The sequence below is a fragment of the Vibrio sp. 2132-1 genome (genome assembly GCF_033344315.1).
Genome location: NZ_JAWPON010000009.1, coordinates 1 through 57,671 on the forward strand (window position 1 = coordinate 1; position 57,671 = coordinate 57,671).

The 57,671-nt window shown below is 46.0% G+C and carries 53 protein-coding genes and 1 pseudogene (1 of these 54 running past the window's edge); 17 read left to right on the top strand and 37 right to left on the bottom strand.

Annotation, left to right across the window (positions count from 1 at the left end; translation table 11 throughout):
* The first annotated feature begins 48 nt into the window (after window positions 1-48).
* Genes pdhA through R8N47_RS11545 form a run of 3 tightly spaced genes read left to right on the top strand, consistent with a single transcriptional unit; the run spans window position 49 to window position 3,264 of the window.
* Window positions 49-1,143, top strand: coding sequence for a pyruvate dehydrogenase (acetyl-transferring) E1 component subunit alpha (gene pdhA, locus R8N47_RS11535; protein ID WP_025998586.1), 1,095 nt, complete (start codon window positions 49-51; stop codon window positions 1,141-1,143).
* Window positions 1,136-2,119 carry an alpha-ketoacid dehydrogenase subunit beta gene (locus tag R8N47_RS11540; RefSeq protein ID WP_042521051.1) on the top strand — a complete coding sequence of 328 codons (984 nt, stop codon included), beginning with the start codon at window positions 1,136-1,138 and terminating at the stop codon, window positions 2,117-2,119. Before pdhA ends, R8N47_RS11540 begins: the two co-directional genes overlap by 8 nt.
* Window positions 2,116-3,264 (top strand): dihydrolipoamide acetyltransferase family protein, encoded by a 1,149-nt coding sequence (locus R8N47_RS11545; protein ID WP_005375831.1) that lies wholly within the window; start codon window positions 2,116-2,118, stop codon window positions 3,262-3,264. Before R8N47_RS11540 ends, R8N47_RS11545 begins: the two co-directional genes overlap by 4 nt.
* A 67-nt stretch (window positions 3,265-3,331) precedes the next feature.
* Here R8N47_RS11545 and R8N47_RS11550 read toward each other — a convergent pair whose 3' ends face one another.
* Entirely contained in the window at window positions 3,332-4,297 is a 966-nt protein-coding gene (locus R8N47_RS11550; RefSeq protein WP_064354648.1) for an electron transfer flavoprotein subunit alpha/FixB family protein, read from the bottom strand.
* A gap of 138 nt (window positions 4,298-4,435) precedes the next feature.
* On the opposite strand from R8N47_RS11550, the gene R8N47_RS11555 reads away from it, so the two are divergent.
* Window positions 4,436-6,097, top strand: a complete 1,662-nt coding sequence (locus R8N47_RS11555; protein ID WP_064354647.1) for an electron transfer flavoprotein-ubiquinone oxidoreductase — start codon at window positions 4,436-4,438, stop codon at window positions 6,095-6,097.
* 59 nt (window positions 6,098-6,156) lie between these two features.
* Here the strand turns inward: R8N47_RS11555 and R8N47_RS11560 are convergent, their stop codons facing one another.
* Window positions 6,157-7,041, bottom strand: coding sequence for a LysR family transcriptional regulator (locus R8N47_RS11560; protein WP_064354646.1), 885 nt, complete (start codon window positions 7,039-7,041; stop codon window positions 6,157-6,159).
* A gap of 117 nt (window positions 7,042-7,158) precedes the next feature.
* Between R8N47_RS11560 and R8N47_RS11565 the strand changes: the two genes are divergently transcribed.
* The gene (locus R8N47_RS11565) at window positions 7,159-7,830 is read left to right on the top strand and encodes a type 1 glutamine amidotransferase domain-containing protein (protein ID WP_064354645.1); all 672 of its coding nucleotides are present in this window, start codon (window positions 7,159-7,161) and stop codon (window positions 7,828-7,830) included.
* Between the two features lie 84 nt (window positions 7,831-7,914).
* Here R8N47_RS11565 and R8N47_RS11570 read toward each other — a convergent pair whose 3' ends face one another.
* The gene (locus R8N47_RS11570; RefSeq protein ID WP_064354644.1) at window positions 7,915-8,562 is read right to left on the bottom strand and encodes a glutathione S-transferase family protein; all 648 of its coding nucleotides are present in this window, start codon (window positions 8,560-8,562) and stop codon (window positions 7,915-7,917) included.
* A gap of 118 nt (window positions 8,563-8,680) precedes the next feature.
* On the opposite strand from R8N47_RS11570, the gene R8N47_RS11575 reads away from it, so the two are divergent.
* On the top strand, window positions 8,681-9,511 hold the full coding sequence (locus R8N47_RS11575; protein ID WP_064354643.1) for a LysR family transcriptional regulator: 831 nt from the start codon (window positions 8,681-8,683) through the stop codon (window positions 9,509-9,511).
* Between the two features lie 9 nt (window positions 9,512-9,520).
* Here the strand turns inward: R8N47_RS11575 and R8N47_RS11580 are convergent, their stop codons facing one another.
* The 5 genes from R8N47_RS11580 to artP all read right to left on the bottom strand — a co-directional run bounded on the left by R8N47_RS11580 (window position 9,521) and on the right by artP (window position 13,148).
* Entirely contained in the window at window positions 9,521-10,093 is a 573-nt protein-coding gene (locus R8N47_RS11580; protein ID WP_064354642.1) for a protocatechuate 3,4-dioxygenase, read from the bottom strand.
* A 138-nt stretch (window positions 10,094-10,231) separates the two neighbouring features.
* Window positions 10,232-10,900: an arginine ABC transporter permease ArtM gene (gene artM / locus R8N47_RS11585; protein ID WP_005388569.1), complete on the bottom strand. Its 669-nt coding sequence runs from the start codon at window positions 10,898-10,900 to the stop codon at window positions 10,232-10,234.
* Window positions 10,897-11,586: an arginine ABC transporter permease ArtQ gene (artQ, locus tag R8N47_RS11590; RefSeq protein WP_005388570.1), complete on the bottom strand. Its 690-nt coding sequence runs from the start codon at window positions 11,584-11,586 to the stop codon at window positions 10,897-10,899. Before artQ ends, artM begins: the two co-directional genes overlap by 4 nt.
* Before the next feature lies 1 nt (window position 11,587).
* Window positions 11,588-12,331, bottom strand: coding sequence for an arginine ABC transporter substrate-binding protein (locus R8N47_RS11595; RefSeq protein ID WP_064354641.1), 744 nt, complete (start codon window positions 12,329-12,331; stop codon window positions 11,588-11,590).
* Between the two features lie 88 nt (window positions 12,332-12,419).
* Complete coding sequence (gene artP, locus R8N47_RS11600; RefSeq protein WP_104970792.1) at window positions 12,420-13,148, bottom strand: arginine ABC transporter ATP-binding protein ArtP; 729 nt, start codon at window positions 13,146-13,148, stop codon at window positions 12,420-12,422.
* 425 nt (window positions 13,149-13,573) lie between these two features.
* On the opposite strand from artP, the gene R8N47_RS11605 reads away from it, so the two are divergent.
* Both R8N47_RS11605 and R8N47_RS11610 read left to right on the top strand, forming a co-directional pair.
* On the top strand, window positions 13,574-15,808 hold the full coding sequence (locus R8N47_RS11605; RefSeq protein ID WP_064354640.1) for a hypothetical protein: 2,235 nt from the start codon (window positions 13,574-13,576) through the stop codon (window positions 15,806-15,808).
* Between the two features lie 141 nt (window positions 15,809-15,949).
* Window positions 15,950-16,945, top strand: a complete 996-nt coding sequence (locus R8N47_RS11610; RefSeq protein ID WP_005375798.1) for an ABC transporter substrate-binding protein — start codon at window positions 15,950-15,952, stop codon at window positions 16,943-16,945.
* A gap of 82 nt (window positions 16,946-17,027) precedes the next feature.
* Here R8N47_RS11610 and R8N47_RS11615 read toward each other — a convergent pair whose 3' ends face one another.
* The 7 genes from R8N47_RS11615 to R8N47_RS11645 form a co-directional block, all read right to left on the bottom strand.
* Complete coding sequence (locus tag R8N47_RS11615) at window positions 17,028-17,405, bottom strand: nuclear transport factor 2 family protein (RefSeq protein ID WP_031777276.1); 378 nt, start codon at window positions 17,403-17,405, stop codon at window positions 17,028-17,030.
* 142 nt (window positions 17,406-17,547) lie between these two features.
* Window positions 17,548-18,279 (bottom strand): DUF3726 domain-containing protein, encoded by a 732-nt coding sequence (locus tag R8N47_RS11620; RefSeq protein ID WP_064354639.1) that lies wholly within the window; start codon window positions 18,277-18,279, stop codon window positions 17,548-17,550.
* Window positions 18,276-20,012 carry a hypothetical protein gene (locus R8N47_RS11625; protein ID WP_064354638.1) on the bottom strand — a complete coding sequence of 579 codons (1,737 nt, stop codon included), beginning with the start codon at window positions 20,010-20,012 and terminating at the stop codon, window positions 18,276-18,278. The genes R8N47_RS11620 and R8N47_RS11625 overlap by 4 nt, the downstream gene beginning before the upstream one ends.
* 101 nt (window positions 20,013-20,113) lie before the next feature.
* Window positions 20,114-21,715 (bottom strand): BCCT family transporter, encoded by a 1,602-nt coding sequence (locus tag R8N47_RS11630; protein WP_005388593.1) that lies wholly within the window; start codon window positions 21,713-21,715, stop codon window positions 20,114-20,116.
* Between the two features lie 109 nt (window positions 21,716-21,824).
* A complete protein-coding gene (locus R8N47_RS11635) occupies window positions 21,825-22,814 on the bottom strand; it encodes a membrane dipeptidase (protein ID WP_017634252.1) in 990 nt (329 codons plus the stop codon).
* Window positions 22,815-22,883: 69 nt separating this feature from the next.
* Window positions 22,884-24,344 carry an aldehyde dehydrogenase family protein gene (locus R8N47_RS11640; RefSeq protein ID WP_064354637.1) on the bottom strand — a complete coding sequence of 487 codons (1,461 nt, stop codon included), beginning with the start codon at window positions 24,342-24,344 and terminating at the stop codon, window positions 22,884-22,886.
* A 73-nt stretch (window positions 24,345-24,417) separates the two neighbouring features.
* Window positions 24,418-24,816, bottom strand: a complete 399-nt coding sequence (locus R8N47_RS11645) for a RidA family protein (protein WP_005375789.1) — start codon at window positions 24,814-24,816, stop codon at window positions 24,418-24,420.
* A gap of 155 nt (window positions 24,817-24,971) precedes the next feature.
* Between R8N47_RS11645 and R8N47_RS11650 the strand changes: the two genes are divergently transcribed.
* Complete coding sequence (locus R8N47_RS11650) at window positions 24,972-25,862, top strand: LysR family transcriptional regulator (RefSeq protein WP_042521081.1); 891 nt, start codon at window positions 24,972-24,974, stop codon at window positions 25,860-25,862.
* 80 nt (window positions 25,863-25,942) lie between these two features.
* Here the strand turns inward: R8N47_RS11650 and R8N47_RS11655 are convergent, their stop codons facing one another.
* The 13 genes from R8N47_RS11655 to R8N47_RS11715 all read right to left on the bottom strand — a co-directional run bounded on the left by R8N47_RS11655 (window position 25,943) and on the right by R8N47_RS11715 (window position 40,877).
* On the bottom strand, window positions 25,943-27,049 hold the full coding sequence (locus tag R8N47_RS11655) for an NADH:flavin oxidoreductase (protein ID WP_042521082.1): 1,107 nt from the start codon (window positions 27,047-27,049) through the stop codon (window positions 25,943-25,945).
* A 671-nt stretch (window positions 27,050-27,720) separates the two neighbouring features.
* Window positions 27,721-28,635, bottom strand: a complete 915-nt coding sequence (gene cyoE / locus R8N47_RS11660; RefSeq protein WP_017634257.1) for a heme o synthase — start codon at window positions 28,633-28,635, stop codon at window positions 27,721-27,723.
* Window positions 28,596-28,907, bottom strand: coding sequence for a cytochrome o ubiquinol oxidase subunit IV (gene cyoD / locus R8N47_RS11665; protein WP_017634258.1), 312 nt, complete (start codon window positions 28,905-28,907; stop codon window positions 28,596-28,598). Before cyoD ends, cyoE begins: the two co-directional genes overlap by 40 nt.
* Window positions 28,907-29,509: a cytochrome o ubiquinol oxidase subunit III gene (cyoC, locus tag R8N47_RS11670; protein ID WP_005375782.1), complete on the bottom strand. Its 603-nt coding sequence runs from the start codon at window positions 29,507-29,509 to the stop codon at window positions 28,907-28,909. The genes cyoD and cyoC overlap by 1 nt, the downstream gene beginning before the upstream one ends.
* The gene (gene cyoB / locus R8N47_RS11675; protein ID WP_005375781.1) at window positions 29,499-31,535 is read right to left on the bottom strand and encodes a cytochrome o ubiquinol oxidase subunit I; all 2,037 of its coding nucleotides are present in this window, start codon (window positions 31,533-31,535) and stop codon (window positions 29,499-29,501) included. The genes cyoC and cyoB overlap by 11 nt, the downstream gene beginning before the upstream one ends.
* A 5-nt stretch (window positions 31,536-31,540) precedes the next feature.
* Entirely contained in the window at window positions 31,541-32,422 is an 882-nt protein-coding gene (cyoA, locus tag R8N47_RS11680) for a ubiquinol oxidase subunit II (RefSeq protein ID WP_005388604.1), read from the bottom strand.
* A gap of 794 nt (window positions 32,423-33,216) precedes the next feature.
* Window positions 33,217-33,975: an SDR family oxidoreductase gene (locus R8N47_RS11685; RefSeq protein WP_005375778.1), complete on the bottom strand. Its 759-nt coding sequence runs from the start codon at window positions 33,973-33,975 to the stop codon at window positions 33,217-33,219.
* 110 nt (window positions 33,976-34,085) lie between these two features.
* Window positions 34,086-34,991, bottom strand: a complete 906-nt coding sequence (gene mmsB / locus R8N47_RS11690) for a 3-hydroxyisobutyrate dehydrogenase (RefSeq protein ID WP_318070236.1) — start codon at window positions 34,989-34,991, stop codon at window positions 34,086-34,088.
* 11 nt (window positions 34,992-35,002) lie between these two features.
* A complete protein-coding gene (locus R8N47_RS11695) occupies window positions 35,003-36,142 on the bottom strand; it encodes an enoyl-CoA hydratase/isomerase family protein (protein WP_064354636.1) in 1,140 nt (379 codons plus the stop codon).
* 8 nt (window positions 36,143-36,150) lie between these two features.
* Entirely contained in the window at window positions 36,151-36,936 is a 786-nt protein-coding gene (locus R8N47_RS11700; protein WP_064354635.1) for an enoyl-CoA hydratase, read from the bottom strand.
* A 38-nt stretch (window positions 36,937-36,974) separates the two neighbouring features.
* Window positions 36,975-38,129 (bottom strand): acyl-CoA dehydrogenase family protein, encoded by a 1,155-nt coding sequence (locus R8N47_RS11705; protein ID WP_064354634.1) that lies wholly within the window; start codon window positions 38,127-38,129, stop codon window positions 36,975-36,977.
* A 19-nt stretch (window positions 38,130-38,148) separates the two neighbouring features.
* Window positions 38,149-39,642: a CoA-acylating methylmalonate-semialdehyde dehydrogenase gene (locus R8N47_RS11710; protein WP_064354633.1), complete on the bottom strand. Its 1,494-nt coding sequence runs from the start codon at window positions 39,640-39,642 to the stop codon at window positions 38,149-38,151.
* A gap of 23 nt (window positions 39,643-39,665) precedes the next feature.
* Window positions 39,666-40,877 (bottom strand): acetyl-CoA C-acyltransferase, encoded by a 1,212-nt coding sequence (locus R8N47_RS11715; RefSeq protein WP_017821196.1) that lies wholly within the window; start codon window positions 40,875-40,877, stop codon window positions 39,666-39,668.
* Between the two features lie 275 nt (window positions 40,878-41,152).
* Here R8N47_RS11715 and R8N47_RS11720 point away from each other — a divergent pair, with 275 nt between their 5' ends.
* From R8N47_RS11720 to R8N47_RS11740, 5 genes are all read left to right on the top strand, one after another.
* On the top strand, window positions 41,153-41,527 hold the full coding sequence (locus R8N47_RS11720) for a MerR family transcriptional regulator (protein ID WP_017821195.1): 375 nt from the start codon (window positions 41,153-41,155) through the stop codon (window positions 41,525-41,527).
* A gap of 66 nt (window positions 41,528-41,593) precedes the next feature.
* Entirely contained in the window at window positions 41,594-42,763 is a 1,170-nt protein-coding gene (locus R8N47_RS11725) for an isovaleryl-CoA dehydrogenase (protein WP_064354632.1), read from the top strand.
* A gap of 25 nt (window positions 42,764-42,788) precedes the next feature.
* Window positions 42,789-44,393, top strand: coding sequence for a carboxyl transferase domain-containing protein (locus R8N47_RS11730; protein WP_064354631.1), 1,605 nt, complete (start codon window positions 42,789-42,791; stop codon window positions 44,391-44,393).
* A 29-nt stretch (window positions 44,394-44,422) separates the two neighbouring features.
* The gene (locus tag R8N47_RS11735) at window positions 44,423-45,262 is read left to right on the top strand and encodes an enoyl-CoA hydratase-related protein (protein WP_064354630.1); all 840 of its coding nucleotides are present in this window, start codon (window positions 44,423-44,425) and stop codon (window positions 45,260-45,262) included.
* Window positions 45,262-46,170, top strand: a complete 909-nt coding sequence (locus tag R8N47_RS11740) for a hydroxymethylglutaryl-CoA lyase (RefSeq protein WP_042521094.1) — start codon at window positions 45,262-45,264, stop codon at window positions 46,168-46,170. Before R8N47_RS11735 ends, R8N47_RS11740 begins: the two co-directional genes overlap by 1 nt.
* A gap of 46 nt (window positions 46,171-46,216) precedes the next feature.
* On the opposite strand, the gene R8N47_RS11745 is transcribed toward R8N47_RS11740, so the two are convergent.
* From R8N47_RS11745 to R8N47_RS11755, 4 genes and pseudogenes are all read right to left on the bottom strand, one after another.
* On the bottom strand, window positions 46,217-47,095 hold the full coding sequence (locus R8N47_RS11745) for a DMT family transporter (protein ID WP_017634269.1): 879 nt from the start codon (window positions 47,093-47,095) through the stop codon (window positions 46,217-46,219).
* A gap of 391 nt (window positions 47,096-47,486) precedes the next feature.
* The gene (locus tag R8N47_RS28830) at window positions 47,487-48,023 is read right to left on the bottom strand and encodes a methyl-accepting chemotaxis protein (RefSeq protein WP_372036153.1); all 537 of its coding nucleotides are present in this window, start codon (window positions 48,021-48,023) and stop codon (window positions 47,487-47,489) included.
* Window positions 48,021-48,800 (bottom strand): annotated as a pseudogene (locus R8N47_RS28835) (PAS domain-containing protein); the annotation flags it as partial. The gene R8N47_RS28830 and the pseudogene R8N47_RS28835, both read right to left, overlap by 3 nt.
* A 414-nt stretch (window positions 48,801-49,214) precedes the next feature.
* On the bottom strand, window positions 49,215-49,388 hold the full coding sequence (locus R8N47_RS11755; RefSeq protein ID WP_153294768.1) for a hypothetical protein: 174 nt from the start codon (window positions 49,386-49,388) through the stop codon (window positions 49,215-49,217).
* A 179-nt stretch (window positions 49,389-49,567) separates the two neighbouring features.
* On the opposite strand from R8N47_RS11755, the gene R8N47_RS11760 reads away from it, so the two are divergent.
* Window positions 49,568-50,008, top strand: coding sequence for a phosphate-starvation-inducible PsiE family protein (locus R8N47_RS11760; RefSeq protein WP_005375731.1), 441 nt, complete (start codon window positions 49,568-49,570; stop codon window positions 50,006-50,008).
* Between the two features lie 419 nt (window positions 50,009-50,427).
* Here R8N47_RS11760 and R8N47_RS11765 read toward each other — a convergent pair whose 3' ends face one another.
* The gene (locus R8N47_RS11765; RefSeq protein WP_017635732.1) at window positions 50,428-51,036 is read right to left on the bottom strand and encodes a MarC family protein; all 609 of its coding nucleotides are present in this window, start codon (window positions 51,034-51,036) and stop codon (window positions 50,428-50,430) included.
* Window positions 51,037-51,315: 279 nt separating this feature from the next.
* Window positions 51,316-51,741, bottom strand: a complete 426-nt coding sequence (locus R8N47_RS11770) for a TraR/DksA C4-type zinc finger protein (RefSeq protein ID WP_064354628.1) — start codon at window positions 51,739-51,741, stop codon at window positions 51,316-51,318.
* A gap of 190 nt (window positions 51,742-51,931) precedes the next feature.
* Here R8N47_RS11770 and zigA point away from each other — a divergent pair, with 190 nt between their 5' ends.
* A complete protein-coding gene (gene zigA / locus R8N47_RS11775; RefSeq protein WP_064354627.1) occupies window positions 51,932-53,131 on the top strand; it encodes a zinc metallochaperone GTPase ZigA in 1,200 nt (399 codons plus the stop codon).
* A 147-nt stretch (window positions 53,132-53,278) separates the two neighbouring features.
* Here the strand turns inward: zigA and R8N47_RS11780 are convergent, their stop codons facing one another.
* Together R8N47_RS11780 and R8N47_RS11790 are read right to left on the bottom strand one after the other, a co-directional pair.
* Entirely contained in the window at window positions 53,279-54,493 is a 1,215-nt protein-coding gene (locus R8N47_RS11780) for a CobW family GTP-binding protein (protein ID WP_064354626.1), read from the bottom strand.
* Between the two features lie 523 nt (window positions 54,494-55,016).
* Window positions 55,017-56,276 (bottom strand): peptidoglycan DD-metalloendopeptidase family protein, encoded by a 1,260-nt coding sequence (locus R8N47_RS11790; protein WP_054579012.1) that lies wholly within the window; start codon window positions 56,274-56,276, stop codon window positions 55,017-55,019.
* A gap of 147 nt (window positions 56,277-56,423) precedes the next feature.
* On the opposite strand from R8N47_RS11790, the gene R8N47_RS11795 reads away from it, so the two are divergent.
* Window positions 56,424-57,296, top strand: a complete 873-nt coding sequence (locus tag R8N47_RS11795) for an aspartoacylase (RefSeq protein ID WP_064354625.1) — start codon at window positions 56,424-56,426, stop codon at window positions 57,294-57,296.
* 207 nt (window positions 57,297-57,503) lie between these two features.
* Here the strand turns inward: R8N47_RS11795 and R8N47_RS11800 are convergent, their stop codons facing one another.
* Window positions 57,504-57,671, bottom strand: partial view of a CobW family GTP-binding protein gene (locus R8N47_RS11800; RefSeq protein ID WP_064354624.1) — the end only. It continues 846 nt past the right edge of the window; the window shows 168 of its 1,014 coding nt (coding positions 847-1,014); the start codon falls outside the window, past its right edge; the stop codon is at window positions 57,504-57,506.

Consider the following 57,671-nt stretch of genomic DNA (forward strand, 5'->3'; position numbering starts at 1 on the left):
ATGAACAGCTGCAGTCCAAAAGACCCGCAGCGTCAAAAGGAGCTTGAGATGAACGTTCAGGCATTACCCATGCATCGGTTTATCGACCATCGTGGGGACCTAGTCGGCCAACTACCCAACTGGGCTGACACTGAAACATTGGTCGGGTTTTACCGAGATATGGTATTAACTCGCACTTACGACAACAAAGCAGTTGCCTTGCAACGCACCGGTAAGCTAGGGACCTATCCCTCACACTTAGGCGCGGAAGCCATAGGCATTGCGGTCGGCAGAGCACTTAAAGCCGATGATGTGTTTGTTCCTTACTACCGCGATATGCCTGCGATGTGGTGTCGTGGCATTGGCATGGAAAAGAACCTTCAATACTGGGGTGGCGATGAGCGCGGGAGTGATTTTGCTCCTGAAGGCAGTCCGGTTCCTAGCCGAGACCTTCCCTACTGTGTACCCATAGCGACGCAATGTACGCATGCTGTCGGGGTGGCTTCCGCGCTAAAAATTCAAGGTAACCATGAAGCTGCGCTAGTGATGTGCGGCGATGGTGGTACATCCAAAGGGGACTTTCTTGAGTCAATAAACTGCGCAGGTACTTGGAATATTCCACTTGTTTTCGTCGTAAACAATAACCAGTGGGCAATTTCAGTTCCGCGTAGTCTCCAATGTGCCGCCGATTTCTTATCAGAAAAAGCGCAAGGTGCAGGTATACCGGGTATTACTGTCGATGGTAACGATGTCGTCGCCGTTTATGATGCAACTAAAACCGCCCTTGAGAGAGCAAGAAAAGGGAAAGGCGCAACACTCATCGAAGCGGTGAGTTACCGACTGAGTGACCACACTACGGCCGATGATGCGACTCGTTATCGTAAAGAAGATGATGTTCAAACTGCATGGCAATACGAACCTATCGCACGTCTTAAAACGTACCTCCTTAATCAAGGCGCTTGGAGCGACGAACAAGAACAGCAATGGCTAGATTACTGTAAAGAGCAAGTAGAGTTAGCTGTTGAACGCTATCTGAGCTTACCGCCACAAGCACCAGAAACCGGTTTCGATTATTTGTATGAATCGCTACCTCAAGAGCTTCATGCACAAAGAGATGAACTCATCAACAAGGCAATGAGAATGCAGGGAGGCAGACATGGCTGAGCTAACGTTGGTTGAAGCAGTAAACCTTGCCCTGCACCACGAAATGCAACAAGACCCCAATGTTGTCGTATTAGGTGAAGACGTGGGCGATAATGGTGGTGTATTTCGTGCCACTGTTGGACTCAAGCAAGAGTTTGGTCTTAAACGAGTCATCGATACGCCACTCGCTGAAGCCTTAATCGGCGGGGTTGCGGTCGGTATGGCAACGCAAGGATTACGACCTGTCGCCGAATTTCAGTTTCAAGGTTTCGTTTTTCCTGCGATGGAGCACTTAATGTGCCACGCGGCTCGAATGCGTAACAGAACTCGCGGTCGGCTCACTTGTCCCGCGGTTTTCCGTGCGCCATTTGGCGGCGGTATCCACGCTCCGGAACACCACTCAGAAAGCGTGGAAGCGTTATTTGCTCACACTGCTGGATTTAAAGTGGTGATTCCTTCTTCTCCACAACGCGCATACGGCTTACTTCTCGCTGCAATTAGAAGCAATGATCCCGTCATGTTCTTCGAACCGAAGCGCATATATCGCACCGTTAAATCTGAAGTCGTTGATAACGGCGAAGCACTCCCACTCGACACCTGCTTCACCTTACGCAAGGGGCGAGATATCACGCTCGTTACTTGGGGCGCATGCGTCGTAGAGTCACTTCAGGCCGCGCAAACCTTGTCTAGTCAGGGAATTGAAGTCGAGGTGATTGATTTGGCGAGTATTAAGCCAATTGATACCGCGACGATTTTCAGCTCACTAGAAAAAACTGGACGTTTACTCGTTGTTCATGAAGCGAGTAAAACTTGTGGTGTGGGATCTGAGCTATTAGCTCGAACCGCTGAACACGCCATGTGCTTACTTAAAGCCCCACCTAAACGAGTAACTGGAATGGACACCATTATGCCTTATTACCGTAACGAAGATTATTTCATGGTTCAGAAAGAAGACATTGTGACCGCAGCGCGCGAACTCGTGGAGGATTGGAAATGAAGACGTTTAACTTACCCGATCTCGGCGAAGGCCTCGCTGAATCAGAAATTGTAAAATGGCACGTTAATGTCGGTGACATGGTTAAATTAGATCAAGTGATCTTAACCGTAGAGACAGCAAAAGCGACGGTAGACGTCCCTGCCCCCTATTCGGGCCGTGTGGTCAGCCGTCATGGTGAGGAAGGTGAAATCGTCAATATTGGTGCATTACTGCTAGAGATTGATGAAACAGGTGCCGGGAGAGAAGTAACGGCAGAGAAAAAAGCCACTGCTGACGCCGCAACCGTCGTCGGCAGCGTTTCTCACCAAGCGCATCATGTAAACGTTGATGATTTCTGGATTGGTGGCAACCACAACACGACAGAAAGTAACCTCGTTACCGCCCTGCCTTCGGCTCGCTTGTTGGCACAAAAACTTGGGGTAGATCTTAACCTCGTGTCAGGTAGTGGCCCGAACGGACTTATCGTTGATGCCGATATTTACGACGAAGCCGGAAAACAGCGTCCAGGCACCGAAGTTTTGAAAGGTGCTCGACGTACCATGGTATCGTCTATGACCGAATCGCACGAACATGTTGCTGCCGTAACTATTACGGAAGAAGCGTTGTTGGAAGATTGGCTGCCAAACGAAGATATCAGTATCCGCCTTGTTCAAGCGATTGTTCATGCGTGTCAAGAAGAGCCTGCTTTAAACGCTTGGTTTGATGCCGAAACCATGACACGCTGTGTACACACAACGGTCAATGTAGGAATTGCAGTAGATAGCCGTCATGGATTGTACGTACCAGTCTTGCGCCACGCAGATGAATACGAGCCACAAGATGTTCGTCGTTGGCTCGATCAAACCGTTGAAGGGATCAGAGAGAGAAAAATCGGTCGTGAGCAATTGCAGCACGCGACGATTACGCTTTCCAACTTCGGCGCGATTGCCGGTATTTACGCAACACCTGTCGTCACACCACCACAAGTCGCTATTGTCGGCGCGGGCCGAATACTCGACCGAGTAGTGATAAGAAACGGTCAAGCAATTTCGGTGAAAGCAATGCCGCTATCCGTAACGTTTGATCATCGCGCTTGTACTGGTGGTGAAGCTGCAAGGTTTACGAAAGTACTTGCAGAGCACCTGCAACGTCCGAGCGAAAAGTAACTTATAAAAATCAAATGATAAAGGCTTCCAATTTGGAAGCCTTTTGTTTTAGGGAACAAGACTATATCTACAGCTTCTCTAACAGCTCAGGCATTACCACAAACAAATCGCCGACCAATCCATAATCTGCAATGTCAAAAATAGGCGCATCAGGATCGCTATTAATTGCAACAATCACCTTGGAATCTTTCATTCCCGCCAAATGCTGGATCGCGCCAGAAATTCCGACGGCAATGTATAACTCCGGTGCAACAATTTTGCCGGTTTGCCCGACTTGATGGTCATTAGACACATAGCCCGCATCGACCGCCGCTCGTGACGCCCCTACCGCTCCACCTAGCTTGTCAGCCAATTGTTCTACTAAAACAAACTTCTCTTTACTCCCGAATGCACGACCACCCGACACTACTACTCTAGCCGCTGGCAATTCTGGTCGCTCACTTTCTGGCGTTTGTTGCGAAACAAACTCACTAAGTTTATTGATAATCACCGTGTCGACTTGAGTAAGCTTAGGGACAACTGGCGTGTCAGATAGCTCTGCGGCATCAAAAGCCGTACTTCTTATGGTCATCACTTTATAGGGATCATTCGACGTAACTCTCGCCAATGCATTTCCAGCATAAATTGGACGAATCACCGTATCGATAGACTCGATTGTCATCACGTCAGAAAGTTGACCAACATTAAGCAACGCCGCCACACGAGGCATCACATTCTTACCAAATGTACTGGCAGGAGAAAGAATGTGTGAGTAGTTTTTGGCTACTTGTGAGATCAAAGGTGCGATATTTTCCGCTAATCCATGTTCATATCCCTTCGCATCAACCCAGATAATTTCTGCAACACCCTGAACGCAATTCAACTCATCCAAAACTGATTGGCACTGATAACCAATAAGCAACACAGCAACAGGAAGCGATTTATCATCATCCTTAATCTCAAATGCCGCTTTAATTGCACACAGCGTCCCTACAGCCAACGATTGGTTGTCATGCTCTGCGAGCACAAGTGTTGCTAATGGTCGGTCTTCCATGGTCATGCCTCATATAACACGTCAGATCCATTACTTGAGCTTAGTCCACTTCACGTTAACGTCAACTGAGCTATAATTTTCTGTATAGAAACCAAAAACCTGTCACGCAGATGACGATAATAGAAAGGAAGCATAGAGATGGAACGAGAATGCATGGAGTTTGATGTCGTGATCGTGGGGGCCGGACCTGCAGGCTTAAGCGCCGCTTGTCGGCTAGCTCAACTCAGCCAAGACAGTGAAGGTGACGCACTTTCAATTTGCGTTGTAGAAAAAGGCTCAGAAGTGGGCGCACATATTTTATCTGGCGCTGTTTTTGAAACTAGTGCCTTAGATGAGCTTTTCCCCAATTGGAAAGAAATGGACGCTCCGCTAGCAGCCTCAGTTCAACGAGATAATTTCCTTTATCTTACTACTGAACAAAACCATATTCGAGTTCCTCACATCCTTACACCGCGTCCAATGATAAATGGCGAGAATAATTACGTAATTAGCCTTGCCAACCTTTGCCGTTGGCTCGCTAACCAAGCAGAAAATCTTGGGGTGGAAGTTTTTCCGGGCTTTGCCGCTGCAAGCATCAATTATGATCAGACTGGCGCCGTGACAGGCATTAACACGAGCGATATGGGACTAGATAAGAACGGCCAGGCCAAACCTAACTTTGAACCAGGTATCGAGCTAAGGGCAAAATACACCCTTTTTGCTGAAGGTTGTCGCGGACATCTGGGTAAAGAACTTATTCAAAGGTTCGACCTAGACGCAGGAAAGCAACCACAGCACTACGCGCTTGGCCTAAAAGAGATATGGGAGTTACCCACTGACAGTAAGGATGTATCTGGCAGTGTTATCCACTCCGCTGGCTGGCCCTTGAGTGAAACAAATACCACAGGCGGCGGTTTTCTCTATCACATGGAGAACAACCAAATCGCCGTGGGGCTTATTGTCGACTTGAATTACAGCAATCCTTACTTGAGTCCGTTTGACGAATTTCAACGCTTTAAGCACCATCCGGCTATTGAACCACATTTGAAAGGTGCTCAACGCATCGCTTACGGCGCAAGAGCCATTGCGAAAGGTGGGCTTTCCTCTCTGCCGAGACAACAATTCCCTGGCGGTTTATTGATTGGTTGTGATGCGGGGACTTTGAACGTTGCTAAAATTAAAGGCAGCCACACAGCAATGAAATCCGGAATCATTGCAGCAGAAGCGGTACATACGGCCCGACAAACTGGAGCTTCTGAGCCAGACTACCAGTCGTTGTTTGAATCATCATGGTTGTATGACGAACTCGCTGAAACGCGTAACTTTGGTGCGAACATTCATAAGTTTGGCAGCATACTGGGCGGTGCTCTTTCGACTTTTGAACACAACCTGTGGCAACCACTGGTTAAGAAGCCGTTACCTTGGTCTATCAAGGACTATTCGCACGATCATGAGCAGTTAAAGCCTAAACAAGAGTGCCACCCAATTGCATACCCAAAACCAGATGGTGAAATCAGTTTTGATAAGCCTTCGTCGGTATTTTTGTCGGGAACACAGCACGAAGAGAATCAACCTTGTCACCTGGTTCTGACTTACCCTCACATTCCAATTGATGTGAATTTAGGTATGTATGACGAACCAAGTCAGCGCTATTGCCCCGCTGGGGTTTACGAAGTGGTGGAAGTGAACAATAAGTTGAAGTTTCAGATAAATGCCGCCAACTGTGTGCATTGCAAAACCTGTGACATCAAAGATCCTTCGCAAAACATCACGTGGAAAGCACCAGAAGGTGGCGGCGGACCAAGCTATCAAAACATGTAGATACGTTAGTATGTTGACGATCTAACAAATGGATAAACAAACCGATTGGCAGAGCCTCATTACTCCTGCCAATCGACAAAATGATCAAGCAAGAAGTCGATAGCCAATCGCGCTCGTAGTGGTAGAAAGTGACGATTCTGATAAACAATCCAGCTGCTGTTGCCGCTTCCCCAATACGGCTCTAGCATTGGCACCAAACGACCAGACGAAATAGCATCGTTGAAACTACTCTTCGGTAAGTACGCCACACCTAATCCTTCTGCACAGGCTTGCAAGACCGTTTGTGCGTTATTGCTCTTCCATCTGCCCTGCACTTTTACGCCATCTAAAGGCTTGCCGTCTTTTTCAAACAACCAAACGTCCTTATTGGCAATAATGCAGCTATGACGCTTGAGTTGCTCTGGGTGCGTTGGTAAACCATGTTCATCGAGATAACGCTGACTGGCTGCCGCTGCCATGGGACGATCCACCAGCTTTCTCGCAACCAAGCCTGAATCACTCAACCTGCCGTAACGAATGGCAAAATCGAAACCATCTTCAATAAAGTTGACCATGCTGGTGTTGAAGTTAATTTCAACCGTGAGATTAGGATGTTGCTTGGCAAACGCCATCAAGGCAGGCGCTACATAGTTCTCAGAAAACGCACCAGCGGCGCTCACGCGTAACGTACCACTCAACTGAGTTTGCTGCGTGGTGAGCTGTTCATTGGCTTGCTGAAGCCCAATCACCAATTCTTTACACTGCTGATAATACGCTTGCCCCGCTTCCGTTAGACTCACCATTCTTGTCGAACGGGCTAACAAAGCGACACCTAATCGCTCTTCTAGTCTTGTGACTTGGCGACTGACGTGACTGGTACTGCAACCTAACTGTTTTGCCGCTGCAGAAAACCCTAAGCTCTCAGCAACCGTAACAAACTCATTGATGCCTTCAAAACTGTCCATACTTACCTTTGCTATATAGCAATAATGTTTTGCCAATTAATCGTATTATCACTTATTTGTTTAGCAATTAGTATGAAGGTGTTCAACAAATACACGTAAGCCAAAAAGGAAACCATCATGAAGAAAGTACTCATCATTGTGACGAACCATGCGACCCTTGGTGAAACTGACCAAGCAAACGGAACTTACGCGCCAGAGCTCACTCATGCGCTTAGCGAACTACTAGATGCAGGCTTCGATTACGACATTGCCTCTATCAAAGGCGGGCAAGCACCACTGTACGGAACCGACATCGAAGGCGACGCAGTCAACGAGAAAATCTTAGCGGATGATGATTTCCAGAACCGCATCAACAACACGATTCCAGTGTCACAAATCAACGGTGACAACTATGATGCGATCTTCTATCCGGGTGGTTTTGGTCTTCTTTCAGACCTAGCGAGCAACGAAGATTTTGCCAAGATTTCTGCAAAACACTATGAAAATGGCGGTATTGTTGCAGCAGTTTGTCACGGTCCGGGCGCTCTTCTCCCTATCACGCTTAGCAATGGCGAAAAGCTACTTTCGTCTAAATCAGTAACAGGCTTCACTCGTGAAGAAGAGATCGACTTCGGCACCATCAACGATATCCCATTCCTATTGGAAGAATCTCTTGCACGCAGCGCAGCGCGCTACTCTAAAGTGCAACCATGGCAAGAGTTTGTAATTGTGGATGATCGTGTCATCACAGGTCAAAACCCAACGAGCGCACACGGCGTAGGCAGAGCGATTGTTGAACACCTAGCTTAAACGCGCTGGAAACGACAACCATCCTAGAAGAGGAAAGCGTGCTTTGTCATGCTTTCCCTTGCTACAGGCGATCGCAAGATGCGCTTATACTTCTTCCCCTGCCTCGTCCTCTTCTACGATATCTGTTTCTTGGCTCGCCTCTTCCAGCCATTGCTGTAAAGATTCACTTGCTAGCACCTTCTGTTGGTAGACTTTGGCACCTTCCGATAACTCGATACCATAAGTTTGGAAACGCAATGCCACAGGTGCATACATGGCATCCGCTATCGACCATTCTCCAAATAACCAGCCGTTGGGATACAGCTTGGCTTGTTCTGCCCAAATAGCGTCAATGCGTGCAATATCTTTACGTGCACCTTCAGTTAAATCGACTTTTCTGCGCGCGCGGATATTCATTGGGAGTTCGCTTCTTAAGTTAAAGAAACCCGAGTGCATTTCTGACGCAATGGCGCGTGCTTTAGCTCGTTCTGCGGAGTTGCTTGGCCATGCTTTGCCTTGTAAGTATTGCTCGTTAACGTATTCCAAAATCGCTAATGAATCCCACACGGTTGCGTCACCATCCACCAAGGTAGGTACTTTCGCGGTTGGTGTAATACCTTCCAAGGTCTTATAAAAATCTTCTGTGAATAATTTGAGCTTGGTGACTTCGACATCTAGTTTGAATTGAGAAAAGATCAACCATGCGCGCAGTGACCAGCTTGAGTAGTTTTGATTAGCAATAAACAGTTTCATGACGCCTCCATGCGGTTCGTGTTTTGATTACCCATTCACAATATCTGATTGTATTTAAGGGGACTAACGGATAGTTTTGATGGAACACTTCAACAAAAACGATGGATGAGTTTTAGATATGGATATCGATGCGTTACGCAGCTTTCTGGCTTTTGTAGAAACGGGCAGTTTCACTCGTGCAGCCAAGCAGATTAATCGCACCCAATCAGCGTTCAGTGCACAAATGCGTAAGCTAGAAGACGAACTCAGCGTCAGTTTGTTTGAAAAAGAAGGTCGCAATCTTGTCTTAAGTGAAGCGGGATTAGCACTACGCTCTCACGCAGAGCAATTGGTTAGCTTGCACAATCAAGCACTGAAACAAGTGAAACGTTATGAAAATAAGCGTCCTCTTCGCTTAGGTTGCCCAGAAGATTACAACGACAATATCTTGCCTAAAGTCATCCGCGTATTACAGCAATCTGAGCCCACATGTTCGATTCAGGTCTTTAGTGAGCCGAGCATCACCTTGAGAGAAAAACTTGATGAAGGAAAGCTAGACGCCGCTATTGTGACAAGAGCACCGGACAGTGAGGAAGGTTACTGGCTAGCAAGCGACAAAGGCGTGTGGATTGCTCATCCTGATTTTGACATTGAGAACGCCCAACCTCTCCCTCTCGCCCTATTCCAAACCGACTGTAAATACCATGCGGCAGCAGTAGACGGATTAACCAAACGTGGCACTCCTTATCAACTACTGGCATGTTGCAATACGGCTTCTGCACAACGAGCAATTGTACGTTCATGCATGGCTATCGGTGCGATGGGCAGTATTAGCGTTAGCGAGGATCTTAAGATCTTAGACGATATGCCATCGCTACCTTCCGTGGATATCGTTTTGGTCACGGGCGTCGAGCCTCATCCGATACTGGATAAAGAATGCTTGGCGCAATTGGTTGAGTTAATGGCTTAACCGGATTAGCTAGCCAATCACAAAGTTAAATTGGCCAGTTAATCGCCCGTCGGTTCGTATGGTTTCAAACTGTAGATAATCTCGGGCTTTGCCACCCCACCATTCATCACCAGTATTGCCTTTTAAGTACAACTGAGTGGTCAGAAGCTCTTGGTTATCCCGCCACAACTTAACGTGAATGTGCGGTGGACGAGAGGCATAAGGCACGGGGTACAAAGTCTGGAATAAGTAGCGACCATCCGATTGAGTTTTTACCGCGCCAAAACCTGCAAAGTGCGCATCAAACTTATCGTTATTTGGTTGCTTAGGGTGATCGTAAATCCCCTGCCCATCGCATTGCCAGATTTCTACTTTGATGCCTGAAACTGGGTTTCCCGATGTATCTACTACTCTGCCTTGCAACACGATAGGTTCACCGACCAAGCCTTCTGATTGCAGAATCAAGTTTTGACGAAGAGGAATATCCACTACTGGATAAAATGGCCCTTCTGTTTGTGCTGGCGTCGGCCGCATTGGTGTCGTCGCTTTTAAAGAGGGTGCGAACAACAATGTCCACAGCGCTAAAAAGTGTCTTCTTTCCATGGTGCCACCAATACAATTGCATTGAATTAAGTTTGGTGGAACTTGAGGGATTTGCCATAACGAATATAAAAAATGCCCCTGCAAGAGAGTCATTTGCAAAGGCACTGTGGAACGAGATGATGAGTGTTGATTGAAGGTTTATGCGGCTTCGAACGCCAATGCTTTCTTCTCTACCTGACGGAAAATAAGAGTTAGCACACCATTTACCGTTAAATAAAATGCGCCCGCAATACCAAATACCGTCAACGTATCGTAAGTTTGTGCGTTAATGCGCTGCGCGTAACCCATCAGATCCATGATCGTAATCGTGCTTGCTAGTGACGTGCCTTTGAAGACCAAAATCACTTCGTTCGAGTAAGCAGGAACAGCACGACGAATAGCGTATGGTAGCAGCACTTTTAGCGTTGCGGTTTTGTTCATACCCAGAGCACGACACGCTTGCCATTGACCGGAAGGAATCGCGTTAAACGCTCCTTTGAACAACTGAGTGCTGTATGCAGCGGTATTCAACGCTAGCGCCAACATCGCACAGAACCAAGGTTGGCTTAACCATGTCCAGAATACACTTTCTCTTACTGCGTCAAACTGACCCGGACCGTAGTACACCAAAAAGATCTGTACCAACAAAGGCGTACCAGTGAACAAGGTAATGATGCCACGGCTTACCCAATGCAAACCCGGAGTACGCAGGATCAGAGTTAGCGTCATCATCAGAGCTAAGAGACAGCCCACAACCAAGGAAGCGGCGGTCAGTTGGAGGCTAGTGCCTAAGCCATCCAGCATTTGCCAAACGTGTTGTTCGTTCATGCGGTCGCCTCCTGTCCCATGCTCATACCTTGAATTGAGAATTTCTTATCAATCAGTTTTACGGCACGTTGCGTAATCAAAGTAATGCCTAAGTAAATCGCCGCAGCGGTTGCGTACCATGTAAACGCTTCATGCGTCGCTGCAGATGTTAGCTGCGCTTGCTTCAATAAATCCGTTACGCCAATCAGTGATACAAGCGCGGTATCTTTCAGCAAAACCAGCCATTGGTTAGTTAAACCTGGTAGTGCGTGTCTTACTGCTTGTGGCAAAACAATGCGAACAAAAGCGTGTGCTTGACTGATGCCGAGTGCACTTGCTGCCTCTCTTTGCCCTCTTCCAACGGCTTTCAATGCGCCACGTAGAGTTTGAGAAGCGTAGGAAGCGAAGATCAATGACAACGCCACCACGCCAGACAAGAACGGGCTAACTTCTATAAAGTCGCCGGTGATTAAAAACAGAACCTGCGTCGAACCAAAATAGATGAACAACACGACAAGGATTTCTGGCAAGCCACGTACAATCGTCACAAACGCCGTCATTGGCCATTTAACGAAAACGCGGCGAGACATTTCACCACTGGCGAATACCACTGCCAGAATCAAACCGACTAAGAGGCTTGTGAAGGCTAGCTGGACAGTCATCCAACTAGCTTGAACAAGCGATAAAGAGTAACCCGTTAGTGCCATATTACTTACCGAAGTATTTGTTGTAGATTACGTCGTATTCGCCGTTTGCTTTCACTGTTTTCAGTGCTGTGTTCAGCTTGTTCACTAGCTCGTCGTTACCTTTATTTACTGCGATACCGAAACCGTTACCGAAGTATTTAGGGTTAGTGACGTGCTCGCCCACGTACGCTAGGTTATCTTCTTTCTTGAACCATTCTGCTACGACTGCCGTGTCACCGAATACAGAATCAATACGGCCATTCTTCATATCGATGAATGCGTCTTGGTAGCTTGAGTAAGGAACCGCTGTTACGCCCGGCATTTGCTCAATCAGGTAGCTTTGGTGTGTTGAACCGTTTTGAACACCAACACGCTTACCTTCTAATGCTTTTTGATCAGCCACTTTTTCTTTGATAGAAACAAACGCTGCTGAGTTGTCATAGTATGCATTCGTGAAATTCACTTGCTCCAAACGCGCCTCAGTAATGTCCATTGCAGAGATTGCCGCATCGTAGCGCTTGAATTTTAATGCAGGGATCAGGCTGTCAAAAGATTGGTTGTGGAAGGTGCATTTTGCTTCCATTTCTTTACATAGTGCGTTCGCCAGATCCACATCAAAACCTTGGATTTGGTTGTTTTCATCTATGTATTCGAATGGGGCGTACGTCGCTTCCATCGCAAATTTGATCTCTTCTTGTGCTGCTGCGCTTGCTGCCATAGTTGCAGAAGAAAGGCCGATTAGTGAAGCTAGTAGAATCTTTTTCATTGCAATACTCCGTGTGTACTTAGTGGGCTGACACTCGCAATGACAGCCGAGCTTATCTGTTAAATAGACTGAACTTTAAAAACGTAATTTAGTGATTTAAGTAGTCAGCAAATTGGGCGGTTTGCGGGTTAGAAAACGAATCATTTGTGCCGTGCTCGACGATGTGTCCTTTTTCTAAATACAGTACGTGACTAGCGATTTTCTTAGCAAAATCGACCTCATGCGTTACTACGACTTGGGTGATGCCAGTTTCGCTTAAATCTTTAATAATCTTAACGACTTGGTTAGTAATTTCCGGATCAAGCGCTGCGGTCGGTTCATCAAAAAGCAAGACTTCCGGTTTCATCATCAATGCACGAGCAATCGCCACACGTTGTTGCTGACCACCAGAAAGCTGCATCGGCCATGCATCCGCTTTGTCTGCCAAATGCAGCGTTGCGAGAATTTGCATTGCTTGGTTCTTCGCTTCTTCTTTATCCATGCCAGATACTTTTACCGGAGCCTCAATCAGGTTCTCCATCACTGTCATGTGCGGCCATAAGTTGTACTGCTGGAACACCATGCCTACTTTACGACGAAGTGCTAAACCTTGTTTCTCTTTGATTTCAGTAGAGAAATCAAAAACATCATTTGCGATGTTTAGCTTGCCGTTATCCGCCCCTTCAAGAAGGTTAAGAACACGCAGTAGAGAGCTCTTACCTGCGCCACTTGGACCAAGTAACACCAGTGTTTCCCCGCTTTCACACTTAAAGCTGACATCGTGAAGCACTTGTGTCTCACCGTAGGATTTATTGATTCCGCTTACCTGAATAGTCATGCTGACATACCGCATTAATTGTCACTTGGCATTTATATTACTCAAAAGGATTTTTTATGCAATAAAAATGTATAAAAATTAATTTTGTTAAATTTTTGTATGATAAGCAATCAATACAACAGAGAATATGACTGGTTTAATCAGTTGGTTTTAACTGAAATTGTTGATGAAAATCCAACAATATGATGGCAATCGAAACAAGGTTAAAATTCTGGTTACTTTTGTGCTTGTGTAGACGGAATTTTGAGTCTTTGAACGTACTACACCCGACGCAGACCTTCTCATTTTTGCCGGGCTTCCCCCCTCGATTTCCGGTAAAGCCTTCTATCGGCGGGTTCCTGATTAGGACTTTGTGAATAGACTATAATTTCTCTTTGTATTCTGACCCTTAATTCGAGTCATCTAAGTATGAGTGAGATAACCCCATGTTGAAGTCGCATTGTTTTTCTCTCATTGCACTTGCTTCTCTGAGCTTACTTTCTATACCCAGCGTTTGGAGTAGAACAGCAATCGTGTTACCTGGATTGCATGAACAGGGTATTGATCTTCAAGATAAGCCTATCTCTGCTGCGGCTACACGTGAATGGGAACTGGATTATGCTGATATCTTATTCGGCGCTTACGAAAGTAAAAGTCATAATGAGCGTGTACAAGCACTTGGTTACATGTACAACCAAAAGCTGGAACTTAACTCAGGTTGGCTGGAAAACGATATACGTAACCAAGCAGAACTGAATGGAATTGACTACGAAGATTTCTTTCTCCACTTTTCTGAAGACACTATCCTAGCTGAAGTCGACTCAAGCCATGGTGAAAATACATTACTCAATCGAAAACCGATGATTGTTGGTTATACGGCTAGTGCTGACCACGCCGGTTTTTGGCTATATCAACCACCGCCATGGGATGCTGATGTATTTGGCCAGGCGAATAATGGTGGAGCCCTCTATGTCTATCACTCAGAGAAGTTCGACCGCTTAACCTTTACGTTCTCTCAGTTTGCTCAAGGCGGCAGCTTCACGATTGAATACCCTTCTGCTATCGACTCGTTTGGTCGGGTAACTGAATGGAAAAGCTTCGCGATTAAAAAAGACAAAACTGAGAACATGACTAAAAACCAAACAGTAAACTGGTCTGTTCCTTCGGATTGGGTTCGCGCTACAACGCATGATGGTAGCGGAAAAACTTATGGTGGCGGTCAGTACTTTGGCTCCACCTTTTTACGCGACGGCGGCCGCCTTTACTTTGCGAAAATTACTTGGCATGACGACAACATAGAAAACCGCCCACGTCTCGAAAACATTCAACTCAAAAATAGCTTCCCTGCCGTCAATATCTCAGGAGCACCAACGGAGACACCGGAAGGTCAAACCATTCAACGCTGGCGTAAAATTCGTGGCTTCGACAAATCTGCAGATCGAAACCAAGACAATTATCTTTCTTGGAATGAATACAAAAACCGTTCAAATAAGAATGCAACCGCACGATTTCGTTGGGAGTCACGCGTTATTCCATTTGGTCGTATGTGGAATCAAACCTCTTCTTGGGCATTGACCAATCTCGGCAATCCCTTTTTTGCCAATACAATGCGCCACTCTTACCAAGCTGAATGGGCGAAACAAGGTTTAAATGGTGCGTACAACGACGATACGAATAAGTTACTCGGTGCAAATCAGTTCTACATATATTCCGGAGGCACAGTGGATGAGCTTGGTTTGGTGGCGGGTAGCCAAGCTGCTGACGATGCGTACAAAGCGCAATTCTCGGCGTTCTTGAATAAACTGGCAACGCTGGATGAAGATGCGTTAATTGGCCTCAACATAGGTACGGCAAACTTATTCGGTCGTAATGGGCAAAACCACTTGGTTAACGCTGGCTCCTTGTACTTGCGCGAGCACTACCTTTTCCCTTCTACCGGCTTTAGTGGCTATGCTGGGTTAGCTAAGTTTTGGGATAACTCTGCACTCGCCAAAGCTGGCCAGAAAGTGATTTATCAAGCGACAACGCGTTATGGTCGCGTTCAATACTTTGGCAACACAGAAGACAATTGGAAACAGGACCAATACTCTGCACTAGCGGTGTTCTACTTAAACTATCACCCTGAGCGCAGTTACTTTAATCAGTGGAACAATGGCTATTTATATGGAAGTAATAACACAACAGGTGACAACTTCTGGAAGGCAGGCGTACCAATGAATATTGCTTATCAACCTAGCACCTTGCTTGCCGTTGATTTGGGAGAGCCTGCCAATCAAACACCAGAGGGGTATCAGGCGACTCCGGTAATGATGTCCACCAGTACGCCCTATCCTGCCGATTACACAGTCATTGGAGATGCTTCTATGAGCAAAGTGGCTCATCCTGACTTGCCCAATGGCTCTATCGATTTGTTACCAACCCATACGTACTTTGCGTATCGCTCAGACGATACGGTGGTGATGCATGGTCCTACGGAGATGGTGTTAGCCCGCGAATTCACTAAAGGCCGAGTGCTGTATCGAACTGATTTCTTTGGCAAGAATATCGATTATTTCACCTCACCGAAGATAACTATCGCACTTCCAGAGCCTATGCGACCTGTAGATCAAGACGGTAACATCGGCGACTATGTTTCTCATATTGAGATTGGCGGCTACGAAGGGGTGTTCTTGCTGTATTAATTCCCTTTCAACCCGTCTCATCAAACGCTTCATAAATCGCCGTTTTTATGCTTAACGTCACTGAAAAAAACTTGTTCACTGAATCTTTATAAACCGATGTATATACTGAAGTAAATGACAACGACAAGGAAATTCAGTCACATGAAGACGACACCTTCAATGCTCTCTGTTCTGCTGCTATCAGCATTATCTACTCATGCAAATGCGGACGAATGCGGAAAAATAACCATCGCAGACATGAATTGGAATTCGGCAAGCTTAATGGCGCACATCGACCAATTTGTCTTAAATGAAGGCTACCAGTGCGATGCGGAATTGATCCCTGGTGATAGCGTTCCTACAGGCACCTCTATGATTGAAAAGGGACAGCCTGACGTTGCGCCAGAGTTATGGACAAACGGTATTAAAGAAGCACTTGATAAAGGGATTGCGGATAAACGCTTGCGCATCGCTAGTGAATCGCTTGTCAATGGTGGTGAAGAAGGGTTTTGGGTTCCCGCCTATCTGGTAAAACAGTATCCAGAACTCGCGACGATAGAAGGCGTCATCAAGCACGCCAAACTATTTGAACACCCAGAGGATGATGACAAGTTCGCGTTTTATAGCTGCCCTGCTGGTTGGACATGCCAAATCACCTCCGGTCACTTGTTTAATGCATTAGGGTTAAGTGAGCACGGCTTTGAGATGGTTGACCCAGGATCTGGCGCAGCATTAGCTGGCACCATCGCCAAAGCCTATGATCGCAAAATGCCTTGGTTTGGTTACTACTGGTCACCGACCCCCGTATTGGGCAAGTATGATATGGTCAAAGTGGATTTTGGTAGCGGAACAGATTTAGAAGAGTATCGCAACTGTACCACTCAGCCTGATTGCGCTTCACCAAAAGTAACAATGTACCCACCTTCTCCAGTTCGCACAGTAACAACTGAGGCGTTTGCGAGCAAAGAACCCCAAGCATTCGCGTACTTGCAGAAACGCGGATTTACCAACGAGCAAATGAGTGAAATGCTCGCCTGGATGGAAGATAACTACGCGGACGGTGAAGAAGCGATGTTTTACTTCTTTAATACCTACCCTGACTTGTGGAAAGGCTGGGTATCTGAAGACGTCGCGGTGAGAATCGAAAAAGCGCTTTGATGATTAATACTTAAAGTGCCACAAATCATTTAACCTCCCATACCGTTTGAATAAACGGCATGGGAGACTCGTCAACGACTCGTTAATACATGGTGTGACCATTCAATGTTTCTTTGGGTATCTCTTGCAGAGCGTCCCAATGTTCAACAATCTTCCCATTATGATCAAAACGAAAGAAATCCATCGTCACGTATTCAATATCATTAGGCCATGTTTGGTGAGTGTGTAGTGCCACCAAGTTCCCTTCAGCAATGGCTCGCACAAACGTAATATCTTTATCGGGATACTCATTTTGCATCCGCTCAAAATACTCGATAAAAGCCTCGGGGCCATTTCCAACTAATGGATTGTGCTGGATGTACTCATCACCTACGTAGTCTTCAACTGCCTTTCTTGGGTTACCTCTATAGGCGGTTTCGTAAAACGCAATGGCATTTCTTTTATTCTCTTGCAGATCCATTTTTCTTACCTGTGTTGCTCCATCTTGCGGATAACGGTAATCATAGTCTTTGAACTTCAGAAGTGACTGAACATCGCGCACAAAAAAGGCCGCTAAACAGCAGCCTTCATCACTTCTACTTGGAATCATCGCCTTTCATAGCTTAAACCACACCACCAGCACCGAGCATAGAACGCTCACTGTTCTCCACCAGCAACGCGGTTGCGGTTTGTTTCAGTGTTTCCCATTCTTGGTCTTCGACAAAGATACCATTTTGCCAAGAAGCTTGTTGCGTACGGCTTAACTCATCGCCTTCAATGTGGGTGGTATATCCTTGTGCACTTTTCTCGATATCGAAATCGTTCACGGAGAGCTCGATAACCATACTATGCAAATCCGTATCATGCCCATCAAACTGATCCGAGAAAAAGACTTCTGGTGCGATTCGTCCGCGGTTTAACACATAAAGCGTTCGCTTGGGACTAGAGCCATTGACCCACTGTGCTCGACACGCGATGCCTTTCGCAGAGAGCTTCAACAACTCACTGAAACCCAACCAACGGTTATGACACTGTTTCAACGTGATAGTAATCGACTTACGGTTAATCATTTTCTCAAGTGCGAAATCCAACACGGCGGGTAAGTGGCACGCCACACTGCCATTGTGCAAATCCATCTCGATACTCGCTGACGTGTTGTTGGTCACCGATACAGCGCAGTCCGAATCTAACCCAAGAAACAGGCTGGCGTTATTAAAATGACGAACTCCATGTAAGCCAACCATTTGCAAGTCCGCCACCATGTTCGCAATGACATCCGCCTCACCACAGTGACGGCGCATGCCAAGAAATGCCTTATTAACCGCGGCCACCAATTCGTTGTGAGAGACGATCATAATGCAAATCCTCCGTTGATTTTTTGATTGTCACTTTGCGCAATTTCGTCACGCGGCGGCATGCTAGGGAAAATCCATGTGTCTGCCAGTTTAGGATCGTGAATTTCATCCAACAGCGGCGCGCCTTGGAAAAAAGTTACTCGAACCCAACGATCCGAGCGTGGATCAAATTTAGTCGCACCAAAGATCGCCAATTTACAACGCAGTAAGTGCATTGGTAACGCATCTTTACGCAGCACATTCATTTGAATATCCCCCATCGCACGGTTGCCTAGCGTCCATACGCGACGTGTGATCGAACGATAAGCCGGTTTTTGCAATAGAAACTCTGCTACGGACATTTCTACATCACAGTCAAGCAAGGCCTGGTACAAGCGATTCACTTGTCTGCCGATATCAAGCGGCAGTTCTTTTTCTTCTCCAGCCTCTTCCCCGCGAACACCAAGCCTTGGCTCTTCTTTGTCTTGTGAACGATACCAGAACCAATAATTGTTCTCGGCCAGTGAGTAATCCGCATCAATCGCCCAGCGGTATTTGTTTTGCAACACTTCCAGTAAGTCTTGGATCTTTTTCCCGCCCGGAATCGATAACGTTTCATCCGTATTCATTTGGCTAGCAAATTCGTCCACCAAAGATGGGTAGAGTTCGATCAAGCAAGAGGTGAGGATTTCTTGGGCTTCCACACTCATTGTTTTCTTATGCTCGACCAAACTCGCCCAGTTCGGATGTAATGCCATTAACGTTGTTAGCTCTGATAGCAGTTGTTTGATGTCTGATATCGCTTGATGATTGAGCCTGTATTGATGTTCATTGATGGTGATGACTTGCTCTAAATGACGCTGTGCTTTTTGTAGTAATCCTTGCAAAGGAGCATGGAATGAAGCTTCACATGGCATCGCAAAGACTCGCGCTACCGCACGTTCGCGAGAGGTCATCCATTGGTCAACGATGCACGGGTGATTAATCAAGTATGGAGCCATGCCTAAGCCAGTCGCATTGCCGACACCAAGGTAGCGCTGCAAGCCACGATGCAAAGCCACCACGTTGTCGCCACCTTGTTGAAGTGCCAGATAGTGCACCCAATCTAGGCTGAATTCACGCAACATATATACGGCACACATTTGCGCACTAAAAGACTGGCTGAAATCTGAGTTGTTCTCTAACAGTTTGAAATCGGCGATACCAAACTTTCCGTTACCATAAACAGCTGTGGTACGCAGGATATAACCCACTTCCGCTAACTCTTTCGGCTCAGGCTGCTCGCCTTGAGAAAGCGCGCTAACAATGTGCTCAAACACGCGCACACTTTTGTTTGCGCGAGCAAGAACAAGTACGTTGTTTGGATTACGTCCCGCTTCTTGCAGCGGTACATTTTCTCGCAATCTTTCCAACAAAGTAACATCAACATCGCCTTGAACCAGTGCAAATGTGACGTCCCACTTTTCAGCAATTACGCGATCATTACGCTCGTCGTCGGCAATTTCATCACAGAATACCACCAAATGATAAACGTGCTCTGGCGTGGTCAATTTGTAAATCACATGACCATAACCACGAGGACAAAGCTGCCACTCATGCTTGGTTACTTGCCAGTTTTGGCTTGCCATATTACGAATCAGACTGCGAACAAAGCTGATTCGGTTTTGGTGCATTGCGCCAAGCCTTTCGGCTGCCATGACAATCGCTGCATCGCGCATAGTTGCTTCCGTATAAGTAGAACGATGTGCATCCATTTTGCTCACCACCTATTTGTTATTGTAAGAATACTAGGGTTTGTGCGGATGCAGGAGGAAAACACCCGCACAAGCTCCACGTTGTTTGAATTAGATAATTGTTATAGCCCTTGCTCTTTCGCCATTTTGATTGCGATTTGCGGCGCATTCCAAAGTGACGGTAACAGAATCAACGAAACCGGAACCGCGGTAATCACAATGAAAGATTGCAGTGCAGAGATGCCACCAGAGCCAAGAGAAATCAGGATTAGTGCCGTCACACCCATCATTACGCCCCAAAAGGTACGGATGATCGCATTCGGCTCCGTTTCACCACTGATCACGACACTGATTGTGTAGGTCATTGAGTCGCCCGTCGTGACGATGAAGATCGTGGTTAAAATCAGAAATAGAATTGAAGTCAGCATTGGCATTGGTAGTTGCTGAGTCACCGCAAGCAAAGCACCTGGCAGGTTAAAGCCTTCGAACGCCGCACTCACGCTACCCGGTTCAGCAATTTCAAACGCAAGACCTGAGCCGCCCACAATCGTGAACCAAAAACAGGTGGTTAACGGAGCCACAATACTGATGGTGGAAATGACTTGTCGGATAGTTCGACCACGGGAAATACGCGCAATAAAAATTGCCATCATCGGACCATAACCAAGGAACCAGCCCCAGAAAAATACTGTCCACCAGCTTAGCCAACCTTCATCACCACGGTAGGTCGCCATTGGGATAAAGTTATCCAGCATGCTCCCTACACCTTGAATGTATCCGTTAAAGATAAAATTCGTAGGGCCAAAAAACAGGATGTAAACCATCAATGCCATTGCCAGAATCACGTTGTAACGACTAAGCAGTTGCATGCCTCGGCTTAATCCACTGAGTGCTGACAAGGTGTAAAGCGCAATCGCAAACAAGATGATGATAAGCTGAGTGGTAAAGCCATCAGGAATATCAAACAGCGCATTTAACGCGTAGCTAACCTGCAAGCCTAGAAACCCAATGGGCCCGATGGTGCCCGCGGCTACCGCGATAATGCAGCACGCGTCAATCAATGCACCGAGTTGGCCTTTAAGTGCTCGTTCGCCCAAGACTGGGTAAAGCAAAATACGTGGTTTTAGTGGTAAACCTTTGTCGTAATGTAGGTGCATCACCACGATGGAAGTTAAGCTACCTACAATCGCCCAAGCTAGAAAGCCCCAGTGCATAAAGGATTGTGACAACGCATTCACCGCACCTTGCTGCGGGTTATCTTGCGCGCCGTACAAAGGGGGTGGGCTAACATAGTGTGCGATAGGCTCAGCCGCGGCCCAGAAAACACCACCACCAGCCAATAAGGTACAGAAAATAATCGCCATCCAGCGGAAAGAGTCCATTTCTGGTTTTGCAATCCCGCCCAACATCACCTTGCCTGTTCGCCCTGCAGCCAAGCCAAGACCAATAAGAAAAGTGAGAAGCAGCAGTAACTGCCAGTATGGACCAAATACCTGAACTGCCCAGCCAAAGCCAGCGTTAACGATCGTAGATAACAGCTCGCCGTCATAAAGTGCAATAGCAACGAACAACGCGATGAAACCACCGCTATACCAAAAGGCCGGGTTATTCAGTCCTAATTTGTCCGTCGTGTTTTCTGTTGTTGATGTGTTGTGTTTTGCTTTCGACTTGCCCGATGACACGCTCATCGTGGAAGCTTTCATGCTATTGGTTAAATCAGACATACTCTGGCTCCAGAGGTTCTTTGCAGCAGCCAAAGACTGGCTACAAATGTGAGTTTTACGCCTGCCGTATTGTTATTATGTGGGCAGGCGGTTCCTACTTTGGGGAATGCTATGAAAAAGGCTCTAATCCTTCTTTAAGGAAGTTGAACCAGTTTTCACCCAATATTTTTCCAGCCTCAGATTCACTGAATCCGTGACCCATTAATCCGTTGTAGATGTTCTCCATCCCTGCGCTGCCGCAGAACCATGGCAGCGCATCTGGCCATCCCGAGTTACTTGCTGAACCTTCGCCGTAATCCATCGCTTTTGACCAACGCCCGTTGCGCATCCATTCCAATACTTGTTGCGGTTGGTTTAAGCACAGATCACTACCGATGCCTAAATGGTCGACGCCAAACATGTCTGCGGTTTTCGCTACCATCTGGCAGAAATCATCCAGCGTGCACTGGCTGCCATTTGGCAAATGGAATGGATATAAACTGAATCCAATCAAACCACCGCGCTCCGTCAGTGCTTTGATCACGGTGTTGGATTTGTTGCGCAGTGCGTCATGCGCAAACGTCGGGTTAGCATGGCTGATACAAATTGGACGCGAAGAAAGATCGATGGCTTCCAACGTAGAACGCTCCGCACTGTGGGACATATCAATGATCATCCCGACTCGGTTCATCTCTTCAATAGCTTGCTTACCAAAGCGAGTTACGCCGGAATCGTTTTGTTCGTAACAACCTGTCGCCAGTAAGCTTTGGTTGTTGTAGGTCAGTTGCATGATCAGCAGACCTTGGCGGCGCATCACTTCAATCAGACCAATTTCATCATCGATTGGTGAGCAATTTTGCGCGCCGAAGAAGATGCCGACTTTGCCTTCTGCTTTGGCTTTTTCTACATCTGCCATTGAATAAATAGGCATGATGAGGTCCGCATTTTGCTCGAAGCGCAAGTTCCACTCAGCAAAACGCGTTAAGGTTTCGCGCGCAGTTTCGTGGTAGACGATGGTGGCATGAACGGCGGTAATGCCACTCGCCTTAAGCGTTTGGAAATACTCTCGATCCCAATTGCAGTACTGCAATCCGTCAATCACAATCCGTTGTTGGTACATAACCACTCCTTAAACAATTTCTTAGCCTTTTCGTGCGGGCAACTGACACCATCAGTTACCCTGCCGATCTTAGTAAGGACGCTGATAAGCGGTTTTCACTACGGTGTAGAACTCTTTGGCGTACTGACCTTGCTCACGAGGACCAAAGCTAGATTCTTTACGACCACCAAATGGAACGTGATAATCTGTACCCGCAGTTGGCAAGTTAACCATGACGCAGCCCGTTTGGACTTGCTGTTTGAAGATCGCGCTATTACGCAAGCTTTGCGTGATAATGCCGCCTGTCAGGCCAAAGCGCGTATCGTTCGCGACTGCAATTGCCTCATCCAGATCAGAAACGCGAATCACGCTCGCCATTGGCGCAAAGACTTCTTCTTGGTTCACTTCCCAGCCATTCTGTGTATTTAAAAACAGAGTTGGTGACATGTAGTAACCGTCATGCTCTAGGCTCAGACGCTCACCACCGAAAGCCAACTCCGCGCCTGCTTGGCGTGCGTTTTCGATCCACTCAAAGTTCGCATTCAGCTGGTTACCATCAACCACAGGGCCCATGAACACGCCCTCTTCCAGTGCGTGACCCACTTTAAGTTCGCTCATGCGTTTGATTAGCGCTTCAACATACGCGTCGTGAATTCCGTCCATAACCACAAGACGAGAAGACGCGGTGCACTTTTGACCTGCACCCGAGAATGAGCCTGCGATTGTCGCTTCGACAGCAATCTGAATATCTGCATCATCTGCCACTACGAGCGCATTTTTGCTACCCATCTCTAGCTGACAACGCACAAAATTTGGTGCGGTTGCCGCTGCAACTTTACGGCCAGTGTCCACAGAACCAGTGAAGCTCACGCCGTTCACTTCCTTCGAATTGATAAGGGTATTACCGACTTGCGAACCGCTACCCAAAACGAGGTTAAACGTGCCGGCAGGTAAACCTTGGCGATGGATAATCTCTGTCAGCGCGACGGCACTTGCTGGGGTTAGGTTGGCAGGCTTCCAGACGACGCTGTTGCCAAACGCAAGTGCTGGCGCGATTTTCCAAGCCGCTGTTGCTGTTGGGAAGTTCCAAGGAGAGATAATGGCGATAACGCCGACGGCTTCGCGAGTAACTTCAACGGAGACACCTGGACGGACGGAAGCAGCGTTATCGCCAATTTGACGCAGTACCTCAGCAGCAAAGTATTGGAAGAATTGGCCAGCACGGTAAATCTCACCTCGACCTTCAGCAAATGGCTTACCTTCTTCACGCGAAAGCAAGGTTCCCAATTCGTCACATCGTGCAATGAGCTCATCACCAATCGCTTGCAGCACTGCTTGTTTGCGCTCGATTGGTGTTTTTTCCCACTCTGGCTGCGCTGATTTAGCCGCTTGAATCGCTTGCTCTACTTGCGACACACTCGCTTGTGCGAAATCGCCAATGTTTTCGCTGATATCAGAAGGGTTAATATTGGCGATGGTGTCCATGCCCGATTGCCATTCACCTGCTATATAGAGGGATTTTTCTGCTTGAACATTGTTAATAAAAGTCATGGTTCTTTCCTTGTTCTTCCGATTTGTGATGGCAAGCCACTCACTCACTGATCTCTAATTATTCTCGTTGGATTTATTCTGGTTGGCTTGCCGACGCGTAGACAACAAACTCCACCAACATCTCTTCTCGCGCTAACCCTGCAACCACCATGGCGGCGCGATTTGGGTACGGCGCTTCAAAATATTCCGCGTACACTTGGTTAACGGTCTTTAAGTATTCTCTGTCGGTCACGTAAATCAGGACCTGCAACACCGAGTCCAAAGACTCCCCTGCACACTCCAGGGTGTGAATGAGATTGTTAAAGGTTTGACGTGTTTGTGCTTCGATACCGCCTTCCACAACCGCGCCTGTGTCATCAATAGGAATTTGAGCCGTATACAGGGTTCCGTTGTTGACTATCGCCCATTCAAGCGGCGCTTTAGAAGCAAATAGACTGGTTTTAACTGGGTGTTTTTTGGTAGGAGTATTCACGTGCCTTTCAACCTTTGTAACAGCTTTGTTTCAATATGGTTAAATGATGCACATTGACAGGCGATAAATCTAACGGTAAATTTTTGACATTTGATAAATTAAACTTATCATCCTGTTTAAAATAACGTAAATAAAGGGATTAGGAGGCATTAGGGATGAGTATTAAGCTTCAACAATTAATGCATTTTGTGATGGTAGTCGAGGAAGGAGGCTTTCGAGCCGCTTCACATCGTGCAAATCGTTCTCAGGCGGCACTGTCCACATCGATAAAAGAGCTTGAAAAAATTCTAGGGCAAACGCTGTTTGAACCCGGAAACAAAACCAAATTGACCCCGTTTGGTGAAATTTGTCTTCCCAAAGTGGTTCAGTTTCTCAATATCTACAGTGCACTAGACAACGATCTCAAAGCAGCCGCGGCCGGACAGCAAGGGAGAGTGCGAATTGCGAGCGTTCCTTCTGTTGCAGCGAAGCTCATCCCTAGCGTATTGGGAGCCTTTTGCGAGCAGTATCCAAATGTAGAAGTAAGCTTGATCGATGATAACGCGGCGGGCGTCGAGGCTCGCTTACTCTCCGGTGAAGTCGACTTGGCGCTCGGTAACCCCTCTCACCTCGATGAGGGCGGCATTGACTTTACACCGCTGTTGTCCGACCCCATTGGCGTGGTGTGTTTAAAAGATAACCCGATTGCCAATCAAACAGAGGGAATCGAGTGGCAAACTTTGCTCGAACAACCTTTTATTCGTAACGGCACCTGTACGCTTCTCGATCCAACCCCAGCCAGAGCTCTGAGTCAGCAAGCGCTCTATTCGGTCGAAAATATTACTTCGCTGTTTTCTGTCTTAGAACTTGGGATTGGTGTCACGACCCTACCGAAGCTTGCTTTCCCAACCAATGAAACACGCTTGGTTTGGATTCCGCTTATCGATCCACCACTTGAAAGGCAAATTGGTATATTTACGTTAACCGATCGCACGATCTCGCCTCAAGCTAAAGCATTTCACGATCTTTGTGTGCATTATTTAAACTATCAAAAAGAAGATAGATAATGGTTCGATTAACATGCGGATAATTAAAAGCCTCCATATTCAGAGTGGAGGCTAATTTGTATTTGTGTATTCGCTTCGTTCTATTTTTTGCGACGATTTCGGTTCTTATACACCACGCAAAAGTTACCACGCTTGGTACGACACTTTGAGCAACGTTCGCAATCTAATGGTGCGCGATTGCCTTCTTTCCAACGTTTGATCAACTGCGGCTCAGCCAATAAAGGGCGTGACACAGCAAAAAATTGGATATCTGTGTTTTCTGCAATTTTCTCAATCGCATCAATGTCGCTCAGCCCGCCGACAGTAATCACCGGTATGCTAACGTCCTGACTGATCACGTGACCATATTCGTGAAAGTAACCTTCTTCTTGTAGTCTGTAACCATCGAACGTTTGACCAACAAGTTCGTTTGCTTTGCCGTGAACATTGCCAGATACGATGATCGCATCAACGCCTACTTCTTCAAGTTTCTTACAGACGACGCGAGTTTCATCGAACGTTAAACCGCCGTCAAAGAACTCTGTTGCCGTCAGTTTAACGAGGATCGGAAATTCGCTTCCAACCAGCTTTCTGGTTTCAGAGTAAATTTCTAAAAGAAAGCGCATGCGATTTTCTAAGTCACCACCATATTCGTCTTCGCGACGATTATAGTACGGGCTTAAAAACTGGTTAATTAAATAAGTGTGCGCCGCATGAATCTCTACGCCGTCAAAACCAGCGTCTTGAGCACGTTTACTCGCCAATGCGAATGCCTTTACGATGTAGTCGATTTCGTCCTTTGTCATCGCTTTGCCTTGCGTATTTGTACCACGCTCAGGCACGTCACTCGGAGCGAAGATGACACGCTCACCGACGTTATGGGTGGTTTTGGTGCCACCGTAAGCAATTTGCATCACGATTTTAGAATCTTGTTGATGTACTAGCTCTGTTAGCTTTTTGTATTCTTCAATAAAAGAGTCGTTGTAGATCCCCATCATACCTGCGTTGGGTTTCTCTTCTTCAACGATATTGGCATAACCCGTGACAATAAGCCCAACCTCCCCTTTCGCAAGCGTTTCGTAAATATCGTAAAGCTTTGCCGTCATGTGACCATCTTCGGTCGCCATGTTCTCCCACGTTGCGCTTCTCACAAAACGGTTCTTTAGGGTCATGTTGCCAATGCGGGCTTCGGAAAACAAAATGCTCAAAACCAGTCCTCTTAAAGTTGTCTTTATGTTTTATCTTTTCGCAAGTAAACAAGAACGAAAAAGGAACAGCGATACACGATGTATGGCTGTTCCTTCTCTGAATCCTTGAGACCTGCAAACTACAGGCGCACCTTAATGCCTCGGAGACGACAAAACTTTAATCTGGGTTAAGGTTTAGTGAGTTTTTAGATTATGTAAAAGGATGATTCTTAATCGTGTTCATTTCACTGGAGTTAAGATGCTTCCTCACCCACTTTCAGTCGTAAAACTTTTGTATTTCGCTAGCTGGTGATTCAACTTAAACATTCACATTGTTAGTTTGTATGCTGCCATGGGAACTAGCACTCCCCCCAATGTTTACATTACAAACTATCGATATTGAATTCTCATATGGTAAGTAGAGTTATTGCGCTGTTTATACTTTTTGGCTTAATCGTCGCTATCTCTTGGCATTATTACGCGTCAGCGGAAACGCGCGATCCACTATGTTTTACACACTGGTTGTTTTTGCTTTTAGATATGAATACGTGATAGTGAAGCTAGAGGAGGAACAGGAAAAACAGTGAAAATAAAGGACAATAGAAAGTTAAATGACCTTACTTCCAGGTAAGGCCATTCATGCATTCAGCAGCAAAAGATATTGGCGTTTAGCAAACGCTTAGGTTTGGTTGTTACAGAGCTAGAGGAATCAACTCGACACCAAGCACACCACTGATCCCCATCACCACTAGCAGTGAGACTTTAAACACCGACTTTGACCAAGCGATGTAGTTGTTGTCATCAATGCTGCGAAAGGTCACTTTCGTCCACATAAAGCAAACAACCGCTGCAACCGCTAAGTATTCATACCCGGCTTCACCTAGTAAAAATAACCCCAACGATACTGCTCCAAAAGCCACGACATACGCTTTCATGTGTCGATGCGCTTTATGAATGCCTTCTTTAACTGGCAATACGGGAATCCCGGCTTCTCGGTAGTCTTGCATGCGGAACATGGCAATGGCATACGAGTGCGGCATTTGCCAGAGACAGAACATGGTAAAGAGTAAAATCGCTTCCAAGCTAATGAAGTTTGTTACCGCCAAGTAACCCACCAATGGCGGAACTGCGCCTGAGATACTTCCCACTAAGGTTCCATACACCGAGTTACGTTTGTACCACATCGTGTAAAAGAACACGTAATACACGTAGCCAAGCAACACGACGACAGCGGATAGTGGATTCACTCGGATAAATAACAGTGCGGTTCCTACCAGCAATAAAGCAAGTGCATAAACAAACGCAATATCGATATTGATGTTGCCTTTCACTGTTTCACGATTTCGTGTACGTGCCATCTTTTGGTCGATATCACGATCGAAAATATTATTCACCACACAACCTGAAGCGATGACTAACCCAACACCAACTAACGTCGTAACGAACAACATTAGACTGGCTGGTTCTGTTTTTGCGGCGAGGAAGAACCCCGCCGCAACAGAAATCAGGTTGCCGAAAATAATGCCCGGTTTAGTGATAGACAAATAACTTTTCAGCATACCTTGACCTACAACTTCATGTTGACGTTCATGTTGTAGATGATCCATACCGAGCCAGCGATAAGGATAAGTACAACAATGACGGTAAACATCAGTGATACAAGGTTCCAACGTCCGTCGGATGTTTTTGTTTCCATGTGCAAGAAGTATTTAAAGTGAACAAATATCTGCACTAATGCACATCCAAATAGAATCGCATAGGTCGTTGTATCTGGTAATGATTTCGTCCAAACAAAGTAGAACGGAATTACCGTCAGAATCAGTGAGGCAATAAAGCCTTTCACGTAATCTGACGAACTGGTTTCTACATGTTGATCCATTACATTACCCCCAGTAAGTAAACGATGGTAAAGACACAAATCCAAACGATATCTAGAAAGTGCCAGAATAGGCTTAAGCAGTTAAAGCGCATTGCCATATTGTCGTTCAGACCTTTCGTCGACAGTTGATGATACGCTACCGCTAACCAAATCAGACCAAAGGTTACGTGCAGGCCGTGCGTACCAACCAACGTAAAGAATGCCGATAGGAATGCACTTGTTTGTGGCCCATAGCCTTCTTCAATCAGGTGATGGAACTCATAGACCTCCATACAGATAAAGCCAAGACCAAGCGCGAACGTGACTAACATCCAACGTTTGAGACCAGCAACGTTGTTGCGCTTCATCGCGATAATGCCAAAACCAAATGTGATACTGCTAAACAGCAGCAGCATGGTTTCGACAAAAACGAATGGGAGTTCGAAAATGTCTTTACCTGTTGGGCCCGCAATTGAATTGCTCGACAGCACAGCGTAAGTCGCGAACAAGGTCGCAAACAGTACACAGTCACTCATCAGGTAAACCCAGAAGCCAAATAGCTTGTTGCCATTCGTGTCATGGTGGTGATCATGGTCGTGATGTGCTGCGATATTAGTTTGCATACGTCACCTCCAGATCATCTTTACTTTCGCTGTCTTTCACTGAGTTTTTCTTCGCTTCTTCAAGCTGAGCTCGACGTTCGGCCTCAATTGCTTTGATCTCTTCAACTTCCACGTAGTAATCCACGTCATCGTTGTAGCTGTGCTGAATACACGTCACGATAATACCGACCAAACTTGCCGCCGCTAGCCACCAGATGTACCAAATCATGCCGAAGCCAAATAGGAGCGACCAAGCCGACACGTAGATGCCTGTTGCCGTGTTTTTTGGCATATGAATACGTTCGTATTCCACTTCTTTAGTTGGATCGAACTCGCCACTTTGTTTCTGGTACCAGAAGGCATCCAGCACATCACCTTTTGGTAGGTGCGCAAAGTTGTAGAACGGCGGTGGAGACGATGTTGCCCACTCAAGAGTACGTCCACCCCACGGGTCACCAGTTAGATCACGGTTTTGCTCGCGGTCACGGATACTCACGTAAATTTGGATGAACTGAGACAATACGCCCAGCGCAATCACAACCGTACCTGCTGCGGCAATCGACAACAGTGGGAAGTATTCTGGGTTGATGTCTTGGCTTAAACGACGAGTCATCCCCATGAAGCCCAGCGCGTAAAGCGGTAAGAACGCCATTAAGAAACCAATAATCCAAAGATAGAACGCGCGTTTGCCCCAAGTTTCATTCATGGTGAAACCGGTCGCTTTCGGGAACCAGTAAGTGATCGCAGCGAAACATCCAAACACCACACCACCGATGATAACGTTGTGGAAGTGAGCAATTAGGAATACTGAGTTATGCAGAACGAAATCTGCACCCGGAACAGCCATTAGTACGCCCGTCATACCACCAACAGTAAAGGTGATCAGGAAGCCCACCGTCCACATCATTGGCGTCGTAAAGCGGATGCGGCCTTTGTACATGGTGAATAGCCAGTTGAAGATCTTCACCCCTGTTGGGATAGAAATGATCATCGTGGCAATACCGAAGAAGGCATTTACGTTCGCGCCAGACCCCATCGTAAAGAAGTGGTGTAGCCAAACGACAAAGGCAAGAATCGTGATAACTACGGTAGCCCAAACTAGCGATGTGTAACCGAACAACTTTTTACGTGAGAAGGTTGCGGTGACTTCTGAGAACACACCAAAAATTGGCAAGATCAAGATGTACACTTCTGGGTGACCCCAAGCCCAAATAAGGTTGACGTACATCATTACGTTGCCGCCAAGATCATTGGTAAAGAAGTGCATGCCTAGGTATCTATCCAGCGTTAGCAGAGCGATAGTCACCGTTAGGATTGGGAATGAAATGATGATCAAAATGTTTGCACACAGAGACGCCCAAGTGAAAACTGGCATCTTCATCATTGGCATAGACGGTGTACGCATACGCAAAATGGTCGCGAAGAAGTTCACGCCTGTTAACGTCGTACCAACACCTGATATCTGCAGCGCCCAAATCCAATAGTCGACCCCGACTCCTGGGCTAGCCTCAATACCTGAAAGCGGCGGATACGCCAACCAACCGGTGCGACCAAATTCACCTAAGCCGAGAGACATGTTTGTTAGGATGACACCAACAACAAACAGCCAGAAGCTCAAGTTATTCAGATACGGGAAAGCTACGTCACGCGCACCAATCTGTAATGGCACGATGATGTTCATCAGACCAATAACCAATGGCATCGCTACGAAAAAGATCATGATCACGCCATGGGCAGTAAAAATTTGATCGTAGTGATGCGGTGGCAAGTAACCTGCTTCACCCGCAGAAGAAAGGAGTTGCTGACTACGCATCATGACTGCGTCAGCAAAACCACGAACAAGCATCACCATCGCTACTGCGATGTACATGAAGCCAAGTTTTTTATGGTCTACTGAAGTAAACCATTCATTCCACAAATATTGCCACTTTCCGGCTTTGGTCACCGCGTAAACTACGGCTAAACCAACCAGCGCCACAACCGCTAGGGTGATGACAATAATAGGTTCGTGGAATGGAACTGAATCAAGAGTTAATCTTCCAAACATTACGATTATCCTTGGTTTTCAGGCAAACAGTTCATTGAACCAGGATGCTGAGTCACAACGTCGGTGAACAAGAACGGAGGAACGCTAGAGAACAAAGTGACTGGCTCTGCGATACTTGGCGCTGCCAGTGAGCTGTATTGCTCCCAATCTTCAATACGATCAGGGCTCGCCTTCACTTTCTGCACCCAATTTAGGAACGCAGCACGATCAGACATTGCTGAAGCTGTGAACTTCATTTGCGAAAAGCCTTCGCCGCTGTAGTTCGATGCAAAACCCTTGTAGTCACCTTCGTGGTTCGCTATGAGGTTGAGCTTGGTTACCATGCCTGGCATCGCGTAGATCTGTGTACCTAAGCGAGGGATGAAAAACGCGTTCATGATGTTGTCCGAAGTCAGTTTGAACTGCACTGGCACGTCTTTCGGGAACGCCACATAGTTCACCGTCGCAATGTTTTCTTCTGGATAGATGAACAACCATTTCCAATCGAGTGACACCACTTCGATGGTCATTGGTTTAACATCACTTTCCAAAGGTTTGGATGGCTCTAGTTCATGAGTCGAACGCCATGTGATCGTCGCAAGAATCGCAATGATGATGATTGGAATTGTCCATACCACCACTTCGATTTTGGTCGAGTGTGACCACTCGGGTGCGTACTCTTCTTCAGTGTTAGAGGCGCGGTATCGGTAAGCGAAGTAAATCGTCATTAAAATCACAGGGATTACAACGATCAACATCAGCAAAAGAGCAGTAATAATTAACTCTTTTTCTTGCACACCAATGGCACCTTTGGGGTCAAGTAAAGCTGAATTACATCCTGAGAGCATAAGTATGACGGACGCCAAACTTCCCCTCGACAAGATGCGTTTATATCTTGAGGCTTCCATTAACTTTCTCGATGGTTGTCTGGTTTCAAAGCAGATGCCAATCAAAGTAAATAAGAGCTCACAAATAGCGCAGAGGTAATGTATGAGAACAAGAAAAAACTTCGATAAGTAGTTATTCTACTTACAATTTTTCAACTTCGTCATCAAGCATTTAACCAGCTAGAATGAACCGTTATTTACTACGATACGATTGGTATCAAGCCAAGAACCAGTTGTTATAGTCATTAGAATGTTTATGTGTTGAGCATGAGTAACGTCGGGCTCAGAGCGAAACAAAACGGAATTGAGTGGAGATCAAAACCACACTCTTAGTGTGAGTTTATTGTTACACTTTGAAACACTATGTTACATTTGGCGCATTATGAGGAGTAAAAAGTTAAAGCTCATTAGCCACAACTGGAAACTAACCTTCCATTAATGGAAGTTACACACTTTAAATCGAATATTAACCTCAACACGAATTTCTCGTGCTTCAACAATTAATTATTTAAAAACAAATAGTTGAAACTTAAAATTGATGAGACTGACTATCAACTTCATTTACGCAGATAGCCTTAATGAGAAGCGGAAACTAAAAAAACAAAAGTGTGATCAACATCAAATTAATGATTTCACTTAATATTTGAGTGGTATTTACATCTCTTTATTGGATTGTGAGAAATCATTCTCAAGGTAAATCCAAACATAAGTTGTAAATACATTTGGGTTGCGCAGAATTAGCACTCCACAACATAGAAAATGTTGAAAGGGAAAGAAGCTTGTCATTCCGGTCTGTGGGGCCTAACCCTGGGGCTTTACATACGAATGCCTCCATCCACTTCTAAAACCCTGCCAGTAAAGTAATCACTCTCAATAATGTATTTTACTGCATGCGCGATTTCGCTTGTTTCGCCCATCCTGCCAACTGGGATCATCTTTTCTAATCGCTCTATGGCTTCGGGTTTCATTTGCTCTGCCATCGCGGTGTGTACTACACCTGGTGCAACCGCCGCCGCGCGAATACCGTATCTTGCGAGCTCACGGGCCCATGTTGTCGCCATGGTCGCGACCGCCGCTTTAGATGCAGAATAATTGGTTTGTCCGATATTCCCTGCTCTCGCAACACTAGAAATATTGATGATAACGCCTTGGGAGCCACTCTCAATCATCTTGACGGCAGCTTCACGCCCACACAAAAATGTTCCTGTCACGTTAACGTTCATGACCAAATTGAATTGATCCAAAGACATCTTACTGATCACGCCATCTTTTGCTTTTACAAGTAACCCATCTCTTAACACGCCAGCGTTATTGACTAACCCATTGAGTTGACCAAAATCTTGGATAATCGCTTCAAACGTGGTTTCAACATCGATTTCGTTGGTGACATCCACTTGATATGTCAACGCTTTCGCACTCAGCATTCGACACTGCTCTTGTGTTTCCATTAAGCCACTGGCGTTTACATCCAATAACGCTAAATCAGCGCCAGCTTGAGCAAGGGTAATGGCCATCATTTGCCCAAGCCCCTGCCCTGCTCCTGTAATGGCAATAACACTACTTTTTATGTCCATATTGGTGCACTCCATAGCTCGTAATGTTCTCTATCTCAACCAGTCTAAGTTGGCCGAAATGATGCGCGTTTTAGGTCACCATCTCGGGCTGGTTTGTCACAAAACTCAGTCTAGCCTTTCTTACTCTTGTATAACTCAAATAAGCTTGAGAAATCGAGCTCGCCGTGGCCGCTCGCGTTGTGGAAAGAATATAAGTTGCGCGCTAACGACCCCATCGGAACCGAAGAATGTGTTTGTAACGCCGCATCTAACCCCAAGCCGAGATCTTTTAGCATGAGTTTGCTCATAAAGCCCGGTTGGTAATCGTGACTGGCTGGCGCACTGTCCATCACGCCTGGGCAAGGATTGTAAAGCTCCAATGCCCAATTTCGGCCAGAGCTTTGCAGCATGATGTTTGATAGCACTTTTGGATCGAGTCCATGATCGATACCTAGGTTTAATGCCTCGCACGTACCAGACATTAAAATGCCGAGCATGAGGTTGTTACAGATTTTCGCCATTTGACCATCGCCTGCTTTGCCAGCATGGAAAACATTTTTTCCCATATACTGCAAAATCGCATTGGCTTTAGAAAACGCTTGATCCGAACCACCAACAATAAAGGTTAATGTCGCCGCTTTAGCGCCAGCAACGCCCCCCGAAACGGGTGCGTCGACAAACAACACGCGTTTATTTGCCGCTTCATTGGCGACTAATCGCGCGGAGTCCGGATCAATGGTTGAACAATCAATCATCAAGGTACTTGGCGAGACAAGATTGAGGACACCTACGCCACCGTGTAAGTCACCAAGATACACGGAACGAACGTAAGACCCTGCTGGTAGCATCGTGATGACTGTGCTAGCACCATCTACTACCTCTTCGATAGAGCTCGCCACCACCGCACCAAAAGGTACTAGTTGCTTTGCGGCTTCGCTATCGACATCGAATACTTGCACGTTAAATCCAGACGCGAGTAAGTTTTGCGCCATAGGATGCCCCATTCTTCCTAAACCGATAAATGCGATGGTACTCATGATCATTCTCCTTATTGACCTAGTGTTTGTTCACCCAAATTAGCAAGCGGATGCTCGTTATCTGACCAAAGAGAGGTAAACAAAGTATCGATAACATCTTCATCGACTTCACTGACACTGTTAAATATCCAGCTCGGCTCGCCATCCCGGTCAATGAGCCGAGAACGGACGCCCTCTTTAAACTCACCTAATAAGGCACTGCGAACCGACAAACTCAACTCTAAACGGAAGCAATCTGCAAGCGGTAAGCTGTGGTACTCTTTCACTTGTCTAAAGCAAATATGCGCGGTGATCGGACTGCCCGATGCGAACGTTTGTTTCGCGTTTTCTATCCACTGACTGTTCCCGTCGATAGCCATGATTCGCTGTGCTATCGTATTAAGATCAAAGCCTTTGCACGCTTCCTCTATCTGATCTAAGTATGGACAAATTTGCGTGGTTGGTTTGCTATCAATAACCTGTTCTTCCATTAATTGTAGTAGCGCAGTTACCAACTCTTTCGCATCTTCTTTCCCCCACTGGAGCCGCTTTAGCTCATCCAGTAAGGTGGGATACTGCTCTTCCAACAGTAACCAATCGGCCAAACCAATAGTGACAGCGTCACTTGAGTTCACCATGGAACCTGTCAATCCGAGGAATAAACCCACTTGCGGATCTATCTGGCTTAAAAACCACGTACCTCCCACATCAGGATACAGTCCAATATTGATTTCTGGCATAGCAAGGCGTGATGTTGTTGTCACAACTTTATGGCTGGTTCCCATAAAAAGCCCCATCCCACCACCCATTACAATACCTTCTCCCCAACCGATAATAGGCTTGTTGTAAGTGTGAATGAGATAGTCACACTCATACTCCAACGAGAAATAGTCCGTACAGAACTCTACGATTTTTTCTTTACTCTCGTTATGCATGACGTGATACATAGCTCGAACATCGCCACCAGCACAGAATGCTTTTTCTCCAGCGCCAGTGAGTACCACACAAGTCACATGCGGATCGTCTTGCCACTTGATAAGCTGATCGTTAAGTTGGACTAACATGTCATACGTCAATGCATTCAATGAAGCGGTGTTGTCTAACGTTGCGATACCAATGCGGTGCACGCCATCTAAGCACTCTATTTCACTGATGGTTACCATCCCTGCCATGTGGCCTCCTATCGGTTTTTCCATTGCGGTGGGCGTTTTTCTAAAAAGGCGCGAACACCCTCAACTTGATCTTCCGTATCAAAAAGATTCAAAAACAACTCTCGCTCTTTCATGAAGCCGTGCTTAAGTGGCGCAGAGCGCATATTTTGAATGAGCGCCTTACATGCGGCGACAGAAGATGGCGACTGGTTCGCAACAGATTCAGCAAGCTCTAGCGCTTTACTTAAAGCTTCGCCTTTGGGAACCAACTCCTCAACTAGGCCTAGTTCTTTTGCTTTGTCAGCGCTGACTTGCTCTCCACATAAAATGATGCGCTTTGCCCAGCCTTCCCCCACTAACGCTGTGAGGTTTTGGGTACCACCAGCACAGGGCAAAAGTCCGACTTTGGCTTCTGGTAAAGCAAGTACCGCTTGCTCTTCAACGACTCGAATGTCACAAGCTAATGCCACTTCTAACCCTCCGCCCATGGCGTAACCATTAATGGCGGCAATGGAAACACCACGGAATTCCGAGAGCGTTTCAAAGGCTTCACCAAAGCATCGCGCCATGTCTAACGCAACCGCTTTGTCACCATCAGAAAATAGCTTGAGATCCGCACCAGCAGAGAAAAACTTTTCTCCACTGCCGGTTAAAACCAGTGCGTAGACCTGCTTATCATTGTTAAGTGTGAGTATCAGCGACTTCAGTACCTTGAGGCTCTCTGCTGTCCACGTATTGGCTGGCGGGTTGTTCATCGTCACCACCGCAACGTGATTAGTGATCGTATGTTGAATGGCTTCTTGTGTTAATGGCATATCTGAATCCTTTCTCAATGAGCAAATCCAATACTTCGCTACAGCAAGGCCGATTCCTCAGAGAGCAAACGGCGCGCGATGATCAAGCGCATGATTTCGTTTGTCCCCTCCAGAATTTGATGCACACGCACATCTCTGAAATGACGCTCCATTGGATACTCTTTGATGTAGCCATAGCCGCCATAAAGCTGCAGCGCTTGGTCGCAAACCTGAAAGCCCACATCGGTTGCGAACCGTTTTGCCATTGCGCAATAAGCCGTGGCACCGGGGTCATTTCGGTCGAGTTTACTGGCGGCATAGCGCACTAACTGCCGAGCAGCCACTAGATCTGTCGCCATGTCTGCTAATTTGAATTGTAAGGCTTGAAACTGCGCAAGCGACTTGCCGAACTGCTTACGTTCTTGAATGTACCGTGCCGCCTGATTAAGGGCCTGTTGAGCCGTACCGACGGAACAGGTCGCAATATTTATACGCCCTCCATCAAGCCCTTTCATCGCAAAGACAAAACCTTGCCCTTCTTCGCCCAGTAAATGGCTAGCTGGAATAACGACATTTTCAAAAGTAACCGCTCGTGTTGGTTGGCTGTTCCAACCCATTTTGGGTTCTTTGCGCCCATAGCTGATACCATCTGCGTGAGCAGGAACAACAAATGCAGACACGCCTTTGGCACCCGCTTCTCCGGTTCTCGCCATCACGACCAAAACATCTGTCTCTCCCGCGCCAGAGATAAAGGTTTTGCCGCCGTTGATGACATACTTATCTCCCTTTTTTGTAGCGGAAGTGGTCAGTGCAGCGGCGTCTGATCCTGCGTTGGGTTCGGTTAAGCAATAGGAGCCTAACCACTCCCCCGTAACTAATTTCGGACAGAACTGCGTTTTGGCTTCATCGGTAGCAAAACTGGCTATCATCCAACTCACCATATTGTGGATAGTCATGAAAGCGGTCGTCGACGTACAGCCCATTGAGAGTTGTTCAAAGATAATTGACGCATCCAAACGGCTTAACCCTAAGCCGCCATGTTCTTCTGGTGTGTAGAGACTGAGAAACCCCAGTTCCCCCGCCTCTCTCAATACGTCCTTGGGGAAGATCTGCTTTTCATCCCATTCCGCCGCCATCGGTGCTAAACGCTCATCGGCAAATTGTTGAGCGGTATCGGCAAATGCACGTTGATCTTCATTAAGTTCAAAGTCCATAAAAGCTCCTTTTATTCACTCAGCGCAGTTGGATGGTCAGATTGGGCCCCGTCGGAATATCGTCATCAAACCAACGTGCCGTCACCGTTTTAGTCTCGGTATAAAAACGTACCGCTTGTTTACCATACGCATGTAAATCACCATAGAAACTGCCTCTCCAACCAGTAAAGGAGAAAAATGGTAAAGGAACTGGAATAGGCACATTGATCCCAACCTGACCGACTTGAATGTCATGCTGATATTTTCTCGCAGCAGCGCCATTAGCGGTAAATATAGAAGTTCCGTTGCCGTAAGGGTTGCGATTCACTAACTCAATAGCTTCTTGCAACGTTTCGACTTCCATACAAACTAAGACAGGGCCAAATATCTCTTGCGTGTAAATCGACATGTTCGCTGTTACACCGCTAAACAAGGTTGGGCCAATCCAGTTTCCATCGGGAAAGCCTTCCACTTCACACTGACTGCCATCGAGTTCACACACTGCGCCTTGTTGTTTGCCATCTTCAATTAGGTCCAATACGCGTTGTTTAGCTTGCTCACTGATCAGTGGGCCATAAGCAGCTTGCTCATCGTCCCAAGGCCCTGGGTGTACTTTCGCCATTGCCTGTTTGAGGTCTGTAATCCATTGTTTTGAATCGCCGACAAATACCGCAACAGAAATTGCCATACAACGCTGCCCCGCAGCCCCTACGGAGGCTCCGATTAGGTTATTCACCACTTGATCTTTGTTTGCATCAGGCATGATCACCATGTGATTCTTTGCACCAGCAAAAGCTTGAACCCGTTTAAAATGTTTAGTCCCTGTGGTGTAGATATAACGGGCAACGGGAACCGAGCCAACAAATGACACCGCTCGAATATCAGGATGAGCCAGAAGAAAGTCGACTTGCTCTTTGCGGCCATGAACGATCTGCAACACTCCTTTCGGCGCGCCAGCTTGCTCAAATAATTCAGCTAAACGAATAGAGGTCAATGGCACTTGTTCGGAGGGTTTAAGCACAAATGTATTGCCCGCAGCGATAGCGATTGGGAACATCCACAACGGAATCATGGCAGGAAAGTTAAATGGCGTAATGCCGCAACAAACACCTAGGGGCTGAATCATTGAGTAACTATCAATATCCGTGGCAACGTTTTCGACGGTTTCGCCCATCATGTTGCTAGCAATGTTTGCCGCCTGCTCAACCACCTCGATACCACGCCACACATCGCCTTTAGCATCCGCTAAAATCTTACCCGTTTCATGAGAAAGCAGTGTGGCAAGCTCATCATGATGCTCTTTGAGCAAGTGCTGATAACGAAGCATGACTCTGGCACGCTCGGATACTGCCACTTCCTTCCAGGATTGGAATGTCTCTTTCGCATTATCAATGGCAGCTTCCATCTCGTGCTCTGTGGAACATGGAACGTACGCAATGACATCATTAGTGGCAGGATTGGTTACCTCAACCCAATCCGATGTTTGAGATTCACGAAACTCGCCACCAATAAACAAGGGAACCAAACGAGTCATCATTTACTCCTTTCTGATTTCAATTAAAGCGGTATTTCAATGCCTATCGCCGTGGCTTCTCCACCACCGATACAAAGTGACGCAACACCCCGCATCACTTTTTTGGCTTCGAGATCACCATTGGTGCCTAGCGCTTGTAGCTGACGCAAACTGTGAATCAATGTCACCAGAATTCGTGCGCCACTAGCCCCTATCGGATGCCCAAGTGCACAGGCTCCACCTTTAATATTTACTTTGCTCGTATCAAGCCCAAGTTCCGCCACCGCTATTTGTGTCACAACGGCAAAGGCTTCATTGATTTCCCACAGGTCCACTTCATAAATTGACCAATCTAGCTGGAACAGCAGTTGCTCAATTGCGTAGACGGGTGCCAAAGTAAATTCTGCAGGTTTTCTGGCATGTGTAGAGTGCGCCTTGATGATCGCAAGTGGTTTAAGCCCCTGATGACGCGCAGTGTCTTCATCCATAAGCACAAGAGCCGCCGCGCCATCTGAAATGGCACTCGAATTAGCAGCGGTCACCGTACCTTTTTCATCGAATGCAGGTTTGAGTTGAGGAATTTTACCAAGGTCAATCGAGCGTGGGTGCTCATCGTAGTCCAGCACCGCTTGTTCTGACTTGGTATTGAGTGAAACCGGCGAAAGTTCATCGGCAAACAAGCCTCGCTCTTGAGCTTCCAACGCACGTTTTGCCGACATCACGGCCCATTCATCCATTTGCTCTCTGGTGAACTTAAGCCTGTCAGCGACTTGCTGAGCATAAACACCCATTAAGTGCCCTTCGTAAGCATCTTGTAGCCCATCGAGAAACATGTGGTCATACGTAGACTGGTGCCCCATACGCATTCCCTTTCTCGCCTCCCTCAGCAAATACGGCGCATTGGTCATACTTTCCATACCACCAGCAATGGCAGAGCGAATCGTTCCAGCTTTAATGAGATCGTGCGCTAACATGACGCTCTTCATGCCAGAGCCACACACTTTGTTAATGGTGGTGCACCCTACGCCCAAAGGAAGATCTGCCCCCATAGATGCTTGCCTAGCAGGAGCTTGTCCACACCCTGCTGGAAGCACACATCCCATGAACACTTCATCCACCGAAGTCACATTCACTTCGTGCATTGCCGCCTTGATCGCCAGTGCGCCTAATTGAGGAGCAGAGTAAGTTTGCAACTTGCCTTGAAAGCGCCCAATTGGCGTTCTTTTCGCGCTGACAATCCAGATGTCTTTTCCCATGATTCGCATTCCCTTAAGGTATATGTGAACACTTGGCAGACTGATGACACCCTACATAGAATTACTCACCAAGCGCCACACCAGCCTTTATCGCCTTTTTCACTAACAAACTTTCATTCCGCGATTTCTTGACGTTTACGTAAGCATAGCACTAGCCTTTACAATGAGATGAAAAAACACACCAAGCAGACGTTTATATTTCAAAGTTGATGTTCGGCCTTCCCATTTAAGGTTCGATTTCCAGAAACTGGATTTTTATTCGAGGTAAGTATGTTATGGAAAAATACAAGATCAGTGACCTCGCCAAGGAGTTTGATATTACTACTCGCAGTATCCGGTTTTATGAAGACGTGGGTCTGATTGAACCAGAGCGAAAAGGCAATATGCGCGTTTATCAACGCAGGGATAGAATTCGCCTCAAACTGATTTTAAGAGGGAAACGACTCGGTTTTTCGTTGGCAGAAATTCGTGAACTTTTCGAGCTCTACGACATGCAACAAACCGAAGGACAGTTATTGAAAATGCTCAATATCATTGAAGAGAAACAAGCCGTCCTACAGCAACAACTCAACGACATCAGCGTCGTTATGGCAGAGTTGAATGCCGCTAAGGAGCGTTGTATTCAAACACTCAAAAGCAAGCAGACATAAACGCTATACTCAATTAGCAACACCGCTACAGGCTTTTCCACCTTACCTCTGATACCGGGAGACGTTATGAAAAGCACTTATACCCCACTCAATTTCGGACTTGGTGATACCATCGATATGCTCCGAGAACACGTTAATGCCTTTGCTACGGAACATATTGCGCCCATCGCCGCTGAGATAGACCGCGATAACCAGTTCCCGAATCATTTATGGCCTTTGTTGGGAGAAATGGGGTTGCTTGGTGTGACCGTCGATGAAGAGCTTGGTGGTGCAGGCATGGGATACCTCGCTCATGTTGTTGCCATGGAAGAAATCAGCCGTGCCTCTGCGTCTGTCGCTTTAAGCTACGGAGCTCATTCTAACCTGTGCGTCAACCAAATCTTTCGTAACGGCACGCCTTCTCAACGCGAAAAATACCTTCCAAAACTCATTGATGGTACGCACGTTGGCGCCCTAGCGGTGAGTGAGCCCAATGCCGGTTCAGACGTGATAAGCATGCAACTGAAAGCGGAGAACAAGGGCGACCATTTTGTACTGAATGGCAACAAAATGTGGATAACAAACGGGCCCGATGCTGACGTAGTGGTGCTTTACGCTAAAACAGATGTCAGCGCAGGTTCACGTGGCATTACCGCATTCATTATTGAACGTAACTTCGCAGGTTTCACTCATGCTCAAAAGCTGGACAAGCTAGGCATGAGAGGCTCGAATACTTGCGAACTTGTATTTAACCATTGCGTAGTGCCAAAAGAGAATATTCTTGGCGAGTTGAATCAAGGCGTCGAGGTGTTAATGAGTGGGCTGGATTACGAGCGCGTCGTCCTCGCTGCCGGACCACTCGGGATAATGCAAGCTTGCATGGACATTGTGGTCCCGTACGTACATGAACGAGAGCAGTTTGGAAAACCCATTGGCGAGTTTCAGTTAGTTCAGGGCAAGATCGCCGATATGTACTCTCGAATGAGTGCAGCAAAAGCGTATGTATATACCGTCGCAGCGGCTTGTGATCGAGGTAACGCTACACGCAAAGACGCCGCTGGCGCGATTTTGTACAGTGCAGAACTCGCCACACAAATGGCACTCGATGCAATCCAGTTGCTCGGTGGGAATGGCTACATCAATGAATACCCTGCTGGTCGTTTGCTACGTGATGCAAAGCTTTATGAAATCGGCGCGGGTACCTCTGAGATTCGCCGCATGTTAATAGGCCGAGAGCTGTTCGAAGAATCTCGCTAACGGAACATACGACAAGGAAGTCATTATGGCCATTATCAAAAGTAAAACTAAGCCAACTGACGAGTTATTTCTTTCCAATAAAGCTGCGATGGAAACGTTGGTCACTCAACTTAATCAACACATCGAGACCATCAAACAGGGCGGCGGTGAAAAAGCCATTCAGCACCAGAGGCAAAAAGGAAAACTCCCCGCCCGAGAACGCATCGCGCGCTTGCTTGATGACAACACTGACTTTCTTGAAATCAGCCAGTTTGCCGCCTGGCAAGTGTATGACGAAGCGATCCCCTGCGCTGGCGTTATCGCCGGCATTGGTATCATAGAGGGGATTCAATGCATGGTCATCGCCAACGATGCTTCGGTAAAAGGCGGAACCTACTACCCACTCACGGTAAAAAAACACCTTAGAGCGCAAGAGATTGCCCAACGTTGCCAACTCCCCTGCGTGTACTTGGTGGACTCCGGTGGCGCAAATCTCCCTCATCAGTCCGACGTCTTCCCCGACAAAGAACACTTTGGTCGCATTTTCTTTAACCAAGCGAGAATGTCGGCGAAAGGCATCCCCCAAGTTGCTGTTGTGATGGGGCTTTGCACTGCTGGAGGCGCGTACGTTCCTGCCATGGCGGATGTGTCCATTATGGTTAAAGAGCAAGGCACCATTTTTTTGGCGGGGCCACCTTTGGTGAAAGCGGCCACTGGCGAAGTCGTGACGGGTGAAGAGCTCGGCGGTGCAGACGTGCATTGTCGAAAATCTGGTGTCGCAGATTATTACGCTGAAAATGATGAACATGCCCTAATGCTTGCGAGAGAAGCCATTGCCAATGCCAATAGAACAAGACCTGTTAAGCCAGAAAACACCGTACTTCCTCCCCGCTACGACGCAGAAGAAATCTACGGAATCGTGAATGCCAACTTACGACTGTCATTCGACGTTCGAGAAATTATTGCCCGCATCGTCGATGATTCTGATTTCGACGAATTCAAAGCCTTGTATGGCAGAACGCTAGTGTGTGGCTTCGCTCGTATTCAAGGACACTTGATTGGTATTGTGGCAAACAACGGTATCTTGTTTTCTGAATCGGCACAAAAAGGCGCGCACTTTATTGAGCTGTGCGCCAAACGGAAAACACCGCTTCTCTTTCTCCAAAACATTACCGGCTTTATGGTCGGAAAAAAGGTTGAAGAAGAAGGCATCGCAAAACATGGCGCCAAGCTAGTGATGGCCGTCGCTTGTGCTGACGTGCCGAAGTTTACCGTGATCATCGGTGGATCGTACGGCGCTGGTAATTACGGCATGTGCGGCCGAGCGTATGATCCAACCATGATGTGGATGTGGCCGAACGCGCGTATTTCTGTGATGGGCGGAGAACAAGCAGCAGGCGTTTTAACACAAGTTCGAAAAGACGCGAAGGAACGTCAGGGGGAAGCGTGGTCAGAGCAAGAAGAGCACATTTTTAGAGAATCGATCATAGACTTGTATGAAACACAAGGACATCCCTATTTTGCGAGTGCTCGGCTATGGGATGACGGAATTATTGACCCTAAAAAAACGCGTCAGGTGTTGAGTCAAGCGTTAACGGCAGCATTAAATGCCCCCATTCCTGATAGCGAGTTTGGCGTCTTCAGAATGTAAACATCCAAAGATGAATTAAGGAAGTTAGTATGCAGGAAATGCAACCAAGCATTATTCCCAACGCCCAAAGGCAAGATGATGTTCTTTGGCATGTCGATGATAATGGCGTAGCGACCATTACCCTAAACAGAACAGCCAAACACAATGCTTTTGACGCTTGTACGATCGACTTGCTGATCCACCGCCTAGATTATCTCGCTTTACGAACGGATGTGCGGTGCTTGGTATTAAGAAGTAACGGTAAGCATTTTTCATCCGGGGCCGATTTGAATTGGATGCAGTCGATGGCCGAAAGCACGAGGCAAGATAACTTCGTTGATGCCCAAAACTTGGCAAGACTCATGGAAACATTAGATTCGTTCCCTCAACCCACCATCGCAGTTGTTCAAGGTTCCGCTTATGGTGGTGCTTTAGGGTTGATTTGTTGTAGTGATATCGCCATCGCAAGCCAAAGTGCCAACTTTTGCTTAAGTGAAGTTAGGCTTGGTTTAGTTCCAGCAACCATTGCGCCTTACGTCATGCGCGCGATGGGGAATAGACAAGCTAGACGCTATATCTTAAGTGGTGAAGTCATTTCAGCCGAAGATGCCGAACGGTTTGGTATTGTGCACGAAGTGAAAGAAGCCAAACAGCTTGAAAATGCGGTCGATAGCGTAATCAAGACGTTGCTACTTAATAGCCCAGATGCGATGCGTAAAGCGAAAACGCTCTGCCATCAATGTCATCAAAACCCCATCGATCAACAACTGATTCACTATACTAGCAAGCTCATTGCGGACATTAGAGTATCACCCCAAGGTCAAGATGGGCTGCAAGCGTTTCTTGAAAAACGTAGCCCAAGTTGGGTCACCAAGTCACAGGACAAGTAATGCTACCTTCCAAAGTAAAGATTGTCGAAGTAGGTCCTAGAGATGGGTTGCAAAATGAACCTCCTGTTGCGACCCAGACTAAAATCCGGCTGATCAACTTACTCTCTGATACTGGGTTAACGCATATTGAGGCGGGCTCTTTTGTTTCGCCCAAATGGGTGCCACAAATGGCGGACTCAACAGAGGTCATGAAAGCAATAACAAGGCGAAATCATGTTACTTATTCTGCCCTGACACCAAACCTAAAAGGCTTCGAACAAGCCTTGGAGGCTGGTGCCAATCAGGTCGCGATTTTCACTTCATCATCAGAAGGATTCTGCCAACACAATATCAATTGCTCGATTGCAGAAAGCCTAACTCGCTTCGAACCTGTAATGCGATTAGCCACCAAACACGGCATCCCTGTTCGTGGCTATCTATCCTGCGTTGCCGACTGCCCTTACGATGGCCCGACAGCCCCTAAACAAGTGGCGAGCGTGGTCAAATCACTCATCGATTTAGGGTGTTATGAGGTGTCTCTAGGCGACACAATCGGTACAGGCACGCCAAACCGTATCGCTGCTATGCTGGAAGCCGTCATGTTGGTTGCACCTCTTCCCCAGCTTGCTGTCCATTTCCACGACACATGGGGACAAGCTCTCACCAACATTTATCAGGCATTGAGTATGGGCATCAATACCATCGACAGTAGTGTAGCTGGGCTGGGTGGATGCCCATACGCTCATGGCGCATCAGGAAATGTCGCAACGGAGGATGTACTGTATTTATGCCAAGGGTTAGGAATAGAAACGGGGATCGACTTAGAGCTACTGGCTAAAGCTGGCTGGATGATCAGCGAAGAGCTGGGTCGGCAGCCTACATCAAAAGTGTCATTAGCATTGCGTAACCGCGTATTATCACTTTCGTAGAAGGCCATCCGGCACCTCAAATTCTCCCAACCCAAGTTAATTTGCTCTACTTTCGGGTAGGGAAGCGAAACCGCCCGCCAGTACGATAAATAATTAGAGAAAATAAGATAAGCACACAACCTACTAGTTTATTTGCCGTTAGTACTTCGCCATACCACAGCACGCTCAGAATAACCGTCCAAACTGGTTCTAATATCATAATTAGAGCAGCGTTACCTGCCTGAACAAATTTTTGCCCCATGGTTTGCATTACGTAACGCAAGCTCGTCGCTAATAAGGTACTCAACGCAAACCACCACCAAATAGAGGAGTCCACCTCTACCGGGAAAGATTCCATAAAAAATGAAACCAACAAACCTAAACAACCTGCTGAAAAAAGTTGCACGCAAGTAAGCAGCAGCACAGGTAGTTTTTGAGAGTATTTGCTGTTCACATTAAAATGAAGCGCCAAAACCAGTGCTGCACCAAGAAACCACAATTGACTGGCCGATTGTTTCCAGCCACCAACTAAAGAAAGACAAGCAAGACCTAATACAGCGATAGGCAAAGAAAGCCAGAAAATTCGTTGTGGTCGTTGACGAAACATAACCCATGCAACAATCGGCACAAACAGCATGGAAAGGCTCATGATAAATGCGCCTTCCCCGAGAGTATCACTGATAGAAATAGCGTAAATCCATGTCATAACGGCACTGCCTAACAGGAGCCCGACACCACCAGCAGAAAGCACATCTTTTAAGTTTGCTTTCAGCAAAGGTCGGTAACATAGAGGCAGTAAGCAGAGCGAAGCGATAGTAAATCGCGCCCCAATAAAGCCAAAAGGTGGTAAACCCTGTATTGTTTCCTTAGAGAATATCCAGCCAAGTGCCGCGATCATCGTCGTCGCAACCAGAATAACCGTCGCTTTGCGTTCTGAGTTAAACATAAGTACTCACAAAATATGGAACACACAATAGCGCAGCAAGAGAGTTTTACTGCGCTATTGTGTAAATTTGAAAGGGGTTTGTGTCGAGCGAAAAAGTGAAAGCCCGATCCTCTCCTGTATTGTTGTCACGCAGATTGAAGTTCTGCTGCTAGATACATTAAATGCAGGCAAAGTCTTAAGGCAAGCCTTTTCGCATACTAAATTACTTTAGCATTCTATACAGCAAGCAAACTGGCTAAAACCTGTACCGGGTGTCGAACTACCTCCCCTTCAAAACGCTTAACTTGACTGCGGCAGGAGTAGTATTGCGACTTCAACGCTCCTCAATACAGGTTGAATAAGGCGAATTGCTTTTTACCCATCGCCCCTACAATGAAAACTTATTGATTAACTACAACGAGCGGTTAAATTGCTCCACGGCCTCTACAACACGGCTAGCGCCATCTTGTATTTCATTCATCACATTGCCTGCTTTTTCAGAGAGCTCTAGCGTATCTAGTGCTTCTTTTTGGCATTTAGCGATCAGCTTAACTGCGTTATCTGTTCGCTGTAGGTTTTCACTGACCATTGTGACAATTTCATCGGTGGTTGCATTGGTTCTTGTAGCAAGCTGTCTGACTTCATCAGCAACAACGGCAAAACCTCTACCATGCTCACCCGCACGAGCCGCTTCTATCGCCGCATTTAACGCCAACAAGTTAGTTTGGTCAGCGATACCACTGATGCTATTTACCAACTCGCTAATACGCGATGAGTGCGCTTTAAGCTCGTCAATCGCGGTGTTCGCTTGCTGCATTTGCTCGGAAAGTATCTGCATCTTTTCTAACGTTGAGCCTATAACCTCTTGCCCTTGCAGGGTTTGTGTTCCAGTTTCTTGGGAGATTTCATTCGCCAATTGCGCAGCCTGGGCCATTTTCTGTTCCTGCATTACCTGCTGGGTAATATCTGTCGCGAACTTAACGACCTTATAGAGCTCTCCTCTGTCGTTATGGATTGGGTTATATGAAGCCTCTAACCACACCTCTTCACCATAACGGTTAACTCGTTTGAATCGCTCTGATGAAAATTGCCCTTTTGCTAAACGTTGCCAAAACTCACGGTAAGCTTGAGAGCTCGACTCTTCCTGATCACAAAACATGCGATGATGCTTCCCTAGAATCTGATCAAGCGTATAACCCATTGTGTTTAGGAAATTATCGTTGGCTTTTAAAACATGGCCATCTAATGTGAACTCAATCACCGCCATAGAACGACTTAATGCATTTAGCATGTCCTCTTGCTCACGAGATGATTTGATCGTTCGCGTAAGTTCAGAAGCAAAAACAAAAAAGCTTTCTACTTCTCTGTGCTCATTTAAAACAGGCTGGATAATCGTTCTTAACCATGCTTCCTCACCATTACCTTTCTGTACTTGCAATGCCCCATTCCAGAACACTTTATCTTGGACGGCTTTCTTCATTCGATGAAAGTGATCTGTATTGCGCGAATTTGACGGTACCAATTCAGTAATTGATTTCGTTAAGATCTCATCATCATTTAAGAAAAGTTCTTGCTGTAGCTTAGTATTTGTAGAAGTAATGATACCTTTACTATCCAATGTTAAGCGGATCATCTCTTCATCTAAACTGGTTTGGATTTGCTGCAGGATTTGCAACTCCTGCTTTAATCGTTGATTTTCTTGTTGAAGCGACTTATTAAAAAACATGACTTTCTCTCATTTGACCGACCTTCGGATTAGTCAAAGGTTTATTATTTGTATACCGAATAAACTGCAAGCGGCAAAATCGTTTGGTTGCATATTCAAACGCGATTTCTATTTCTTATCAAAGGACCCCGCAGGGAATACGGCGATTTTTTCTCCAGTGTAACCTAAGCGCAGTATACTGAAATTTCTTCAGCACCCAAGTTGTTTATATAATTATCAATATTAAAGCTCTTTATCGCCAATTTGAGGTTTGTATTTGTGGATATACTTATATGGAGAAGTGGTGTGTTCAGATCAATAAGCCTTTTCATTTAAAAAAAGGGCCTTGACTTAGTTCCAATAATTTTCGCCGTTTTACCGCTTTTCCACCCGACTTTTGAGCGATTACCCACTCCTTATTCGCTTGTATTTCTATTAACAACGCACGGAGGAACCAGCAACAAGCGCATCGATTTGCCCAGTATCAATACGTTGTGGTATCCGCTCATTCAGTTTGCCGTGAAGGTGATGAATCACCACCTCACCAGTCGACTCGTCACGATCAGAAATGAGGCAATGAGGTAATGAGGTAATGAGGTAATAACGCATGACACCAGAGATTACATTATGTGTCCAACATTGTGCCCACTCCTAAGTTTCATAACTTCCTTCCCTCGGACGCTTCTATCTCTCACCACAGCAACTATGCTTTAAACGACATGTATTCAATTGTCTAGCTTCAACATATGAAGGTTAAGTGAACATAAACAAGCGAAGGAAACAGGGCCATGGAAGTCGATAAAAATGATAAGTTAACAAAAAAATTACAGATAGTGATTCATTGGTCTGTAAGAGTATTGTCGATAGTTATGTTGTTTGTAATCGTCATGGGTGTGATAGATGTTGCATGGACGATATATCAAAAACTTATCACGCCACCTAAACTCATTCTGACGATTTCAGATATGCTAGCCACTTTTGGTGCTTTTATGGCCGTTTTAATTGCTATTGAAATTTTCATCAATATAACTATTTACCTGAGAGAAAATGTTATTCATGTAAAAATCGTCATGGCCACCGCGCTGATGGCAATCTCCCGAAAGGTCATTATTATAGACTTTGAAACCTTGTCTCCAATGTACCTGATTGGAATTGCGGCTGTAGTTCTTAGTATGAGTCTTGGTTACTGGCTGATCCATAAACTGCCCAATAAGAGCCATACTGAATAAACTTCTCAGCCTCCCGAATTTTCAGATACTCTCAAGGCATGAAAAAGTCTTGTCTTGGCACGTTGGAAGCTAATAAATTCCTCCATGCTAGACTCTATATACTGCGAGACTACAAGATTATAGAGTAGTGCCTAGGCGGAGAAATTATCGATATTATTTTCTAGCAGCTAATGTTTGAGTATTGGCACAGCTCAATGGGGCAAGTGTTGCTCCAGTTCCCCATCTGATTTATACCCTCAACATCTATGTATTTTAATTTCAACTTTTCCGTGATCCTCTTAAACAAGGTCGTCACGAATAGCCTGAAGGATTACATCCGGCTAAAAGTAACCGCCAGAAAAGTGATTGTCAGGTGGTCGGTCATCTCGCCGTAAAATTAGCTCTTAACGCATACCTTCAGCTCAGTTTGCGAAAAAGCCTTAAAGGTCAAAGTAACTTTCAATCCCATTCAGAGTGTTGGTCGTGGCCACAGCGGCTAATATCAACCCCATGATCCGACTTACAGCACTAGCTCCTGTATTCCCAATAATCCTGTGTATGCCGCTGGCCATTAATAGCAAGATATAAACAACCAATAGTACCAGCAGCATCATAGCCACTGTCTGGACTTGCTCCCAAATATTAAACCGCACGTTCTCTGTGAGTAAAACGGCGGCTAATATTGCGCCAGGGCTAGCAATTGATGGAATGGCTAGAGGAAAAACTGCTGTATCATGATGACTATTGAGCGTTCTGATTTCTTCTGCTGGTTTACTCTCACCAAATATCATAGTCAAAGCAAACAAGAACAATACGATACCGCCCGAGATTTGAAACGCAGACAAGGGAATACGCATTGCTGTAAGTATGATTTCACCAGCAACAACAAAAAACAGTAGGATAGCAGCGGAGAATAGAGTCGCAAAAAGAGCGACCTTACGCTTTGCCACTTCTTCATAGCTTTTTGTGGCTGCGATAAAAACGGGCACAGTACCTATGGGATCGATGACAGCAAAGAAAAAGATAAAAGTTGCCACAAAGTCAATCATGCTACTTTCTCCAGTACCAATTTAGCTTTAAGGATAGAAGATCAGCTTGAAGTAGCAGAGAAAATGTTTGACGCTAACATAGCGAGAGCTCATTCAGAAAAACAAAAATGGTGCGTTATTTACAATACAGAACTTACTTCTATCCTATCGATAACTATTAATATCTCAAAGGTAATGACTACCATACCTAACGGTAGTCGCCATCGCTTTAGACTTCTCAGAGAACATCAAAAAAACAAGTGAACGAGAAGAATATCGACGTCATAAGATAGTGAGGCTTTAGTGTTTATACCAGTGCTCTTTTGACTCCATTTGAGCTTTTACTTCTGCACTATATTCAGCAGTAGGTCGTGCCAATAACCTTGGAATGCCGATAGGTTCTCCGGACTCTAAACAATAGCCATACTCCCCTGCGCGCAAGCGAGCCAACGATCGTTGAATCTTAGGTAACAGCTTTTGCTCTCTATCTATGATTCTTAATGCGATTGCAGATTGCTCCTCACTGGACGCCCTATCGCTTTCGTCACTGAATTCCATTGGCGCAATCATCTCTTCTTTCGCGCGTTCAATATGCGCTAACGTCAATTCATAAAGCTCAAATAATCGGTTTTCAAAAAACGCGAGCTGAGCTTCATTCATATAATCCGCCTCGGGCGCTGCAAGAATTTCTTCTTCTGTCATGACATGCTTTTTCTCTTCGTTCATAGAACCTCCACACCGAGATAAGAGTTCGATCTCTAAATTCCGGACATCTGAACCTGTGCAACTAAACGACAAATAAAGCCGCCAATAAGGTGCAGTGCTCGACACACTCACAAACTGCTTGATGCCAGAGTTAAGATCACCGACTATATTAATTGTTATATTATAACATTACACTATAAAGAGCATGAGCATGAACACCCAGAAACTCCCTGTTACGGTTTTGTCCGGCTTTCTAGGCGCAGGAAAAACAACCGTTTTAAGTCATATTCTTAACAATAGACAAGGCAGAAAAGTCGCGGTCATCGTCAACGACATGAGCGAAGTCAACATCGATGCAGCGACCGTTCAGAATGAAGTTTCTCTCAACCACAGTGAAGAAAAGTTGGTTGAAATGAGTAACGGTTGCATCTGTTGTACCCTGCGTGAAGATCTGCTTGAAGAAGTCACTAAACTCGCGCAAGAAGGCAGATTCGATTACTTAGTTATCGAGTCCACTGGCATCGCCGAGCCACTTCCCGTTGCAGAGACTTTTACGTTTGCTGATGAAAACGGGCTATCACTTTCAGACGTTGCACGTTTAGACACCATGGTTACGGTGGTTGATGCGATTAACTTTCTGCGTGATTACGATGAAGCTAAGTTCTTAACAGAGACAGCCGAATCATTAGGTGAAGACGATGAACGCAGCGTTGCTGACTTACTCGTTGATCAAGTAGAGTTCGCTGACGTTATCTTGATAAGTAAAACCGACCTTGCTGAGAAATCAGAAATCGAAAGGCTTCTTGCGATTCTTAAAACTCTTAATACATCGGCCACTATTCTTCCTATCTCGAATGGTGAAGTAGAACTTGATGCGGTACTCGACACACAAAGCTTCAGTTTTGAAAAGGCACAACAAGCCCCAGGTTGGTTGAAGGAAATGCGAGGCGAGCACATACCGGAAACCGAAGAATACGGCATTTCCAGCTTTGCCTATCATGCGAGACGCCCTTTCCATCCAGAGAAGTTTTACGACTTCCTCCACAATGCGAAAGATTACGGCAAACTGATTCGTTCCAAGGGTTACTTTTGGCTAGCAACCAGACCAGAGTTTGTCGGTCAATGGAGCCAAGCGGGAGGCATCGCACGTTATGGTGTTGCGGGTATGTTTTGGAAAGCGATTCCGAAGGAGGAATGGCCGACGGATCAAGATTACCTAGATGCTATAAACGACATTTGGCAAGAACCATACGGCGATATGCGACAAGAATTGGTGTTTATTGGTCAGGGATTAGAGCAAGAGAAATTGATTGCTCGTCTTAACGAATGCTTGTTAACAGAAGATGAGATAGAGCAAGGGCTCGACTATTGGTTATCTCTGGAAGACCCTTTCCCTGAATGGGAACAGTAAACGACTGAGATACAAAAAGCCTCCCACCATTCGGGAGGCTTTTTCGTTACACAGAGCCAATTTTGGTATACCGAGCCAATTCAGTAAGTCCGTTCTCGAAACAACCCGAGATTCAAACATGTAGCGAGGGAATCCTCACCAGTGCATTCAAACCGTCTTCTTCTGGCTCAACTTAGCTATTTTCTTTGGCCAAGGATCTTCAAATGTTGCCCCTTGTTGCCATTGCTCCAATTCCACATCCGTTAAAAAGCAGTTTTCCAGCGCATCAATAAACACATCGACTTCGTTTTCTTGCCCAATCACCGTTAAGCGACAACGACGATCACCAAAGCGGCTTTCAACGCTGTCTATCTTATCTTGTAGGATTTGACGATGTTCCTCTGTGAAGTTTTGCGATTCGTCATTGATTACCGAAGCGCGCCAAAAGCCTGTAATTTCAAGCCCCACATTGCCGTTTGCTTGGCTCCAAAGTAGTGAAACATCGTCTCGAGTTGGGAACCAAAAGAACCCCTTACTGCGGAACACACCTTTAGTTAAATACTGATGGCAGGTATTCCACAAACGCGCAGGATGAAAAGGTCGATCATCTTTGATCACTTTGGCGACAAGGCTTTGTTCGTCTTTATCAGAGAGATTCAACGGCTCATTCGCCGTCTCACGAAGTTCTGCGGTTAACTGCTCAACGAGGAAGAAATTGTAGTCTTGCTCACCTTTCAACATGCGGATATCTAAGTTTCCCCATGACGTTTTGATTATCTCGGTGTAAACATTAAGCGGGTGAATCGCCTGCGCGATGTTGCGAACGGTATTGTCGTCCACTTTGTCCGTCTTGGTGAGCATGATACGGTTTGAGAACATGATTTGCTCTACCAACAAGTTTTCAACGCCGCGAACACCCTGCTGCACGTTCTCCTGCCACTTAGGGATTAAGGCAGAACCTTGTCGATAGTCATCTCGCAACCAAGTCGCATCCACCAACGTAATTACGTCTTTGAGTGCGAATTGTGCGTTACTTTTGAAGTACTCGACCAAAGGTAAAGGATGACTGCTGCCCGACGTTTCAATCACAACCCATTCTGGCGATTTTTCTGCGCAGAGCTTTTTAAGGGCTTTATCGAGCTGCTTTACACCACTCAGGCTGCTGATGCTGTCTCCACTGATCGTAACAAAGTTGCCCTGCTCTTCACTCACCGCATCGGTATTTAAGATAAGCACGCCATCGACGTCTAACTCACTCATGTCATTAACAATAACGGACAGATCAATACCAGAAGAATCGGCTTGTTGAAGAATGTTGCGTAAAAACGTGGTTTTCCCGGACCCGAGAAACCCATGCAAAATGGAGACTGGAATTGATGGCATACTTTTGACCTACAAACTCTGGATGAACGCATGTTATAACATAACAGCTTGGTGAGTTATAGAAGGAATCCAATTGCTGTCTTAGACGCAAAACTTAAGAATCGGTAAAGATCACAGGGGCTGATTTCTCAGAACTCTCCTTCGTTTCTCATCACGTTTCATCACCAGCAAAGGTCTGACTATTGATAAAAATAATAAGTGGTTACAAAACGACCATTGCTTTGTTTATAAAATTGGAGAAAGATGACAATACAGCGATTTATAGGAGGTGGTGTTATGACTTTAGTTCTTACCGTTCTTATTTTCCTAAGTTGTATTGCGATGCTCGCGATTGGTGTGATGTTTTCACGTAGGCCGATCAAAGGCGGAGGTTGTTGCAAAGTGTCCGATGTTGCGGATGTGGGCGCACGTAAAAGAAAAAATCGCAGTCATTATTCTTCTAGGAACACATATTGACACTCACCTATTGCTCCAACCTCACAACACAAAATAGCATAACTGAGCCCTAACAAATTGTCGGGACTCAGTTTTTCGTTTCTACTAGATAATCAAACTCTGATACTCGCGCCAAAAACGAAGGTTTCTGGATGTTAGGAAGCGACTTCGCGATAGGTAAGTCGGCTTTCATTGCATCAACCGGACGATTACGAACTAAAACTTCAAAATGTAAATGTGGTCCGGTTGAACGACCAGTATTCCCAGAGAGGGCTATTTTTTGCCCACGCTTTATAACTTGACCTTTTTTAACCAAGATTTTATTCAAGTGTAGGTAACGAGTTTTGTACACACTGTTATGTTCAATCACTAAATAATTACCGGCATAAGGGTGCTTGCGGACCGCAATTACTTTTCCATCCCCAGTAGAATAAACTGGCGCACCGATTGGTGTCGCGAAATCCGTTCCGTTATGCGGGGTGACTCTTCCCGTCACTGGGTGTTTACGCTTAGGGTTAAACCCAGAGGTGATTCGGCGGTATGCCCTATCGACAGGATAACGGTTAAACGCTCGCTCCAAACTGTTACCAGCTCTATCATAGAACCGTCCATCCTCGGCTAGAAATGCAGCGACTTCGCCCCTCGCTAAGTTAAAAGAAATAGCCTTAATCTCACTATTGCCAGTTTTGTGTTCACCTAAATATTGCTGTTTCACTAATATATCGAAACGGTCACCGGCTCTAAGAGATCGCGCAAAATCAATCTTATCTTTCATCACCTGCGTAATATTTGCGACGTGGCCTGATGCCAATCCTACTCGATGTGCCGAGACTGAAAAACTCCCTTTGATTTCTCCCGAAAATAAGGTTTCACGCCATTCCCCTGAAATTTCCTGAAATTCGTAAGAGAAGGAGCCATCGTTTTCTCTAGTGTAGATAGCCTTCTCTACAAGGCTCATATGATAAATTAGTCGACTCAATTGCCCCATGTCATCCATCACTAATTCAAGCTCTTCTCCGGGCTGAATCATATCTAGCTGGAGGTGATCAAGATCAACTGAGAGAATTTGCTGCAAAATACCGTAAGGGAGACCCAATTGAGCGAAGATACCACTGAGCGTATCTCCCACTTTAACTATATAGTGTATTTGTTTAGGTTTAGGCAACGGAGTCAAACTGACATCTGAGGGAACCACTATCTTTGATGATGGAGGTGGTGACGAATCACTGCTTTGATTCAGTTGAACGCTGTGACTATCTTGATTTGGCTCATCCTCTGTAGGTAGAAGCAAAGCGACCGAAAAACAAAACACAGCAACGATTAAAGCAATAAATTTAAACTGACTCATGAGAAACTAAGTATCAATAACAATGATTGTTATGTTATAACATATCTAGGATTATTTTTACTCAGTTTAGTAAACGTTTATTCAGTTCACTGGATTGGCTAAGAGAAGACCAGTCATTCACCCCATTCTCTTTGAGAAGGCTCAATAATGAACACATTCAATTCAGCACTTATCGTTGCAGGAACACACGGAAACGAACTTTCTGGTATTTATTTACATAAACTAATCAAAGAAAAACGTTACTCTGTCAATAGATCAACCTTTTCAGCCTGCTCGATCATCGCAAACTCCGAAGCAGTAAAACACAACGTCCGATACATCGATACAGACTTAAATCGCGAGTTCTCAGCAATGAATAGCAATCATTGTCCTGATTTGCATGAAAGCAAGATTGCACATCAATTTATCGAGAAATATGCAAACCAAGAAAAACTGTTGATTGTTGACCTGCACAATACAACAAGCAATATGGGAGCGACGTTGATTTTGCTTTCTAACGATGTGTTTTATCGGAAACTGGGCGCGTACGTCAAACAACGAATGCCATCAGCACATGTCCTTTTCGAAGAGCGAAAAGAATGGCAAGAGCAACCTTACCTTTGTACTGCTGGGCAATATGGAATAATGATTGAGGTCGGGGCGCAAGCACATGGTGCGCTAGAGTACAGTACGTTGGAGTTGATGAAACAGATGCTTACCGCAGTATTGGACTATGTTGAAAAGCACAACCTCAACCAAATAGGCTTACTGAGCGATTATGAGGCATTTTTTTACACCGAAGAAATCAGGATTCCACTTGATCAAGAGGGTATGCGGCAAGCACTAGTACACCCTACTATTTGTGGCAGAGATTTTGAGGCGGTCAAACCAGGAGCACCTTTATTAGCGACTTTCGCTGGTTATGATATCCATTGGAATGGCAAAGGGGAAATTTACCCGCACTTTATCAATGAGAGCGCCTACAGTACCGCAAATATAGCAATGGCCCTCGCTAAAAAAAGACGTGTTTCTTCCGGGTAACTTAAAGCAAGTAATTAGGCCACGTGTAACGTGGATACCTCACACCATGAATAAAACTGTGCCTGAACCGCATAGGCAGAAAATACGGGTACTAACCCCACCCTAATACGGCAGCATAAGTGCCCTAAGCGCAGCTTTAAAAGAAACCCCACTAGAATTTTAAGGAGGTAAGACATTATGGTTAAAAGGAGAGTTTTCTCTTTTCTATCATGATGCCTTCTCCAAACATCGAAATAATCTATCTTCAAATTGGTCATCTAGACCGGAAGAGATCAGTTCTAGGCGGCTTTCTGAACACTCGTCTAGTTCAAACTCTGTGAGTCCATCTGATGTTAGATTGTAACCAAAAATACCGCTTCCCGTGATAAAAACCGC

Excerpts from the sequence above, each read along its gene's own strand:
- pdhA (WP_025998586.1), top strand. The coding sequence starts at position 49 with ATGAACGTTCAGGCATTACCCATGCATCGGTTTATCGACCATCGTGGG.
- R8N47_RS11540 (WP_042521051.1), top strand. The coding sequence starts at position 1,136 with ATGGCTGAGCTAACGTTGGTTGAAGCAGTAAACCTTGCCCTGCACCAC.
- R8N47_RS11545 (WP_005375831.1), top strand. The coding sequence starts at position 2,116 with ATGAAGACGTTTAACTTACCCGATCTCGGCGAAGGCCTCGCTGAATCA.
- R8N47_RS11550 (WP_064354648.1), bottom strand. The coding sequence starts at position 4,297 with ATGGAAGACCGACCATTAGCAACACTTGTGCTCGCAGAGCATGACAAC.
- R8N47_RS11555 (WP_064354647.1), top strand. The coding sequence starts at position 4,436 with ATGGAACGAGAATGCATGGAGTTTGATGTCGTGATCGTGGGGGCCGGA.
- R8N47_RS11560 (WP_064354646.1), bottom strand. The coding sequence starts at position 7,041 with ATGGACAGTTTTGAAGGCATCAATGAGTTTGTTACGGTTGCTGAGAGC.
- R8N47_RS11565 (WP_064354645.1), top strand. The coding sequence starts at position 7,159 with ATGAAGAAAGTACTCATCATTGTGACGAACCATGCGACCCTTGGTGAA.
- R8N47_RS11570 (WP_064354644.1), bottom strand. The coding sequence starts at position 8,562 with ATGAAACTGTTTATTGCTAATCAAAACTACTCAAGCTGGTCACTGCGC.
- R8N47_RS11575 (WP_064354643.1), top strand. The coding sequence starts at position 8,681 with ATGGATATCGATGCGTTACGCAGCTTTCTGGCTTTTGTAGAAACGGGC.
- R8N47_RS11580 (WP_064354642.1), bottom strand. The coding sequence starts at position 10,093 with ATGGAAAGAAGACACTTTTTAGCGCTGTGGACATTGTTGTTCGCACCC.
- artM (WP_005388569.1), bottom strand. The coding sequence starts at position 10,900 with ATGAACGAACAACACGTTTGGCAAATGCTGGATGGCTTAGGCACTAGC.
- artQ (WP_005388570.1), bottom strand. The coding sequence starts at position 11,586 with ATGGCACTAACGGGTTACTCTTTATCGCTTGTTCAAGCTAGTTGGATG.
- R8N47_RS11595 (WP_064354641.1), bottom strand. The coding sequence starts at position 12,331 with ATGAAAAAGATTCTACTAGCTTCACTAATCGGCCTTTCTTCTGCAACT.
- artP (WP_104970792.1), bottom strand. The coding sequence starts at position 13,148 with ATGACTATTCAGGTAAGCGGAATCAATAAATCCTACGGTGAGACACAA.
- R8N47_RS11605 (WP_064354640.1), top strand. The coding sequence starts at position 13,574 with ATGTTGAAGTCGCATTGTTTTTCTCTCATTGCACTTGCTTCTCTGAGC.
- R8N47_RS11610 (WP_005375798.1), top strand. The coding sequence starts at position 15,950 with ATGAAGACGACACCTTCAATGCTCTCTGTTCTGCTGCTATCAGCATTA.
- R8N47_RS11615 (WP_031777276.1), bottom strand. The coding sequence starts at position 17,405 with ATGGATCTGCAAGAGAATAAAAGAAATGCCATTGCGTTTTACGAAACC.
- R8N47_RS11620 (WP_064354639.1), bottom strand. The coding sequence starts at position 18,279 with ATGATCGTCTCTCACAACGAATTGGTGGCCGCGGTTAATAAGGCATTT.
- R8N47_RS11625 (WP_064354638.1), bottom strand. The coding sequence starts at position 20,012 with ATGGATGCACATCGTTCTACTTATACGGAAGCAACTATGCGCGATGCA.
- R8N47_RS11630 (WP_005388593.1), bottom strand. The coding sequence starts at position 21,715 with ATGTCTGATTTAACCAATAGCATGAAAGCTTCCACGATGAGCGTGTCA.
- R8N47_RS11635 (WP_017634252.1), bottom strand. The coding sequence starts at position 22,814 with ATGTACCAACAACGGATTGTGATTGACGGATTGCAGTACTGCAATTGG.
- R8N47_RS11640 (WP_064354637.1), bottom strand. The coding sequence starts at position 24,344 with ATGACTTTTATTAACAATGTTCAAGCAGAAAAATCCCTCTATATAGCA.
- R8N47_RS11650 (WP_042521081.1), top strand. The coding sequence starts at position 24,972 with ATGAGTATTAAGCTTCAACAATTAATGCATTTTGTGATGGTAGTCGAG.
- cyoE (WP_017634257.1), bottom strand. The coding sequence starts at position 28,635 with ATGGATCATCTACAACATGAACGTCAACATGAAGTTGTAGGTCAAGGT.
- cyoD (WP_017634258.1), bottom strand. The coding sequence starts at position 28,907 with ATGGATCAACATGTAGAAACCAGTTCGTCAGATTACGTGAAAGGCTTT.
- cyoC (WP_005375782.1), bottom strand. The coding sequence starts at position 29,509 with ATGCAAACTAATATCGCAGCACATCACGACCATGATCACCACCATGAC.
- cyoB (WP_005375781.1), bottom strand. The coding sequence starts at position 31,535 with ATGTTTGGAAGATTAACTCTTGATTCAGTTCCATTCCACGAACCTATT.
- cyoA (WP_005388604.1), bottom strand. The coding sequence starts at position 32,422 with ATGGAAGCCTCAAGATATAAACGCATCTTGTCGAGGGGAAGTTTGGCG.
- R8N47_RS11685 (WP_005375778.1), bottom strand. The coding sequence starts at position 33,975 with ATGGACATAAAAAGTAGTGTTATTGCCATTACAGGAGCAGGGCAGGGG.
- mmsB (WP_318070236.1), bottom strand. The coding sequence starts at position 34,991 with ATGAGTACCATCGCATTTATCGGTTTAGGAAGAATGGGGCATCCTATG.
- R8N47_RS11695 (WP_064354636.1), bottom strand. The coding sequence starts at position 36,142 with ATGGCAGGGATGGTAACCATCAGTGAAATAGAGTGCTTAGATGGCGTG.
- R8N47_RS11700 (WP_064354635.1), bottom strand. The coding sequence starts at position 36,936 with ATGCCATTAACACAAGAAGCCATTCAACATACGATCACTAATCACGTT.
- R8N47_RS11705 (WP_064354634.1), bottom strand. The coding sequence starts at position 38,129 with ATGGACTTTGAACTTAATGAAGATCAACGTGCATTTGCCGATACCGCT.
- R8N47_RS11710 (WP_064354633.1), bottom strand. The coding sequence starts at position 39,642 with ATGACTCGTTTGGTTCCCTTGTTTATTGGTGGCGAGTTTCGTGAATCT.
- R8N47_RS11715 (WP_017821196.1), bottom strand. The coding sequence starts at position 40,877 with ATGGGAAAAGACATCTGGATTGTCAGCGCGAAAAGAACGCCAATTGGG.
- R8N47_RS11720 (WP_017821195.1), top strand. The coding sequence starts at position 41,153 with ATGGAAAAATACAAGATCAGTGACCTCGCCAAGGAGTTTGATATTACT.
- R8N47_RS11725 (WP_064354632.1), top strand. The coding sequence starts at position 41,594 with ATGAAAAGCACTTATACCCCACTCAATTTCGGACTTGGTGATACCATC.
- R8N47_RS11730 (WP_064354631.1), top strand. The coding sequence starts at position 42,789 with ATGGCCATTATCAAAAGTAAAACTAAGCCAACTGACGAGTTATTTCTT.
- R8N47_RS11735 (WP_064354630.1), top strand. The coding sequence starts at position 44,423 with ATGCAGGAAATGCAACCAAGCATTATTCCCAACGCCCAAAGGCAAGAT.
- R8N47_RS11740 (WP_042521094.1), top strand. The coding sequence starts at position 45,262 with ATGCTACCTTCCAAAGTAAAGATTGTCGAAGTAGGTCCTAGAGATGGG.
- R8N47_RS11745 (WP_017634269.1), bottom strand. The coding sequence starts at position 47,095 with ATGTTTAACTCAGAACGCAAAGCGACGGTTATTCTGGTTGCGACGACG.
- R8N47_RS28830 (WP_372036153.1), bottom strand. The coding sequence starts at position 48,023 with ATGCAGGAACAGAAAATGGCCCAGGCTGCGCAATTGGCGAATGAAATC.
- R8N47_RS11755 (WP_153294768.1), bottom strand. The coding sequence starts at position 49,388 with ATGCGTTATTACCTCATTACCTCATTACCTCATTGCCTCATTTCTGAT.
- R8N47_RS11760 (WP_005375731.1), top strand. The coding sequence starts at position 49,568 with ATGGAAGTCGATAAAAATGATAAGTTAACAAAAAAATTACAGATAGTG.
- R8N47_RS11765 (WP_017635732.1), bottom strand. The coding sequence starts at position 51,036 with ATGATTGACTTTGTGGCAACTTTTATCTTTTTCTTTGCTGTCATCGAT.
- R8N47_RS11770 (WP_064354628.1), bottom strand. The coding sequence starts at position 51,741 with ATGAACGAAGAGAAAAAGCATGTCATGACAGAAGAAGAAATTCTTGCA.
- zigA (WP_064354627.1), top strand. The coding sequence starts at position 51,932 with ATGAACACCCAGAAACTCCCTGTTACGGTTTTGTCCGGCTTTCTAGGC.
- R8N47_RS11780 (WP_064354626.1), bottom strand. The coding sequence starts at position 54,493 with ATGCCATCAATTCCAGTCTCCATTTTGCATGGGTTTCTCGGGTCCGGG.
- R8N47_RS11790 (WP_054579012.1), bottom strand. The coding sequence starts at position 56,276 with ATGAGTCAGTTTAAATTTATTGCTTTAATCGTTGCTGTGTTTTGTTTT.
- R8N47_RS11795 (WP_064354625.1), top strand. The coding sequence starts at position 56,424 with ATGAACACATTCAATTCAGCACTTATCGTTGCAGGAACACACGGAAAC.